Consider the following 52,120-nt stretch of genomic DNA (forward strand, 5'->3'; position numbering starts at 1 on the left):
GAAATCAGCACCGACTCCTCGCTGCCCTGGCTGCTGTTCCTTCAGGGCGGCCCGGGCGGAAAGTCTCCACGTCCCGCCTCGCTCTCCGGCTGGCTGGCCGAAGCCGTCAAGCACTTCCGCGTCCTGCTGCTGGACCAGCGCGGCACCGGCCTGTCCACCCCTGCCAACCGGCAGTCACTCGCGCTGCGCGGCGACTACGCGGCGCAGGCACGCTACCTGACCCACTTCCGCGCCGATTCGATCGTGCGAGACGCCGAAGCGCTGCGTGAACACCTGGGCGTTGAACGGTGGAGCACCATGGGCCAGAGCTACGGCGGGTTCTGCACGCTGACCTACCTGTCGCTGTTCCCGCAGTCCTTGGAACGCTGCCTGATCACCGGCGGGCTTGCAGCGCTGGATGCCGAGGCTCAGGATGTCTACCGCGCCACCTACCAGCGCATGGCCGAGCGCAATGCCGAGTACTTCTCCTGGTATCCGCAGGACTTCGGCATCCTGCACGAAATCTACGAGCATGTGCGCCACAACGACGACGAGGTGCTGCCCAATGGGCAGCCGGTGACCGTCCCGCTGGTGCAGATGCTGGGCATGTACCTGGGCGGGAACACCCGGGTGCACCTGCTGCACCACGTCTTTGAAGAGGCCTTCGTCGATACCCCCGGGGGTCGACGCCTGTCGGATACGTTCCTGGACTCACTGGCGGCTCAGGCTTCCTTCTCGTCCAACCCGCTCTACGCGCTGATGCACGAGACCATCTACGCCCAGGGTTCGCCGACAAACTTCGCCGCCGAGTCGGTCCTCCCCGAATTTGCCGAGTTCACCGCCCATGCGCAGACCCCGCTGCTCACCGGCGAGATGATTTTCCGTTGGCATTTCGCCTCAGACCCGGCCCTGCGTCCGTTGGAGGATGTTGCACGGGTGCTGGCGGAATATGAGCATTTTGGTCCGCTGTACGATCTTGCGGTGCTGGCCGACAATACGGTGCCGGTGGCCGCGGCCGTCTACCACGACGACGTTTACGTCGACCGGGAGCTGTCGCTGCGCACCGCAAGTCAGGTTAATGGCCTGCAGGCGTGGGTGACCGAAGATTTCCACCACGACGGAATCGCCGACGAGGGACCTGCCATCTTCCGTCGGCTGTTGGCCATGACCAAGGGTGAAGACCCCGAGGCGGCCGCCGCGGCAGAATAAAACCAAAGGACCACCGAGGACAGCAAAGCCGTGCCACCCGGGTTCATGGAGCCAGGACGGCACGGCTTCGCTGTTCTGCGCCGGGGCGGGAACTATTTGTCCAGGTCGGCGGCGATCTCTTCGCACAGTCGCTGCAGCAGCGGCAGGGCGGCGGAAAGGACTACCTGCTCCTTGGCGCTCAGGGCCTCGATGTTCCCGGTCAGTGCGTTCATTGCCCGGGAGCGGTATGCGTCAACTTCCTGCTTCCCTCGCTCGGTCAACGCAACAAGGCTCACCCGGCGGTCGCGTGGATCGGTCTGTCGAATCACCATTCCGTCCTGCTCCAGACGGATCACAAGCCCCGTCATCGTCGGCTGGGCCACGCGCTGTTGGATGGCAAGATCCCCCACACGCTGTGCCCCGTCACGGTCCAACCCTGCAAGAACCCGCCACGCAGTCACTGATCTCCCCTGTCCTGCGACGTGTCCCAGCAGTCGGGACATCGTTCCGGAGGTCATCGTGATGCCTGCTGCGATGTCATTGGCGGGCAGTGGATCGGTACTCATAGTTTTACCCTAGTTCATCAAGTGGTTCATGCTGTACTCGAGAAGATGCCCGCCCAGTCCCCAAAACACGGGTCCTGTGGCGGGCATTCTTGCTTCAATTACTTCTTTTCGTCGGCTTCCGATGCCTGCTTGGCAGCGGCGGCAATAGCCTCGGCTTCCTCTGCCTTGGCTGCCGCGTTGCGGCCCAGCGGAGTCCACAGGGACAGCACCGTGGCGACGACGATCGCTCCGAGAATCACCAGCAGGGAGATGCCTACCGGAATATCCAGCCATGCGTACTGGTGCAGCGGCTCGCCGCCGTTGATGAATGGCACCTGGTTTTCATACAGCGCGTGGAACACCAGCTTGACACCGATGAAGGCCAGGATGAAGCTCAGTGCGTGCTTCAGGAAGACCAGTCGGCTCATCAACCCGCCAAGCAGGAAGTACAGCTGACGCAGGCCCATCAGTGCAAAGATGTTCGCGGTGAACACGATGAATGCCGACTGGGTCAGGCCGAAGATCGCAGGAATCGAGTCGAAGGCGAACAGCAGGTCGGTCATGCCGATGGTAATGAACACCATCACCATGGGCGTGAACAGCTTCTTGCCGTCGACCACGGTGCGCAGCTTATTGCCGTCGTAGTCATCGGAGATTGGCAGCTTGCTGGTCAGCTTCTTTACCAGGCCGCTCTCTTCGTCCTCATCCTCTTCGTCCTTCAGCTGATTCCATGCGGTCCACAGCAGGAACGCACCGAAGATGTAGAAGACCCAGGAGAAGTGTTCGATGACGGCGGCACCGGCAACAATGAAGATCGCGCGCAGGATCAGCGCGATGATAATGCCGAACATCAGCACTTCCTGCTGGTACTTACGCGGTACCGAGAAGCGCGCCATGATGATGATGAAGACGAAGAGGTTGTCCACCGACAACGCGTATTCGGTGATCCAGCCGGCGTAGAACTCCTGACCGATCTGGCTTCCGGCCTGCCACCAGAGGATTCCGCCGAAGGCGACCGCCAAACCGATGTAGATTGCGACGAAGATGCCGGCTTCCTTCATCGATGGAATATGGGGTCGCTTGGTCACGTAAAGCAGGTCCGCGACCAGCACAGCGCACAAGACAATCAGTGCGATGATTTCGAATTGAAGTGTTAACCCTGAAGTGCCCACAGACGAGCAGCCTTTCGTTGTAGGGGTATGTCAAATAACCGCAAGTCTCTCCGCCTCCCGCGCCAGTTCTGGCGTCGTGGTCGGCTGCTGCGCCCGGCGGCTCGCCCTTGAGCCGCGTGCTGACGTTCACAGCATTTGGGATACTCCCCTACGTCCAAAGACCAATTATACCGTACAGCCAATACACAGCTAAATACCCAACCCGTTATCGGCGGGTTAAAAGGCGCCGCCGCAGCACCCGATGGTGCGTGGCGGCGCCGGCACAGCCCGGGGAATCACGCAGTCCTCCTAGGCGTGTCCCGCGGCCTTCATCTGACGCAGCTCCTTCTTCAACTCCGCAACCTCATCGCGCAGCCGGGCCGCCAATTCGAACTGCAGTTCCCCGGCGGCCACGTGCATCTGCGCGGTCATCTCCTCGATCTGGCCCAGCAGATCTTCGGCGGGGGCCGCAGCCAGCCCGTCCTTGCGCACGGTCGCGGAGCTCTTGGTGCGCTTGGCGTCCTTGGCCAGACGGTTGTTGTTTAGCAGCTCCTGGGTGTCGGCGTCTTCCCGGGCCAGCTGATCGGTGATGTCCGCGATCTTCTTGCGCAGCGGCTGCGGGTCGATGCCGTGTTCCTCGTTGTGCGCCTGCTGGATGGCGCGGCGGCGGTTAGTCTCCTCGATCGCCTGGCTCATCGCGTCGGTGATCTTATCTGCATACATGATCACCTGGCCGGAAACGTTACGCGCGGCACGGCCGATGGTCTGGATCAGCGAGGTGGCCGAACGCAGGAAGCCCTGCTTGTCCGCGTCCAGGATCGCCACCAGCGACACCTCGGGCAGATCCAGTCCCTCACGCAGCAGGTTGATGCCCACCAGCACGTCGAAGGAGCCCATGCGCAGCTCGCGCAGCAGCTCCACGCGGCGGATCGTGTCAACATCCGAGTGCAGGTACTGCACCCGCACCTGATGCTCGGTGAGATAGTCGGTCAGATCTTCGGCCATGCGCTTGGTCAGCGTGGTGACCAGCACGCGCTCGTCGCGGTCCACCCGGGTGCGGATCTCGTCGAGCAGGTCGTCGATCTGCCCCTTGGTCGGCTTGACGATGATCTCCGGGTCGATCAGGCCGGTCGGGCGGATGATCTGCTGCACGAAGCCGTCGGACTTGCCCAGCTCGTACTTGCCCGGGGTCGCCGAAAGGTACACGGTCTGCCCGATGCGCTCCAAGAACTCGTCCCATTTCAGCGGGCGGTTGTCCATGGCGCTGGGCAGGCGGAAGCCGTGCTCCACCAGAGTGCGCTTGCGCGACATGTCGCCCTCGTACATGGCGCCGATCTGCGGCACGGTGACGTGGGATTCGTCGATGACCAGCAGGAAGTCGTCCGGGAAGTAGTCGAGCAGACAGTGCGGGGCGGAGCCTGCCTCGCGCCCGTCGATATGGCGCGAATAGTTTTCGATGCCATTGCAGAAGCCCATCTGCTCCATCATTTCCAGGTCATAGGTGGTGCGCATGCGCAGCCGCTGGGCCTCGACGAGCTTGTTCTGGCTCTCCAGCTCCTTCAGCCGCGCCGCCAGCTCGTCTTCGATGGACTTGATGGCCTTGCCCATGCGCTCGGCGCCGGCCACATAGTGGCTGGCCGGGAAGATGTACATCTCGGTTTCTTCGCGGATGACCTCGCCGGTGACAGGGTGCAGGGTGTAGATTGCCTCCACCTCGTCGCCGAAGAACTCGATGCGCACCGCCTGTTCCTCGTACATCGGGATGATTTCCACGGTGTCTCCGCGCACGCGGAAGGTGCCGCGGTGGAAGTCCATGTCGTTGCGCGTGTACTGCATGGCGACGAATTGGCGCAGCATCGCGTCGCGGTTCAGCTCCTCGCCGGCGCGCACCGTGACCATGCCGGCGACGTATTCCTCCGGGGTGCCCAGGCCGTAGATGCAGGAGACGGTGGCGACGACGATGGTGTCGCGGCGGGTGAGCAGCGAGTTGGTCGCCGAGTGGCGCAGCCGCTCCACCTCCTCGTTGATCGAGGAGTCCTTCTCGATGAAGGTATCGGTCTGCGGAACGTAGGCCTCGGGCTGGTAGTAGTCGTAGTAGGAGACGAAGTACTCCACGGCGTTGTTCGGCATCAGCTCGCGGAACTCGTTGGCCAGCTGGGCCGCCAGCGTCTTATTCTGCACCAGCACCAAGGTGGGCCTTTGTACCTGCTCCACCAGCCAGGCGGTAGTCGCCGACTTGCCGGTGCCGGTGGCGCCGAGCAGCACGATGTCCTTCTCGCCGGCGGTGATGCGCTCGGTCAGCTCCTTGATGGCCTGCGGCTGGTCGCCGGCTGGCTCGTACTCGCTGATGACTTCGAAGGGTGCAACGACGCGTTTAATCGGCTGGGCTAGGCTCATGTACCTAGCCTACGCCCTAGCGTCGACGGTTGAACCTGCCACGCCCCGACCGGCGGGGCCCGTCACCAACTTCGGGTTTGAATTGATCACCTCGTCACCGGGTCGACGCAGTAATGCCCGGGTAACAACGCGGTAATCGCCACCCGTCATAGTGGTTGCAGCACGTTCGCAGCCGATGAATGCGGAGGCGGATGCGCCATAGGGTGCACCGGGGCAGACTCTGCCGCCAGCTCATCCCTGATCGTTGCTGCGCACACCGCGACGTCCTGATTTCTCGAAGGACCCCGCTTGATGCCTCTGCGGATCCCACCTGCCGCCGCTTCGCCGCAGACGGTGAAAGATCCATCCCATCGCACCGCACCCTAGGAAGGAAGGCCCCCGAATGCCGGTCCCATTCCAAGGCGAACTATTCACCTTTTCCAATCCCGACGGCTCCGAGCTGACGCTCAAAGGCTGGGGCAACCAGTTCCATGCCGTCTTCGAAACCCTGGACGGCTACACCGTCGTCAAGGGCGAGGACGGCTACTACGAATACGCAACGCTCGCCGAGAACGGCGAATCGCTGCAGCCTACCGGCGAGCGCGTCGGTACCGCGGATCCCCAGACGCTGAACCTGCCGCAACATCTGCGGGTCACCCGGGAATCCAGCGCCATGCAGGCCCGCGCGACACGCGAATCACTGGGGTCCGTGCCTCGCTGGATGCAGCGCCGCATGGGAGCCCAAGAACAGATGAAGGCGCGGTCGGCATCCCCTGATTCCGCGCCGCCCTCGAATCCGACCACCGGAAATTTCCGGGGGCTGGTGCTACTCATTGATTTCAGCGACTTCCCGGCGACGATCAGCCGGCAGGAGGTCGACGACTTCTGCAACGAGGCGGGCTACACCGGCTTCGGCAACAACGGATCGGCGTTCGACTATTTCCGCGACGTCTCGGACGGCAAGCTGTCATACACCAACCTTGTCGCCGCCTACTACCGGGCGGCGCATCCGCGGACCTACTATACGGACCCCGCCATCAGCTACGGCACGCGGGCCCAGGAGCTGATCCGCGAGGCGCTGGACAGCCTAGTCGCCGCAGGCTTCGACTTCTCCTCGCTGACGGCGGACTCGGGAGGCTACATCAAGGCGCTGAGCGTCTTCTACGCCGGGGTGCGCTCGAACGCCTGGAGCCAAGGGCTGTGGCCGCACAGCTGGGCACTGGCCTCGCCCTATGTGCTCAGCACGACGCGCCGCCTCTCCGACTACCAGATTACGGATTTGGGCAACCAGCTCACGCTGCGCACGTTCTGCCATGAGAACGGGCACATGGTGTGCGACTTTCCGGACCTCTACGACTACGACAGCGTCGGGGTCGGACTGGGTGTCGGGCACTACTCCCTGATGTGCTACGGCGGCAACGACAAGAACCCGACGCAGGTCGACGCCTACCTGAAGCATGCGGCGGGCTGGTCTTCGGCGGCCACGACCATGGCTTCCGGGCAGACCTACACCATCGCCGCCGGTCGCAACGAGTTCCTGCTGCATCCGCGCAGCGCCACGGAGTACTTCATCGTGGAGAACCGCGAGCAGGCCGGCAGGGATGCGGCGCTGCCGGATTCAGGCGTCGCGATCTGGCACGTGGACACCACCGGCAGCAACAGCAACCAGGAGATGACCGCGGCCAAACACTACGAACTATCCCTGGAGCAGGCTGACAACCGCTTCGATCTGGAACGGCGGGTCAACTACGGCGACGCCACGGACCTCTACGGGGGAACGGGTTCCAGTTTTGGTCCTTCCTCGGCGCCGAACAGCAATTGGTGGGACGGCACCGGATCGGGTCTGGACATCGAGTCAGTCTCCGCCGTCGCCCATTCGATGACGGTGTCCACCCGGAATACCGGTCCTGCCACCTACTACGGCATCGCCGTCAACCAGGTCTTCGCGACGGTGAACGCGCAGAACGCGTGGGCCCACATCGGATCCCTGGGCTGGCGCAAGATCACCACCGGAGCCCCGGACGGCATCACCAACATGCTGGCCATGCTTGCCCTGGCACAGGCCAAGGGCCTGAAGGTCACCGTCGTCGCCGACACATCATTTATCACGCAGTGCTACCTGTGAATCCGTCCACGAGCTACACGAAAGAAGGATCAACCATGTGGACCACCATCAACCAGATCTTCACCTCCAACCATTCGCAGAACGCCTGGGCCCATCTGGCCTCGGATAACGCCTGGCACAAGGTGTTGACCGGAGCGACCGACGGCGTGACCAACGTCCATCTGGTGCTCTCCGTGGCCAAGGCCACCGGCAAGCAGGTCTATATTGTGCTGGATGCCGCGAAGAACATCACGCAGGTCTACCTCTAGCCCGACGGACAGAGAAAGGGGTGCAAACGCACATGAGCAAGGACTACGAGATTAAGATCAGTGTTGCCGGAACCGGCGAGGCAGGATCCCAGGGCGGTGCGGATTCCTCGGCCCCGGCGCCGCTGCCGCTTCAGCAGCTGACGGCGGCCGAACTGGGCGGAACAGGGTCGGCACCAGCGCCGATGGATCTTGGGCAGATGGCTGCCGGGGGGCCGGATGCTGCTCCAGAACCGATGACGCTCGAGGAGCTGGGCGAGCCGGATGGCTCCTGACCGGGCCTCACTACCCCGATAAGGTATTGCAGCGCTGCGCAACCGGCCCGAGCTGCCGGCCGCGCTGCGCAGCACCTGGCCGCCTAGCGTCCGCGCATGCCGTAGCGAATGGCATTGCGTTTAGCCGTGTGCGCAATCGTGCTGCCGAAAAAGCTCACGGTCAGCACCGTGGCAGAGAGCAGGCCCGCCAGCGCAATCCACCCGGAGAAATAGACCACCGGGGAATACGGTCCGTGGTCCTTGGCCACGAATTCGCTGCGTCCGCCAAATCCCAGCCACAGCACCAAAGCGGTGGCAAAGCACGCGAGCATCAGCCATTTAGCGATCTTCCGGTGTCTCATCCCTTGGCCTCCGGGTGCGAAGCTAGTTGTGCATACAGCGCGTCAACCTGATCGATGAGTTCTTGTCGCGTGCCCGAGTTTTCCAGCACGAAATCGGCGACGACGGCTCGCTGCTCGTCGGTGGCTTGAGCCGCCATGCGGGAGACCGCATCTTCTTCGCTCCAACCGCGGTCCTGCACCATCCGACGGATCCGTTCCGCGCGCCCTGCCTGCACGACGACGACGGCGTCGAAGCGCTCCTGCTGACCGGTTTCCACCAACAGCGGGATGTCTTCAACCACTATCGCCCCTGCATCGGCCGCGTTGCGCAGCGTTCCCGCAGCCTCGCGCACCAGGGGGTGCACGATGGAGTTCAGCTTCTCTCGTTGCAGTTGATCACCGAATACTATGGCACCCAGGGCTTGGCGGTTCAGGCTCCCATCGGGATTGAGCACCTCCTGGCCAAAGGCCGCGGTGATTCCGGCCAAGCCCGGCGTGCCGGGCTCCACCACTTCGCGGGCCAAAACATCGGCGTCGATCACCACCGCGCCGAGCTCGGCGAGTCTCGCTGCCACCACTGATTTACCGGATGCTACACCACCGGTCAGGCCCACATGCATCATGGCTACCAGCCTAGTATGCCCCGCACCGGACGCTGGTTTTCGACTCGGGTCGGTGTGCCGGGCAGCCGCTACACAGCCCGGCACCTAGACGCGGCGCAGCTGGGTGAGGGTATCTAATAATTCAGGACCGGGTTCCACCCCGAGTTCGGTCTTCAACCGGCTGATGAACTGCAGCAGTCCGGCGGTGGCAGAGGCATTATTGCCCTGTCCGGATTCGGCACGGGCAATGATGCTTGCCACCGACTCGCGCATGGGGTCCAAACGCAGCGCTGTCTGCGCCAGCTGCCAGGCACGATGCTGCAGCCCCAGTCCCAGCAGATGTCGCGACACGGCTTCCAGCGCGCGCAGCCGCAGTTGGCGCAGCGCCTCCTGCTCTTCATAAAGCCACGGCTCATCCCAGTCGGGCAGCAATTCACGAGTGGCCAGAAAGACATCCTCCAGCAGGCTTTCGCCGCCTGGGTCGAGCAACGCGGTCTCCAGTCGACAGCTCAGCAGGCGTAGATCCACCACGACCGCTGGATCGACTTCCACCCAACCGTCCTCGCAGCGCAGCACCCCTGGACTCTGCCGATGAATATGGCACAGGCTGACCCGCAGGCTATCCGCGGCGCGGATCTCGGTGGTTTCCGGCCAGAGCATACCTGCCAGCCGACGCCGGGAGACCGAACCTTGTAGCACCAGCAGGGTCAGCACCCGCTGCTCGCGCAGCCGCAGCCGAATCGGCTCGCCATCGGCCAATAAACGCCAACGGTCCAACAGCTCGATTTCGTACACACCCACCATCGGCAACTCCCCCAGCACATAGGATCCAGTCCCTGCAGATGCCTGCTCGGGCATTATCTTCTCACCGGCACCGCACCGCGTCAATGCCCTATTTGAGGGATAAATCAAGCTGAAATAAGGTTGCGATGTGCAAGTATCGGCTTATTCTCCGGTGCGTTGGGATCGAGTCGAGCCCTTGGGGAATCCTTGAGGAAAACCTGCGCGCGCCACAAGATAAAATGGTGGCAATGGACTCCAACGATTCGACCGCGACTCGGTACACCGTTCCGTCGGCAGACAGCGTGCACGAAGTGGAAATCAAACGCTCCCGCTTCATCACCTACCTGTACCGGGTTGAATCCGAGGTGCAGGCGCGCGAGGCCATCGCCGCCCTGCGCAAGACCCACTTCGACGCCCGGCACCACTGCAGCGCCTTCATCCTCGGGGCCGACCGGATGACCCAGCGCTCCAACGACGACGGTGAACCCTCGGGTACGGCCGGCATCCCGATGCTCGATGCGTTGGCCAAGCGCGACACCCCCGACGGATCGCCGCTCTCTGACATCCTGGCCGTGGTGGTCCGCTATTTCGGCGGCATCAAGCTCGGCGCCGGCGGACTGGTGCGCGCCTACTCCGATTCGGTCTCCCAAGCGCTGGATGCGGCAACGCTGATCCCCCGCCAGCGCCTGCGCATCTTCACCCTGGATGCCGACCATGCCCTGGCCCCGCGCTATGAGAACGATCTTCGCGCCGCTGGCTACCAAATGGAGGCCACGGTGTGGGAGGCCGAACACGCAGTGCTGCATCTAGGCATTGAAGACACCGATGCAACGGCGGCGCAGCTAGCCGAATTCATCGCAACCCTGACCTCCGGGGCCGGCACCGCGCGCCCCACCGCGACCAAATGGGTGGATATTGCATGAGTGAAACGATCGAACTCGACAACCTGTTGGCCGCGCTGCGCCGCTGGCCCGATGTCGTGGCCCCCAACCTCTTCGCCGTCGATGCTGCGGACCGACTCCTGCTGGACACCTGCGACGCGCAGCTGGCCGCCGACGGGTCCAGCTGGGAGCGCAGCCTGAGCGTGGTCGGCGACCACTACGGCGCGCTGACCCTGGGCGCGCTGGCACTCGGCGCCCGCCAGGTCCTCGTGCATACCGATTCGCTCACCTCCCGCCGCGCCATCGAGGCAAACGCCCGACGGCTGCTGCCGGATCTAGTCCAGCGGATTGAATTCCGCCCGCTACAGACCGTGGCGGCCGACTCGACCCTGCTGCTCATGGCCCTGCCGCGCGGGCTGGACGTGCTGGCCGAACAGGTGCATGCCATCGCCGCCGCGGCGGCCCCCGAACTGGTCCTCCACGCGGGAGGGCGCATCAAACACATGAACCGTTCGATGAACCAGGTGTTCGACGAACACTTCGCCCGGCTCGACGTATCGTTGGCCCGGCAGAAGTCCCGCGTCCTCACCGCTCGCCGGATCCGTGACGTACTTCCCGCCTCCCGATTTCCGGTCAGCGCCACCCACAGCGTGGCAGGGGTCGACGTCAACCTGCGTGCGGGCGCGGCCACCTTCGGTTCCGCGCGGCTCGATCCAGGCACCCGGCTGCTGCTGGAACATCTTCCGGATCTTTCAGGCGCTGAGCGGCTGCTGGATCTCGCCTGCGGCAACGGCTCGATCGGCATCGTCGCCGCCCTGCGCTACCCGCGGCTGCGTGTGGATGCCTCCGACCACTCTGCGTCCGCCGTCGCTTCCACGCGCGCCGGCGCCCAGGCCAACGGCCTTGCCGAACGCATCACCGTGGTCCAGGACGATGGGCTCTCCCGTCTGCCCGACGCCAGCGCGCAGCTGATCACGCTGAACCCGCCATTTCATATCGGCAACACCGTCACCGCGGACATTGCCTTCAAACTGATCGACGAGGCTGCCCGTGTACTTGCCGACGGCGGCCAGCTGATCTGCGTTTTCAACTCCCACCTGCGCTACCGCGGCGAACTGGAACGCCGTGTCGGCCCCACGCAGCAGCTCGCACGTGACAAGACCTTCACCGTCACGGCGTCCACCAGAGTCCGCAGCCGAGTAGGCACCGCGCGCTAGTTCTCCACAGTCGGCGGCAAGTCCGGCGACGCTAAACCCTGCAGGGTCATGCTGTGTTTATGACCAACACAGCCACAGCGTGCGCGGCACAGCTTCGCGCATACCTCAATGCGGACGCGGATCACGATCCCGCCGCATTGCTGGCCCTTGCCTCGCTCGCCGCCGAGCTCCTGACAGTTCTTCCGCAGCAACAAGACCCGCGCTTTGCGCTGGCCTATGCCCAACACATCGAGGCCGCGGCCAATGCTGCCGACCGGGCTCAGATCCATGCGGCCCACCTGCTGCAGGCCGGGGCCGCCCACGGACTTGACCCGCAGGAACTGGAACGCACGCGCACCCCGGAAGCACTCGACTGGACCTCACCGTCTGAGCTCACCGGCGGGCGCACCACGTTCAAGTCTCCCGAAACGCTGCTGTCGGCATGGCTCAACATCAACTATTTCGATGCCAGAGACCGGGTCCGCAGCGCCAACCAGCTCATTGCCCAGTTCGACTTCCAACACCTGCAGCACCCCGCGAAGTTCACCCGACTCGCCGAGCGATTCGCCGATCCGCGCCAGCGCTGCAGTGAACTCGCTTCTGCAGCGCGCAGGCTGCAAAATCTTGAACCACCGTCCGACGAGTACTCTCCTATCACCCACGCCACCGCACGCGATGATGCTGGAAACCTCATGGAAGACCTGATCGATGTAGCACTTGAGGAGCCCGACGCGACCACGCGCAGGGCGCAGGTCAACAACGTTTTCAAGAGGGTTCGTGAGGAAGCGGTGGCGGACGAAAACCAGCAGCACACGGGACTTTTCGACCGGGGCAGCAAGTCCGGGCTGCAACGCTACGAGCTGTTGCTTGGACCGCTCGATGCCGAGTACTTCGCTTCGCTGATCGCCCAAGCCGACAATCCGCGCACCCAGGCAGGGCACGCCGCTCGAGAGCCGCAGGCGAACGTCATCTTCGGGGCCTTCGGCCGCCAGGAGCAGGCCAGCAACCACCCGGACTTCCTCAGCGACGAAGAAGCAGCGAACGAATGGATAGATGACCCAGGTACTGCACTGCCATCGGTTGCACAACGCAGGCTCAACGCGCTGATGAACTTCCTGCGCATCAATTCCCAGCGCCTGCGCCACCTACTCAAGTCAACCGTCGACGGCGCGTCGCCCTCTCCGATCGATGACAGCCTGCTCATCTCCACCGTCGCCCCGAAGCTCGTGGTCACCCTAACACTTGCCGAGCTAGAGGAACGTGCGTCAACCCACGGAATCACTGCCCACGGACGCACGCTCAGCGCCACCGAACTTCGCCAGATGCTCGCCTCGGCCAATATCATTCCGATGGTGCTCGGCGGGCGAGGTGAAGTACTCGATGTTGGCCGCGGCCAGCGCTACCATACCGACCCGATGCGCTTGGCCATCCGCATTCGCGACGGCGGCTGCATCGTCCCCGGCTGCACTATGGATCCAGAATCATGCAGCGTCCACCACATTTGGCTCTGGTCGCAGGGAGGCGTCACCTCCGTGTTCTGGGGTGCGATGCTCTGCGAAACGCACCATCACGATGTCCATGCGGGACTGATCAAGGTGATCCCGGACGGTGGAGTGCCTAAGGTGATCATGCCCAGTTTCATGGACCCCGCTGGGACACCGGTGCGTAATACCATCAATCGCCGCCGCGCCGCTTAGCGGGGGCATCCACAACACGCCTTGCTTACACCGGAACATCAAGCAGGGATGGTCGTTGATCTTGAACACTCTCCGCGTGCAGTGCAACATCTCGGCCGGTGACCATCTGCTGGTCGATAACCCTTGCCTTGTATGCTGTTGCCCAGACCGAAGAATCCCAGCGGGCCAGCGGCCGGGTTGAAAAGGATCTCCAATACCGTCAGCGGTACACAACGAGCTTCGGTCCATTTGAAGGTGCTCAGCGGCAGGCACACGACGAGCACGATACTCCGGGCGGCGGCTTCAATGAATAAGTCGCGATCGATGCCTTGGAAATCCATCTGCGCTTCCCCAAAGTACCTCCAGAAAACTTTCACCGCAGGCAGCACCGGCACTGATCCTGCCATGGTCCACAAAGCCGACGGCAGAATTTTGTTGAGCGAGCGCTCTTCAAGCTTCTCTGCGCGACATCGACCCTTCCGTGTGCGTCCCGATTCCACGAGCGTAACAAGGCGGCGAAGCGCAGTAATCCCACTAGTGTGCGAGCGCAAGGAACCCGAAGTAGGCAATGGCAGTAAAGGTGACATATTCTTCGATACCGTTCGGCGAAATCAGGCAATAGAGCCACAGAACTGCAGCCAACGCGATCCATACAGCATGACGCCCAGCCAGACTGCCGGAATGCTTCGGGGCACCGCAGAGCATTGTTCCTCACTGGGCGAACGAAATGGCACACGCAATGTCGACGTATTCATGAAAGAAACGCTGAGGTGATTAATTACCCTTGCCTTGGTGAGCGATGTCGGTTCCGCCGGTCCACCGCGTGGGCTATTTTCCCACGCCTAGATCAGCGTTACTGATGAGAAGTAGATACAAGGGAGCGTTAAAGGCACGAAGGTCCAACCCGGAATCGGGTTGGACCTTCTTTGCTTAGCGAAAGCTAGTTTCCTTGCGTCGGCCGCAGGGGCCGGCGAGCAGGGAAATTAGTTGCCGGTCAGCTTCTCGCGCAGTGCAGCCAGTGCTTCGTCGGAAGCCAGGGTGCCGGCGTCGGTTGCTGGTGCCTCGGAGGAGTACGAAGCTGGTGCAGCCTCGGCTGCAACAGGCTCTGCTTCTGCGTCGGCAGCCAGTGCAGCGGCAACCTGCTTCTTGTGAGCTTCCCAACGCTCCTGAGCGGCAGCGTACTGTGCCTCCCAAGCAGCGCGCTGGGTCTCGAAGCCTTCGAGCCATTCGTTCGACTCTGGGTCGAAGCCCTCTGGGTACTTGTAGTTGCCGGCCTCGTCGTACTCTGCAGCCATGCCGTAGAGTGCTGGGTCGAACTCGGTACCCTCTGGGTCGACGCCCTCGTTAGCCTGCTTGAGCGACAGCGAGATGCGGCGGCGCTCCAGGTCGATGTCGATGACCTTGACGAACAGCTCGTCGCCCACGGAGACAACCTGCTCAGCCAGCTCAACGTGGCGAACTGCCAGCTCGGAGATGTGAACCAGGCCTTCGATGCCGTCTTCGACGCGAACGAACGCACCGAATGGAACCAGCTTGGTGACCTTGCCCGGTACAACCTGACCCAGTGCGTGGGTGCGGGCGAAGGTCTGCCATGGATCTTCCTGGGTAGCCTTCAGCGACAGGGAAACGCGCTCGCGGTCCAGATCGACTTCCAGAACCTCGACGGTGACTTCCTGGCCAACCTCGACGACCTCTGATGGGTGGTCGATGTGCTTCCAGGACAGCTCGGAAACGTGTACCAGGCCGTCTACGCCGCCCAGGTCCACGAAGGCACCGAAGTTGACGATGGAGGAAACAACGCCCGGACGAACCTGGCCCTTTTCCAGCTTGTTGAGGAAGGTCGAGCGAACCTCGGACTGGGTCTGCTCGAGCCATGCACGGCGGGACAGCACAACGTTGTTGCGGTTCTTGTCCAGCTCGATGATCTTGGCTTCGATTTCCTGGCCGATGTACGGGGCCAGGTCGCGAACGCGACGCATCTCGACCAGCGATGCAGGCAGGAAGCCGCGCAGGCCGATGTCCAGGATGAGGCCACCCTTGACAACCTCGATGACGGTGCCGGTAACGACGCCGTCCTCTTCCTTGATCTTTTCGATGTCGCCCCAAGCGCGCTCGTACTGTGCACGCTTCTTGGACAGGATCAGGCGGCCTTCCTTGTCTTCCTTGGTCAGAACCAAGGCTTCGACGTTATCGCCAACGGTGACAACGTCACCTGGGTCAACGTCGTGCTTGATGGAAAGCTCGCGGGAAGGGATGACACCTTCGGTCTTGTAACCGATGTCGAGCAGAACTTCGTCGTGGTCAACCTTGACGACGGTGCCTTCGACGAGGTCACCATCGTTGAAGTACTTGATGGTGGCGTCGACTGCGGCCAAGAAGTCCTCAGCAGATCCAATGTCGTTGATTGCGACGACTGGTGCGCTGTTGTTCTCGTTCGAGGTGATGGTCATGTAGTAGGGACTCCGATGTGGATAGATTTGATCAGTCGAACCCCCGGAAGTCCCAGGGATTCGAGTGGGTAAAGCTTGCTGCGCGCATGGCGAACCACGGCACGCTTATCAAGTCTACGCGCCTACCAGAGATCGGGTCAAAGTGGAATCCACCAAGATGCACCCCGTGCTTTTGTGAAATTCACTACACGCGGTTCAAAATTCCCGCCCAGCTGCGAGTCGGCTTAGAACCCATGCAGCGTGAAGGGTTCAGCCGTCGTATCAAACAACTTCGCAAAGTTCTTCACATTCGAACCCTGAGTGTGAGTTGCCCGTCCGACGGCAAGCAGCCGCTCAAGGCTCGTCGTACCCAAATAGAGCGAAGCCAGCTCGCGGGCGCTCAGTGCGAAGACTGATACCTCCGGCCGTACCTTCTCCCCCGATCCAAGTTCCCGAATGTCGACGCTGTCAGTACCAACCTCGAACAGAAACTGCCCGGCCGCAAATCCAAGGTCATCTTCGACGTCGAGTACGACAGTGCCCTGATTTTGGTAACCGCGCTGCGAGAAGGCCTTGCAGACATCCAATATCCGCAGCCACAACACGTCCTCCAGGCTGCGAACACTGTAACTGCGTGGATCTTCGAGCAGCACCAACAGCGGGTCGTCCACCGGTCCGGAGGCGTGCACCTCTTCTACCAGGTCGTGATTGGCAACATAGGACAGCAGCTTGATGCGTGCTGCGGGGTTGACCGCGATGAGTTTGTGCACCACCATCCGGGCGGGGTCCTGATCCCAGCCGGCGAACTTGTAGGTGATGAAGCCATCGAGGATGCCCCGCTCGTCGTAGGCTGCGGCAAAGCGCATCTGCTTGGGCTTGGCCAGGGTTTCATAACCGTCCCAGCGGCCCAGTGCATAGCCTTCATCGTAGAGGGCCCCGTCCACCGAGCCGAAGGTGGCCTGTTGGGCGCGGGAGGCAAGGTCGCGATATTGGTCGGTGAACTGCACCGGGTCGATGTCTACCACGCTGCCGGGCAGCTGGCCACGCAGCTTCAGTCCCCCGGCGCATTTAAGGGTAAACCTGATCTGCCGGCTGGCGACGTCGAATCCAAAGCGGCCATAGATGGTCGCTTCGGAGGCGGTGAGTCCCGCCAGTGCGAATCCCTGCGAGGCGGCGTAGGCTAGGTCATCACGCATCTGCGCGGAGAGGATGCCGCGGCGCCGGTGCGTCGGGCTGACGGTGACGGCAGAAATCTTGTGCAGGGCCACGGGGTGTTGGCCGCCGGCGTTCAGCGTTCCCGGAAACGACGCATAGGTGTGCACCGGAGCGGCGGCATGCCGGCTGGGCGCCTGTGCTGACCGGTCGAACACCATGGTGCAGCGCAGCCGATGGGCGGCGGCGATCTCGCGGTAGGTCTGCTCTCCTGCCGCCTCGGCTACGTCGTCGTAAAACCCGATGCTGGTGGAGATCTGGAAGTCGGTGAGCAGCTGCTGTTGTGCCGCTGGCAGCTCGTGGGCGTTGAAGGTCACGGTCTCAAGGTTGCTCATGATGCGCTCCAAGCTGTCGTGGAAGTGGCGTTGTGCTGTGGGTAGGGACGGGGCCCGGCGCCGGTTCTGGCGCCGGACCCCGATGGTTCCTGCGGTTAGTGCGCGGCTTCGTGCCAGGTCGAACCGATGCCCGGCTGGACATCCAGCGGCACCAGCAGATCCGCCGCGTGGCCCATTTCACGGGTCACCAGTTCGCTGATGGCGTCGAGTTCTCCGGGGGCGATTTCCAGCACCAGTTCATCGTGGACCTGTAGCAGCATGCGCGAGGCATAACCGCCGGCCGACAATTCTTCGGCGATGCGCAGCATGGCGACCTTGACCAGGTCCGCGGCCGACCCCTGGATCGGGGCGTTCAGCGCGGCGCGTTCGGCGATGTCGCGCAGGCGGCGGTCGGAGCTATTCAGCTCCGGCAGGTAGCGGCGGCGGCCGAAAATAGTCTCCGTGTAGCCGTCCTTGCGGGCCTGGTCGACCACCGAACGCAGGTAGGTGCGCACGGCGCCGAAGCGGTCGAAGTAGTCCTTCATGAGCTTGCGGGCCTCGTCGACGCCGATCTTTAGCTGCTTGGAGAGCCCGAAGCTGCTCAAACCGTAGGCCAGGCCGTAGCTCATCGCCTTCACCTTGGAGCGCATCTCGCTGGTGACCTCCGAAGGTTCGACGTTGAACACGCGCGAGCCGACGTAGCGGTGCAGGTCCTCGCCGTTCCGGTAGGCCTCGATCAGGCCCTCGTCGCCGGACAGGTGCGCCATGATACGCATTTCAATCTGCGAGTAGTCAACCGTCAGCAGCGTCTCATAGCCTTCGCCGACGACGAACACGTCGCGGATGCGGCGGCCTTCCTCGGAGCGGACCGGGATGTTCTGCAGGTTCGGGTTCAGGCTGGACAGGCGCCCGGTGGCGGCGACGGTCTGCGCGTACGTGGTGTGGATGCGACCGTCCGGGTGCACCGCCTTGAGCAGCCCGTCCACCGTCTGACGCAGCTTGATCGCATCGCGGTAGGCCATCAGCGCCACCAGGAACGGGTGACCGGTCTTGACCAGCAGGTCCTGCAGCGACTCGGCGTCGGTCGTGTAGCCGGTCTTGATCTTCTTGGTCTTCGGCAGATCCAGCTCCTCAAAGAGCACCACCTGCAGCTGCTTTGGGCTAGAGAGGTTGACCTCGTGGCCGATGGCATTGAAAGCCTCATTGGTGGCTGCTTCCACCTGATCGGTGAAGTGTGAGCGCAGCTCGTTGAGCCTCTCGCGATTTACCGCGATGCCTGCGCGCTCCATAGCGAAAAGCACCGGAATCAGCGGCAATTCCATCTCGCGGGCCAGCGCATCCGCGTGCTTTGCAGCCAGCTGCGTGTCCAGATACGCGGAAAGGTCGAACACGGCCTGCGCCTGCGCCAACGTTGGATCGGCAAGGTCGCCGGCCAGACCTAGGTCCAGTTCGCCCTTCTTCGCCTGGTACACCGGAACCTGATACTTCAGGTGGTACGCCACCAATTCACCCAGTTCGTGGCTGCGTCGGTCCGGTTGGATCAGGTACGCGCTGATCAGTGTGTCGTCGGCGATCCCCGCCACGCTCAGCCCGCGGTCGGCCAGCAGGTGCATGGTGGCCTTGGCGTCGTGGAAGATCTTCGGCGCCTGGGCGTCGGCGAGGAAGGAAGCCAGTTCGGTTTCCAGTTCGGGAGCCAGCGACGCGAGTTCAAGCCAGGCTGCTTCCAGGCCGCGATATAGCGCAAGGCCCACGGCCTCATCGCCGGCGACTGCAGGGTGCACGGCAATGGCCGCGCCCTTGCCTGCATCGATAAACTTGCGCAACGCGGGAGCATCGGCAAACTCAATGCGGGTAAATTCGGCGACCTCAGGCGCCGATTCTTCCTCCTGGGCGGCGAACAGGTCGAACAGGCGCTTGCGCAGCGTGTTGAACTCCAGAGCGTCGAAGAGGTTCTCGATCTCTTCACGGTTCGGAGCTTCCAGCTCCATGTCTTCGAGGGTGACGTCAAGTTCGAGGTCGTGGCGCAGCTGGTTCAGCCTGCGGTTTCGGGTGACGTTGTCGACGTGTTCGCGCAGCGCATCGCCCACCTTGCCCTTGATGGAGTCGATGTTCTCAAGGATGCCTGCCAGGTCCCCATACTGGTTGATCCATTTGGCAGCGGTCTTCGGTCCGACGCCTGGCACACCTGGCAGGTTGTCCGCGGTTTCGCCGACCAGCGCGGCCAGGTCGGAGTAGCGCTCGGGGCGCACGAAGTATTTTGCCTCCACCGCGTCGGCGTCCATCGGCGGAATGTCGCTGATGCCCTTCTTCGGGTAGAGCACCAGGGTGCGTTCGGTGATCAGCTGGAAGGCGTCGCGGTCGCCGGAGACCACGAGGACCTCAAAGCCGGCGTCCTCGCCGCGGGTGGCAAGGGTGGCGAGGATGTCGTCGGCCTCAAAGGGGTCCAACGAGATGCTTGGGATGTTCATTGCGCCCATCACCTGCTTGATCAGGTCAATCTGGCCGTAGAACTCCTCCGGAGTCTTGTTGCGCCCGCCCTTGTACTCGCTGTATTCCTGCTTGCGGAAGGTCGGGGTATCCAGGTCGAAGGCGACTGCCACGTGGGTGGGCTTCTGCTGGCGGATCATGGTCAGCAGCATGGAGACGAATCCGTGCACGGCGTTGGTGTGCTGCCCGGTGCTCGTTGCGAAGTTCTCCGCCGGCAGTGCGTAGAACGCGCGGAAGGCCATGGAGTGCCCGTCGATGATCAGCAGTCTGTTGTCCGACGCCTCGGTCGGTTTGGTAGTTTCGCTCACACCTGAAAGCCTAGTTGTCATGAGCGACAATTTCACTTCTCAACCCGCGCAATCTTCGGCACATCCGTTTGCGCAGCAGCTGACCGAGCACGGCGTCCCCGAATTCCTCTGGCCGTTTTTGACGAAGTTCGGTTTGGGCGGGCTGGCCGACAAGCTGGGGATCATGTTCACGCACTTCTCCGTTGAGAAGGTCACCGCAACCATGCCGGTGGCGGGCAACACCCAGGTGATGGGCATCCTGCACGGTGGCGCATCGGCCGCCCTGGCCGAAACGCTGGGCTCGATGGCGGCCGCGCTGCATGGAGCCGGCAAGGCGAGCCCGGTGGGAGTGGACCTGAACATCACCCATCACAAGGCAGGGCGCAGCGGACTGGTCTACGCCGAGTGCACCCCAATCCATTTGGGCCGGCGCAGCACCACCCACGAGATCATCATCACCAACGAGGAGGGCGCCCGCGTGGCTACCGCCCGCATCACCAACATGATGCTGCCGGTTCAGCAGTAGGCTGCCGGCACAGCCAAGGCCCGCTCCATCCACGCCGGATGGAACGGGCCTTGTAACTTTAAAAGCATATTTCTGGGCTCCGAGGTCGGGGTTCGCCCAGGCTGACGGACACCGCCAGTGCGGGGCGGCTACCCCACCGTGTAGCGGCTGACGACGACGTCTCGACCGAGGTCTTCAATTTCAAGCCCTGCCAGCTGCGTGGCTACGCCTCGGCCGAAGATATTCGCTCCGTCGCCCAAGAGCACCGGCACCGTCACCAGCACCAGCTCGTCGAGCAGCCCTGCCTGCACGAACCCGCCAGCCAGGTCCGCGCCGCCGACGATCCAGACATCTCCGACGGAGGCGCTGCGCGCGATGTCCTTGCTCCAGAAGCCGATCTCTCCGCGGATGAAGGTCAGGTCCGCCCCGGGCACCGTGGGCAGCTCATGGTGCGTGAAGACCCAGACCGGCTTGTCCCCGTAGGCCCATTCAAGTTTGCCCTCGGCCACGTCGCGGGCGATGTTCTCATAGGTCTTGCCGCCAATCACCACGGCCCCAATGGTGCTGAAGAACTGCTGGAAATGTTCCTTCACCGCCGGCAGCTGGGCAAAAGGCTGGAGCCAATGCGCGTCCCCATCCCGGTCTGCGATAAAACCATCGATGGAGGCACCCACGTAGTACTTGAAGCTTGTCATGGCTCTAGTCTAGGGGTGCCTCCATCTCAGGCAATATTCAGTTGGCGCTGGTGCGCCAAATCGCTAGTGGCTTGAGGAGAACCCTAGGATCGCCTCGGAAAGCTGCGGAACGATCAGGATCACGCCAAAGGCGACGATCAAACCGCACACGGTGAAGCAGGCGTAGGCCCCGGCCTTGTTCAGGCCCGCACTGGTGTCCTCGTCCTTGGCCACCGCCAACAGGCGCACGCCCAGCGAATAGGCTGCCACGATCAGCAGGGCCGCAACCCAGGTGACGATCGCAACGATCAGAAATGCTGTCCAGTCGATCATGCGTTGTCAACCTTCTCTTCTTCGGCTTCCTCGCGTTCGGCCTTGGCGCGCAGCGCCGCCTGCTTGGCCTTTGCTTCTGCCTTCGCCTTGGCGCGGCGTTCCTTCTTGGTGAGGATGTTGACCGCTGCACCCGAATTGTCGATGTCCGAAATGTTCGACTCGTGGTCATGAGGCTGCTTGCGGGAGATCACCCAGATGGTGAGCATTGCCGCCAACCCCAAGACTGCGACGATGAAGAAGCCAACGTTGCCCAGGTGCGTGATCCATGCTGCGATACCGCCGACGACGGCGGCCGCAGGAAGGGTGAAGAGCCAGCCGAGCGCGATGCGACCCGCGGTGCCCCAGCGCACCTCAGCGCCCTTGCGGCCTAGGCCGGAACCGATGACCGAACCGGAGGCGACCTGGGTGGTCGACAGCGCAAAGCCAAGGTGGGAGGATGCCAGGATGGCAGATGCCGTGGAAACCTCGGCGGAGAAGCCCTGAGCCGGCTTCACGTCGGTCAGGCCCGAACCCATGGTCTGGATGATGCGCCAGCCGCCGGTGTAGGTACCCAGCGCAATGGCAAAAGCACATGCTGCGACGACCCAAATATGCACCCCTGAATCGGCATCCTGCATGCCCGAGGCAACAAGTGTCAGGGTGATGATGCCCATGGTCTTCTGGGCATCGTTGGTGCCGTGGGACAGCGCCACAAGCGAGGAGGAGAAGATCTGGCCGTAGCGGAAGCCGCCGCGCTTCGGTGAGGCGCCCGAGGATCGCTTCGTAATCGAGTAGGCAAGCTTCGTACACAGGTACGCGGAGATGCCCGCGATCAACGGGGCGCACAACGCCGGCAGCAGAACCTTCGACAGCAGGACGCTGTAGTTCACCGCGTCGAACCCGGCGCCGACTATAGCTGCGCCGACCAGGCCGCCGAACAATGCGTGCGACGAGCTCGATGGGAGCCCCAGCAGCCAGGTGAGCAGGTTCCAGATCACGGCGCCCATCAGACCGGCGAAGATCATGGCAGGGCCAATGGCTACGCCTGAGCCGCCGGTGGGGTCTTCGTTGATGATGCCGCCGGAGATGGTCTTGGCAACTTCGGTGGAAAGGAATGCACCGACAAGATTCAAAATTGCTGCAAGGGCAACCGCCTTTTTCGGCGAGATTGCCCCGGTTGCGATTGGTGTGGCCATCGCATTGGCCGTGTCATGGAAACCATTGGTGAAGTCGAAAAACAACGCCAAGGCAATGACCAGGACGACGATAAGCGTCAAATCCATTGAATACCAGCCTGAGGGGTCGAACGGCAAGGAAAATTAAGGTGGATCGCTTCCGATCCATGCTGCGAATTGGAGGGGACATTGAAATTGCTGTCAACGCGCAATTTCAATCTTAGGCCTCGAAGGAGGTTCGTCAACGCGTCTACGATGCCAACGAAAGGTTAACGGAAGGTAAACAAGGTAGTCCAAAGCATCCGATTCCCAACAACAGTCATGCAGATCACACGCCGCACGACGCAAAATGTGCGCCAGCCCACATTGGGCTGACGCACAGCGCGCTGGCCGTCGGCGAACCCGAATTGACCTACTTGACCTGATCGATCACAGTCTCGGCGACCTGACGCATGCTCAGGCGGCGGTCCATCGACGTCTTCTGGATCCAGCGGAACGCTTCGGGCTCACTCAGACCCATCTTGGTGATCAACAGGCTCTTGGCGCGGTCCACCAGCTTGCGGGTCTCGAACTGCTCGGAAAGCGAGGAGACTTCTTCTTCCAGTGCACGGATCTCATCGTTGCGGGAAATTGCAATCTCGATGGCGGGCGTCAGGTCGGCGGGGGTGAATGGCTTGACCACGTAGGCCATCGCGCCTGCCTCCCGGGCGCGCTCAACCAGTTCCTTTTGGCTGAACGCCGTGAGCAGGACCACGGGGGCGATGCGCTCCTTGACGATTGCTTCGGCGGCGGTAATGCCGTCCATAACAGGCATTTTCACGTCCATGAGCACCAGATCAGGCTTGAGCTCGCGGGCCTTTTCCAGCGCACTCTGCCCGTTATCCGCTTCTGCGACGACGTCGTAGCCTTCGGAGCGCAGAATTTCGACGATGTCCAGGCGAATCAGCGTCTCGTCTTCGGCGACGATGACGCGGCGGGGTGAGGTAACAGCCTCGGAGGGAATTCTGGTGACTTCTGGTAACTCGCTCATTCGGCGCCGTCCTTCGTTGTAAGAATGCCTGCCAGCATGATGGGCAGTTTTCGGTGGTTTCAAGCGTGAAGCCCCGTTGCCTCAGTTTCGTATCTAAGCCTACTTGCATGTAGTCTTATCTCGGCAAACACGAACGAGGTTCTCGATTAGGAAATCTACGAAACCTCAAGTAGGATAGTCAAAGTGCTCGCCCAAGTGGCGGAATCGGTAGACGCGCCGCACTCAAAATGCGGTATCGAAAGATGTGTGGGTTCGAGTCCCACCTTGGGCACAAAAACGAAATTCGCTGGCATGAACTTTGGTTCGTGCCAGCGAATTTTTTTACCTCACGCCAACGGCGAACATTAGCTTTCCCCACCTGCCGCTGCGGCCGCTGCGTCGGCATGAAATCTGATTTCTTTACCCCGAGACGTCCCCGGATGCTCGCTGCCACTGGATTAACGCCAACACCCGCCCATCGGACTCCTAGGGAAATCCGATGGACGGGTGCTGCACATTCACCGTGCCGGACGGTCCGCGAGGGACGCCGGCTGGGCGGACGGCGGGTGGTTACAGGCTCTTGGTTGAGGAGACGTGTTCCTCATCCCATGGGCCCACGGTTTCGCGGGCAGGCATCGGCTTGCCGTCGACCAGCTGGCCGGCGTCGGCAAGGTCGCCGACCTTGTGCACGCGCAGCGAGTTGGTGGAACCGGCCTGTCCCGGAGGGGAACCGGCCGCGATGCAGACGATGTCGTTGAGCTCGGCCAGGCCTTCGGAGAGCAGCGCCTCGTCAACCTGGGCAGTCATCTTGTCGGTGTGGTCCGCGTAGGCGACCAAACGGGCCTGGATACCCCACATCAGGGTCATGATGTTGTAGGTCTGCTGCAGCGGCGTAAACGCCAGCACCGGCTTCTTCGGGCGCAGACGCGAGAGGCGTCGAGCCGAATCGCCGGACTGGGTGAACGCGACGATGTACTTAGCGTCGAGCTGATCCGCGATCTCCACAGCGGAGCGCGTGATAGCGCCGCCACGGGTCTTCGGCTTGGAGAGCAGGCGAGGGATGCGGTCCAGCCCGTGCTCCTCGGTGGAAGCGATGATGCGGGACATGGTCTCTACGGTCTGAACCGGGTAGGCGCCCACGGAGGTTTCGCCGGAGAGCATGACCGCGTCGGCGCCGTCGAGCACCGCGTTGGCGCAGTCCGATGCCTCGGCGCGGGTAGGGGTCGGCGACTCGATCATCGACTCCAGCACCTGGGTGGCGACGATGACCGGCTTGGCCCAGCGGCGGGCAAGTTCAACTGCACGCTTCTGCACCACTGGAACCTCTTCCAGCGGCAGTTCTACGCCCAGATCGCCGCGGGCGACCATGATGGCATCGAAGGCGTTGATGATTTCTTCCAGTGCCTGCACTGCCTGCGGCTTCTCAATCTTAGCGATGACCGGCACACGGCGGCCTTCTTCGTCCATGATTTCGTGCACGCGGGTGATGTCGGTGGCGTTGCGCACGAAGGACAATGCAACCATGTCAACCCCTGCGCGCAGGGCCCAACGCAGGTCGTCCTCGTCCTTTTCGCTCAACGCAGGCACGTTCACGGCAACGCCCGGCAGGTTGATGCCCTTGTTGTTGGACACCTCTCCGCCCACGACGACCTCGGAGCGCACCGAAGTTTCGGTGACCTCTACTGCCTTGAGCTTGACCTTGCCGTCGTTGACCAGCAGGAAGTCACCCGGCTGTACGTCTTGCGGCAGGCCCTTGAAGGTGGTGCCGCACAGGTTGCGGGTGCCTTCGACCTCTTCGACGGTGATGGTGAATTCTTCACCGGGCTCAAGGATGTACTTCGCATTGTCCTTGAAGCGGCCCAAACGGATCTTCGGGCCCTGTAGGTCGGCAAAGACGCCGACAGCGCGGCCGATCTCTGCGGCCGCATTGCGCACATTCGCCAGGGACTGTGCGTGCATGGAGTGGTCTCCATGGCTCATGTTCAGTCGGGCGACGTCTACGCCCGCCTTCAGTACCGCTACGGTGTTCTCATAGCTCGCCAGGGAAGGGCCCCAGGTCGCCACAATCTTTGCGCGTCTCATTCCGTCAGCCATATGCCTTTCATGTAAACCTTAGGCAAAATGCGGCCCATCCATGGTGGTGGATGTGCCGCATTCAAGCCTTTGACACTCAAATGATGCTGATGGCCCTATCGGTTGGAGCTACCGGAGCGGGTAAGCTGGTCGATCCGGTGAGGAACTTGTCCACCGCGGCGGCGCAGGCGCGGCCTTCGGCGATCGCCCATACGATTAACGACGCTCCCCGTCCGGCATCTCCAGCGACGAACACCGACTCGGCGTTGGTCATGTAGTAGCCATCTCGGGCGACGTTGCCCAGGTTGTTGAATTCGGTACTGACCTGTTCATCCAGCCCGGAATCTTCCGGACCGGTGAACCCGAGGGCAAGCAAAACCAGATCCGCCTTGATGACGCGTTCGGTTCCAGGCTTCGGGAGGCGCTTGCCAGCAACAAATTCTGTCTCTGCCACTGTAACACCGATCACCTTGTTCAGGTTATTTGCGTCGCGCGGATCGCCGTCCGAGACGAAATTCACTGTCGATGCCAGGTAGCTGCGTTCGCCGCCTTCCTCATGCGAGGACTGCACCTCGAAGAGCACTGGCATCATCGGCCATGGATGGTTTTCGCTGCGTTCGGTTCCCGGCTGTTTGCCGATGGCCAGCGTGGTCACCGAGGCGGCTCCCTGGCGCAGCGCGGTGCCGATGCAGTCCGATCCGGTGTCGCCTCCGCCGAGGATCACCACGTGTTTGCCCGCCGCGTCGATGCCGCGTTCCTCCTTCAGCCCCGCCACCACGCGGTTGTTCTCAGTGAGGAACTCCATCGCGTGGTGCACGCCGTTCAGCTCGCGGCCCGGAACCGGCAGGTCGCGCGGCACCGAAGCGCCCGTGGCGATGATCACCGAGTCGTAGTCTCGGCGCAGCGCGTCCCAGGTGATATCCGTGCCGATCTCGATGCCGGTGCGGAAGATGGTGCCTTCGGCTTCCATCTGTGCCAGACGCCGGTCGACGATCTGCTTTTCCAGTTTGAAATCCGGAATGCCGAAGCGCAGCAGGCCGCCGATGGCCTCATCGCGCTCATAGACCGCGACGGTGTGACCTGCGCGGGTCAGCTGCTGGGCTGCGGCAAGACCCGCAGGGCCTGAGCCGACAATGGCCACGCGGTACTCGGTGTGGCGTTCTGGCGGGCAGGGTACGAAGTCCCCGGCGTCCATCAGGTGCTCGGCAAGCTCCGCCTCCACCTGCTTGATGGTCACCGCCGGCTGGTTGATGCCCAGCACGCAGGAGGACTCGCAGGGGGCCGGGCACAGCTTGCCGGTGAGCTCCGGGAAGTTGTTGGTGCTCAGCAGGCGGGCCGCGGCGTCGTCCATCCGATCCTTGTAGACCAGATCGTTGAACTCCGGGATCAGGTTGCCCAGTGGGCAGCCGTTGTGGCAGAAGGGTACGCCGCAGTCCATGCAGCGCCCGGCCTGCTGGCGCAGCGTGCCGTTCTGCTGGCGCTCAACCACTTCCCGGTAGTCCATGAGCCGGATCGGCACCGGCCGCTTGGGTTGGATGACCCGTTCGGTCACCTTCAAGAATCCTCGTGGATCAGCCACGGGTCACCTCCAAAATTTTGCTCCATACCTGCGGCGAGTCCGGGTTTTGGCCGTTGGCCGCTGCCTCGGCGCGCAGCTGTTGCACCGCGGCGAAATTGCGCGGGGTCAGGCTGGTCAGTCGTGTGCGGGTGTGCTCCCAATCGAGCACCAGGCGCTGGGCCAGCGGCGAGGCGGTCATCGCAATATGCTCGGTGAGCAGCCCGAAGATCTTTTCAGCTTCCGACTCATCGATGCCGCGGATGGCCAGGTCGTCGCCGGCTACCGCCAGCGGGTTCAGCGTGGCCGGGTCGAAGTCCAGCACCCAGGCGGTGCCGCCGGAGAAGCCGGCGCCGAAGTTGCGGCCGGTGGGCCCCAGGATCAGCACCTGCCCCCCGGTCATGTACTCGCAGCCGTGCTCCCCGATGCCCTCGACCACCAGGGTGGCTCCCGAGTTGCGTACGGCGAATCGCTCGCCGACCTGTCCGTTGATGAACAGCTGTCCGCTGGTGGCGCCGTAGCCCACCACGTTGCCGGCGATGACCTGCTCTTCCGGCCTTGACTCGGTGCGCTGCGGCGGATGGATCGCGATCCGCCCTCCGGACAGGCCCTTGGCGACATAGTCGTTCGCGTCGCCCGACAGGCTCAGCGTGATGCCCGCCGGGAGGAAGGCACCCAGCGACTGGCCGGCCCGACCGGCCAGGTTGACCTTGATGGTGTCGGGCGCGAGTTCGTCGAGCCCGAAGGTCTTGGTCACGTGGTGTCCCAACAGCGTGCCCACCGAGCGGTCGGTGTTGACGATGTCAGCGTCGATGGCCACGGGAATCCGGTCGGCCAGGGCGGGCGCGGCGGCGGCCAGCAGCTTCTGGTCGAGGTGGCCGCCCAGCCCGTGGTCCTGGCTGATGCGCCGGGTGCGGGCCGCCAGCGGTGCGTCGGGCACCGTGGTGATGGCTTCCAATGCCAGCGCGGTGACCTTCTGGTGGGCGGCCAGCTGCGTGTCGGAAACCTTGAGCATCTCCACCTTGCCGATGACCTCTGCCAGGGTTCGGGCGCCGAGCAAGGCGAGCAGTTCGCGGACTTCCTGGGCGAGGAACTCGAAGAAGTTCACGACGAATTCCGCCTTGCCGGTGAAGCGTTCGCGCAGCAGCGGATTCTGCGTGGCCACGCCCACCGGGCAGGTGTCCAGGTGGCATACGCGCATCATGATGCAGCCTGAAACCACCAGCGGGGCGGTGGCGAAGCCGTATTCCTCGGCGCCGAGCAGGGCGCCGATGAGCACATCGCGCCCGGTTTTCAACTGGCCGTCCACCTGCACGGTGACGCGGTCGCGCAGCCCGTTGAGCAGCAACGTCTGCTGTGCCTCGGCCAGGCCCAGCTCCCAAGGGGTGCCTGCGTGCTTGAGCGAATTGATCGGCGAGGCGCCGGTGCCGCCGTCGTGCCCGGAGATCAGCACCACGTCGGCCTTGGCCTTGGCCACACCGGAGGCAACGGTGCCGATGCCGGATTCGGAGACCAGTTTCACGTGCACGCGGGCGCTCGGGTTGGAGCACTTGGCGTCGTGGATCAGCTGGGCCAGATCCTCGATGGAGTAGATGTCGTGGTGCGGCGGCGGCGAGATCAGCCCGACGCCCGGGGTGGAATGGCGGGTCTTGGCGATCCACGGGTAGAGCTTTTCGCTCATCAGCTGCCCGCCCTCGCCGGGCTTGGCGCCCTGGGCCATCTTGATCTGGATGTCGTCGGCGTTGGACAGGTACAGGCTGGTCACTCCGAACCGTCCGGAGGCGATCTGCTTGATCGCGCTGCGCCGTTCAGGGTCCAGCAGGCGTTCGGGGTCCTCGCCGCCCTCGCCGGTGTTGGACTTGGCGCCCAGCCGGTTCATCGCGATGGCAAGGGTCTCATGGGCCTCGGCGGAGATCGAGCCGTAGCTCATCGCGCCGGTGGAGAAGCGCTTGACGATCTCGCTGACCGGCTCCACCTCATCGATGTCGATCGGGGTGATGCCCTCGGTGTCGAATTCCAGCAGACCGCGCAGGGTCTTCAGCTCTGCTGCATGGTCGTCGACGGCGCGCGTGTACTCCTTGAAGACGTCGTAGCGGCGGGTACGGGTCGAATGCTGCAGCCTGAAGACAGTTTCCGGGTTGAACAGGTGCGGCGGGCCCGAACGGCGCCACTGGTACTCTCCCCCGGTTTCAAGTTCGTTCTCCTGGGCGCCGCCGGCAAGCTGCGGGTAGGCGCGGGCGTGCCGGGAGGCGACCTCGTCGGCGATCGTTTCCAGTTCAATGCCCGAGAGCTTGGAGGTGGTGCCGGTGAAGTACTGGTCGACCACGCGCGTTGACAGCCCGACGGCCTCGAAGGTCTGTGCGCCGCAATAGGAGGAGACCGTGGAGATGCCCATCTTGCTCATGATCTTCAGCAGCCCCTTGCCCAGGGCCTTGATCAGGTTCGCGGCGGCCTTGGCCCCGCTCACGCCGGTCAGCTCCCCGCGTTCTGCCATTTCTTCCACGGTTTCCAGCGCCAGGTAGGGGTTGATGGCGCTGGCGCCGTAGCCCACCAGCAGGGCGATGTGGTGCACCTCGCGGGCGTCGCCCGACTCGATGATCAGCGACACGCGGGTGCGCATGGAGCTCTTGAGCAGGTGGTGGTGCACGGCGGAAGTCAGCAGCAGCGACGGAATCGGCGCCCAGGCGGCCGAGGAGTCGCGGTCCGAAAGCACGATGTAGCGCACACCGCGGTTCACCGCGGCGGAGACCTTCTCGCAGATTTCCTGCAGCCGGGCGCGCAACTCCGACTCCCCGCCGGCCGGGCGGTACAGGCCCCGGACCTTCAGCGTCTGCTTGGCCCCGGTGTGATCGCGCAGGTTGGCGATCTTTGCCAGCTGGTCGTTGGTGAGCACCGGGTATTCAAGCTCGATGTGCTGCTGTTCGACCCGATCGGCGGCCAGCAGGTTGCCGTCCGGGCCGATGGAGGTGCCCAGCGAGGTGACCAGCTCCTCGCGGATGGCATCCAGCGGCGGGTTGGTGACCTGGGCGAAGGACTGGGTGAAGTAGTCGAAGAGCAGGCGCGGGCGCTGCGACAGGGCGGCGATGGGGGTGTCGGTGCCCATGGCTGCCAGCGGCTCTGCGCCGGCGGCGGCCATCGGGGCGAGGATCACGCGCAGCTCTTCGGTGGTGTAGCCGAAGGTCAGCTGGCGCAGGTGCACCGAGGCGGAGGTGTGGCGCACGTGCTCCAGGGCCGGGTAGTCATCCAGCGACTTCAGGTTCTGCGCCACCCAGTCACGCCACGGCTTGGCGGCGGCCACCCGGGTCTTGATCTCGGCGTCCTGAATGATCCTGCCGGCTTCAAGGTCGATGGCGAACATCTTGCCCGGGGCCACGCGGCCCTTGGAGATGATGTGCTCCTCGTCGACGTCGATCACGCCCACCTCGCTGGCAAGCACCACCAGGTCCTCGTCGGTGACCCACCAGCGGGCAGGGCGCAGGCCGTTGCGGTCAAGCACCGCGCCGGCGGTGTCCCCGTCGGTGAAGCAGACGGCGGCCGGGCCGTCCCACGGCTCGATCAGCATCGACTGGTACTGGTAGAAGGCGCGCAGGTCCGGGTCCATGGCCGTGTCGTTTTCCCAGGGCTGCGGGATCATCATCATGATCGCCTCGGTCAGCTCGCGCCCCGAGAGCATGAGCAGCTCCGCGACCTCGTCGAAGGAGGCCGAATCCGAGGCTCCGGGGGTGCAGATGGGGAAGAGCTCTTCGGGGACCTCGCCGAGCACTGGGGATGCCAAGGTGGACTGGCGGGCGCGCATCCAGTTGCGGTTGCCCTTGACCGTGTTGATTTCGCCGTTGTGGGCGATGGTGCGGAAGGGCTGGGCCAGCGGCCAGGAGGGGAAGGTGTTGGTGGAGAAGCGGGAGTGCACAATGGCGCAGCGCGTGGCGAAGCGCTCCTGGGACAGGTCCGGGTAGAACGGTTCGAGCTGCGCGGTGGAGACCATGCCCTTGTAGACGATGGTGCTCGATGAGAAGGAGGCGAAGTAGACGCCGATCTTGTTTTGGGCGCGGCGGCGGATGCGCCAGGCGGCGGCGTCCAGCTCCCGGGTGGCGCGCTGGTCAGCCGGCGCGGCGGACGGTGCGATGAAGAACTGGGTGATGTGCGGCATGACGGCGCGGGCCGAGGCGCCGATGACCTCTTCGTTCACCGGGACATCGCGCCAGCCCAGGACCTGCAGGTCCTCTTCTGCGGCCAGTGCTTCAAGCTCTTCGCGCGCCGCGCGCAGCTCGGATTCTTCGGCGGGCAGGAAGCCCATGCCCACGGCGTAGCCGCCGGCGGCCGGGAGGGGGAAGTCGACGACGGAGCGCAGGAAGGCGTCGGGCAGGTGCAGCAGGATGCCGGCGCCGTCGCCGGTTCCCTCATCCGCGCCGATGGCGCCTCGGTGCTCCAGGCGGCGCAGTGCGGTCAGTGCGTGGCCGACGATGTCGTGCGAGGCGGTGTTGTTCAACGAGGCAATCATCGCCAGGCCGCAGGCGTCCTTCTCCGCGGCGGGATCGTAGAGCCCCTGGGCCGGCGGGATGGAGGAAAAGCGGGTGTAGGGCGAGGCTGCTCCCCCGCCAGAATCGGGCGAGGCGTTCAGCTGTACTCCGGTCATGCTCATGAGCGTGCCTTTCAAACTTCTGGTGGGAAAGGCAGTCCCGTGGCTGTGGCTGGCTGAACTGTTGATCGTCCGCCGCCGGCGGGCGGCGGGCACGAGGCGTCAGATGTCTTAGGGACGAACTTTCCCACCTCATTGTGGTCTGCCGCCGCGTTGCGCAGGATCCTGTCGGGTGAGGAATGCGTTCGGCGGCGTGGCTCACACACTACGGGGAGTTTGTTTCTTTCAGGCACGCAGTTTTGTTTCGACGAGGTTAAAAGCTGTGCGCGGTCCGCTCGATCAGCCGGGGCCGGCCGCCTGGCCGACGGCTAAAAATCCGCTTTATGCACGGCGGATGGAGTTTTCACAATGTTTCAAACATGTTGCGGGAGGTTTCACGCGGTAGCCGAATTATTTAAATTGTTTCGCGTGGCCGCGGGTTTTTAACATGCCACAGGGGCCGGTTCGCGGTGAACCGGCCCCTGTGGGATCTGATGTTGGGGCGTTCGGCTGGCTAGCCGTCGCCGCGCGGCGATGTGCCCTGCGGTGGATCCTTAGGATCCTTGGGCTCCTGATCCGCGGCCTCGCCCGGTGCGGCCCCTGTGTTCTCAGCGTCATCGTCCTTCGCGGAAGCGTCGGCGGATTTCGCCTCGGGCGCTGGGGGCACCGCCGCCGGCTCCCGACCTGGCAGGTAGATCGAGTTCTGATTCTGCGGGCGCAGCACCGTAAGCACGTAGATCAGCGCCAGCGTACCTAAGAGCACCAGTCCGACCGCGAACCACTGGTGGATGCGCAGCGACAGCGGGCCGATGGTGATGATCGCCGCCGGGTCGAGGCGCAGCGATTCGGTGAAGGTGCGGCCGATGCCGTACCAGATCACGTAGCACCAGAACAGGGCGCCGCGGCGCAGCTGGAATTTCTTGTCCAGCCCGATCAGCACGAAGAAGCCGAGCAGATTCCAGATGGACTCGTAGAGGAAGGTCGGGTGGAACAGCGTGTCAGCCGGCAGACCGGCCGGGAAGTTGTAGCTGTTCGGGTCGATCTCAAGACCCCAGGGCAGCGTGGTGGGTGCACCGAAGAGCTCCTGGTTGAACCAGTTGCCCCAGCGTCCGGCCATCTGCGCCAGCAGCACGCCGGGAGCCGCCGCGTCGGCGAAGGCCGAAAGCCTCACTCCTGCTCGTCGGCAGCCAATCCATGCACCGACCGCACCCAGGGAGATGGCTCCCATGATGCCCAGCCCGCCTAGCCACAGCTGCGGGATCTCGATCCAGTGCTGCTGCTGTCCGTTGAGCCCAAAATAGTACTCCGGGTCGGTGAACAGCACGTGGTAGAGCCGGCCGCCGACGATGCCGAAGGGAATTGCCCAGATGACGATGTCCCAGAGCATGTCCGAGTTGCCGCCGCGGGCCTTCAGCCGCCGGTTGGTCACCCACAGCGCCAACAGGATGCCGAGCAGGATGCACAGCGCATAGGCGTGAACCGTCAGCGGGCCGACGGAGAATTTGGAGAACTCCGGCGGCGGGGACGGAATGGAAGCGGGGACCGCCAGGGCGAGGGCTGCCATGCCAGACACTAGGCGAGTTCCTTGTTCGACGGAGCCGCCGCACCGGAGAGTTCCGCGGCCAGGGCACCGACGGCGGCCACCGCACCGTCGCGCAGGGCGGCGACCAGTGCGGTGCCGACGATCACGCCGTCCGCGTAGGCGCCAATTTCCTCCACGTGTTCGCGGCGGGAGACGCCCAGGCCGACGCAGGCGTTTTCCGCGCCGGCGGCATGGGCCGCGTCGACCACTGCCTGCGCCGCGGAGGACACCTCGGCGCGGGCTCCGGTGACGCCCATCAGCGAGACGCAGTAGATGAAGCCGCTGGAAACGTCCACGGTGCGCTGTACGCGTTCGGGGGTGGAGGACGGTGCGATCAGGAACACGCGTTCAAGATCGTACTTTTCGCTGGCCGCCAGCCATTCGGCCGCCTCTTCGGGCACCAGGTCCGGGGTGATCAGCCCGGCACCGCCGGCGTCGGCGAAGCGGCGGGAGAACTCATCCACACCCATGCGCAGCACCGGGTTCCAGTAGGTCATGACCATCACGGCGGCGTCGGTGCGGGCGGTGATGCCCTCGACGATCTCGAACACATCCGCCACGCGGAAGCCATTCGCCAGCGCCTGCACGGTGGCGGCCTGGATGACCTCGCCGTCCATCACCGGGTCGGAGTACGGGATGCCGATCTCGATGATGTCCACGCCGTTTTCGGCCAGCGCGACGGCTGCCTCGATGCTGGTCGGGACGTCCGGGAAGCCTGCGGGCAGGTAGCCGATCAGGGCCGGGCGGCCCTCGGCGCGGGCCGCGGCAATTTTCTGGGCGCTTGTCACGCGGGTCATCTACTTCTCCTGTGCTTTCTGCGCGTCGGTTCCGGTGATTTCGGCGTCGGCGGCGCCGGGTTCGATCATGTTGAACCAGGCCGCGGCGGTGCCCACGTCCTTGTCGCCGCGGCCCGAGAGGTTCGCGATGATGATGGTTTGATCAGGCACGGCGCCGTCGGCGACCAGCTTCTTGGCCAGGCGGATGGTGCCGGCCAGTGCGTGGGAGGATTCGATCGCCGGCAGGATGCCCTCGGTGCGGCACAGCGCCTTGAACGCGTCCATGGCCTCGGTGTCGGTGACCGGCTCGTAGGTGACGCGGCCGATGTCGGAGAGGAATGCGTGCTCCGGGCCGACTCCCGGGTAATCCAGGCCCGCGGAGATGGAGTGCGACTCGATGGTCTGCCCGTCCTCGTCCTGCATCAGGTAGGACTTCGCGCCGTGCAGCACGCCCGGGCGGCCCAGGGTGATGGTGGCCGCGTGGCGGTCCGTGTCCACGCCGTCGCCGCCGGCCTCAAAGCCATACAAGGCGACGTCCTTGTCATCAAGGAAGCCGTGGAAGATGCCGATGGCGTTCGAGCCGCCGCCGATGCACGCGGTGACCGCGTCCGGCAGGCGGCCGGTCTGCGCAAGGATCTGCTCGCGGGCTTCCTCGCCGATAACCTCGTGGAAGTAGCGGACCATGGCAGGGAACGGTGCACCGCCGGCCGCGGTGCCCAGCAGGTAGTGGGTGTTTTCAACGTTGGCCACCCAGTCGCGCAGCGCCTCGTTGATCGCATCCTTCAGCGTCTGGGAGCCGACGGTCACCGGGATCACGGTGGCGCCGAGCAGCCGCATGCGGGCCACGTTCAACGCCTGGCGGCGGGTGTCCTCGGCGCCCATGTAGACCACGCACTCCAGGCCCATCAGGGCCGCGGCGGTGGCGGAGGCGACGCCGTGCTGACCCGCTCCGGTCTCCGCGATGATGCGGGTCTTGCCCATGCGCTTGGCCAGCAGCGCCTGGCCGAGCACGTTGTTGATCTTGTGGCTGCCGGTGTGGTTCAGGTCTTCGCGCTTGAGGAAGATGCGCACACCGTCGCAGTACTGTTCGGAAAAGCGCTTGGCCTCGGTCAGCAGCGAGGGGCGTCCGGAGTAGTTCTTGTTCAGGTCCTTGACCTGGGCGATGAATTCCGGGTCCTTCTTGGCTGCCTCGAAGGTGGCGTTCAGTTCGTCCATGGCGGCCATGAGGGATTCGGGCATCCATCGTCCGCCGTACGCGCCAAAGTATGGGCCGCTGGCGTGGCGCAGCGACTGCTCGTCGATCGAGCCGGTGTCTGCGGAGTTATCCGGTGTGCTCATCGATTCCCTCTTTTCTTCAACGAAATATTGTTCGTGGTAGATTTCGTGCCCCGCAAGATGCTTCCTGCGGGGCACGAAATGTGGTTCCTGCGCGGTGCCAGCCTGTGCTTAACGCTGTGGCTTGACCGCGGTTCCTGCCGTAATGAATGCCGCGACCGTGCCGCGCGGGTCGTCGTGCTTGACCAGAGCCTCCCCGACCAGGATGGCGTCGGCTCCCGCTGCGGCATATCGCTCGACCTGCACCGTAGATTCGACCCCTGATTCGGCGACGAGCACCGCGTCTGCCGGCAGCAGCGGGGCGAGCTTCTCGAAGTTCGCCGGGTCGACATCCAGGGTCTTCAGGTTGCGCACGTTCACGCCGATGATCTTCGCACCGGCGGCCGCCGCACGGGCGATTTCTTCCTCGGTATGCGTCTCCACCAGGGCGTTCATGCCCAGCTCATGGGTCAAGTCTAGGAAAGATGCAAGGTGCTGATCATCCAGGGCCGCAACAATGAGCAACACGAGGTCTGCACCGTGGGCGCGGGCCTCGTAGATCTGGTAGGCGTCGACGGTGAAGTCCTTGCGCAGCACCGGGATGTGCACTGCTGCACGCACCGCATCCAGGTCTTCCAGCGACCCTCCGAAGCGGCGGGCCTCGGTGAGCACCGAGATCACGCTGGCTCCCCCGGCCTGGTATTCGGCTGCCAGCGCCGCCGGTTCCGGAATGTCAGCCAGCGCGCCCTTGGACGGGGACTTGCGCTTGACCTCGGAAATGACCCGCAGCGTGGTATCGCGCTGCGCGGCGTCGGCATTGCCGCCCAGCGCCAGGTAGGCGTCGATCGCCGGGGCGGCTGCAAGTGCCTGCTCTTTAATCTGCTCTAGTGGCAGATGTGCACGGCGGGCGCCCAGGTCTTCCCGGACGCCCGCGATGATGTCATCAAGTACGCTCACTTAGTGCGATGCTCCGCTGCGAGCTCCACCCACGCCGAATCCTGCAAGCTTCAGGATGAATCCGACGACTAGGCCCAGCGCCATGATGCCGCAGCCTACCCAGAAAATGGACCAGGCCAGGTTGGCGAAGGCGATGCCTGCGACGACGGAGCCGACCAGCATGATGCCGACCAGGGCCCATGCAGCGATGGAGTTACCGTGGCCAATCTGCTCGTTGTAGACCGGATCGATCTCGGTGTTCTGCGACATTGCTCGATGTCTCCCTTTTCTAGAGGTAGGTATCTTGCACGGGTGCGATGCGCCCGGCGGATGATCTGTTTGTTTCTATTCTGCCACCAGTTTTCACTTCAGACCTATTTCTGGCCCCACCGTGTCCACGTGACGGCGCGATTTGCTAGTCTTTTTGGCCCTCGGTCGGGTCTTCACCGGCGGAGAACTGCTCCCAGTCAGCGATATTGCGCGAGGAGGCGTCCTTGGGCGCAGCGGCCTTGGAACCTGTTTCGCGGGCGTACTTATCTGCCTTCACCGCCCAGCTCCGGGAGAAGACCAGCACCAGCACCGCCTGGAGCACGATCAGCACGCCGCCGATCACCGCGATGGTCGGCCAGAAGGTGACGGTGTAGTCGCCGGCGTTCTGCGCCAGCCCGGTGGCCTTGGATACCGCGGCAAAGGAGGCCGTTTGCGGGTTGGCCATCGCCGCGGCGCCGGAGGCCACCACCGCGACACCGGCCAGCAGGCAGATCGCGCCGATGATGTAGCGGGCGATCTTTCCGGCGATCAGCAGCGCCAGCGATCCTGCCAGCACCGCGATGGATACGGCGGTGATGGCCGGCGCCGCTGAGGCTCCGTCGACCACGATCTGCGGGATCTGCACGGTGCTTGACTGCACGTCGACGGTGATCCAGGTGCGGGTCGCCGACCAGAGGCCGATGATTGCACCCAGGGCCCCGAAAAGCGCTAGGTTGCGGGCGGTGGTGAGGTGTTTCACTTAAAGTTCACCTGATTCGGTGTCGGTGGTGTGGGCGGCGCGCATTGAGGAAGCGGCATACACCGCACGCAGCGGGGCCGCCGCCTTGTTCACGGTTTCCAGGGCCTCGTCGGCGAACTTTGAATCGTTGACGATGCCTCCGCCGGCCTGCACGTAGGCGCGGCCGCCCTTGAGTAGCGCCGAGCGGATGGCGATGGCCATGTCCATGTCCCCGGCGAAGTCCAGGTATCCGACGACGCCGCCGTAGATGCCGCGGCGGTGCGGTTCATACTCGTCCAGCAGCTGCAGGGCGCGCGGCTTCGGCGCCCCAGAAAGGGTGCCCGCCGGGAAGGTCGCCGCGAGCACGTCGTAGGCGTCGACGTCTGCCCTGGCCTTGCCCACCACGTTGGAGACCAGGTGCATGATGTGGCTGAAGCGCTCCACCTCCATGAACTGGGTGACCTCCACGGTACCGGCCTGGCAGACCTTTGAGAGGTCATTGCGCGAGAGGTCCACCAGCATCAGGTGCTCGGCGCGTTCCTTCTCGTCGTTGACCAGCGACTTTTCATGCAGCTGGTCCTCCTCGTAGTTCGCACCGCGCGGCCTGGAGCCGGCGATCGGGTGGGTGACCACGTGGCCGTCGTTGACGGTTACCAGCGCCTCGGGCGAGGAGCCGACGATCTGGAAGGGCTCGCCGTGTTCGTCCACGAAGTTAAACAGGTACATGTACGGGCTCGGGTTGGTGGCGCGCAGGACCCGGTAGACGTCCAGGGCGTCGGCCTGAGTTTCCAGCTCGAAGCGGCGCGAAACCACGATCTGGAACACCTCGCCGTCGACGATGGCCACCTTCGACTTGGCCAGCGCGTCCAGATACTCGTTTTCATCCCAGGAGTGGGCGACGGTGCTCATGAGCTCTTCGCGGGGCACGTCGGTGCCAGTCAGGATGGTCGCGGCGCTGAACACCGAGGCGTCGAGCTGATCGAGCATCCCCTGCAGGCGGGCCACCGCCGCGTCGTAGGCCTGTTCTGCCCGCTCGTCGCTGTTATCGAAGTTGATGGCGTTGGCGATCAGGGTGACGGTGCCCTCGGTGGCGTCATGCACCGCCATGTCTGCCACGAGGTTCATGCTCAGTTCCGGCAGGTGCAGGTCGTCGGCCGGCGGATTGGGGAGCTTTTCCCAGTGCCGCACGCACTCCCATCCGAGGAATCCAACCATGCCGCCGGTCAGCGGGGGCATGCCGGGGATCGGTTCGGTGTGCAGGGCGCGCACGGTGTCGCGCAGCACTTGAACGCCGACGCCGCCGCTCGGCAGGCCGGCCGGCGGCTGGCCCTGCCAGTACGCTTCGCCGTTGCGGGTGCTCAACGTCGCCGGTGAATTCACGCCGATGAACGAGTAGCGGCTCCACACGCCGCCGGCCGCGGCCGACTCCATGAGGAAGGTGCCGGGGCGTGATGCCGCAAGGGTGCGGTATAGGCCGATGGGGGTCAGCGAGTCGGCCAGGACCGACATGGTCACCGGGATGACGCGGCGCTGGGCCGCCATGGCCAGGAACGCATCGCGGGTCGGGGTAATGGTGCCGAGGGTTTTCATGTATTTCTTCTTCTGTGGCTCGTTGCGGTGCTCTGCTCAAAGCCTCGGGTGGAGGCCCGGGGCGGGCGAAACCAACTGGAACGACAATTCTTAGGCGTCGCGGTGGCCGATGACTGCCGGCAGTTCGCGGCCGGTGAAGCAGGTTTCGGTGCCGGTGTGGCAGGCCGCTCCTACCTGGTCTACCTGCAGCAGCAGCGCGTCGCCGTCGCAGTCAAGCGCCGCGGATTTAACGAATTGGAAGTGTCCAGAGGTGTCGCCCTTGCGCCAGTACTCCTGGCGCGAACGCGAGTAGAAGGTGACGCGTCCGCTGGTCAGGGTGCGGCGCAATGCCTCGTCGTCCATCCAGCCGAGCATGAGGACCTTGCCGGTGTCGTACTGCTGCACGATGGCCGCGAAGAGGCCGTTGGCGTCGTGCTTGAGCCGCGCTGCAATCGCAGGGTCAAGTTCCTGGGATTCGGGCCCCTGATCGGGGCCGTTAAGAGAAGTAGCCATCACCCCAAGCATACTGGTTTCGGCGGCGATGATTCGGCGTGTGACTTGCCCGCGGCACTCGGGCAATTCACAGGCATCCCGACACCGCATGTCGATTGCACCGCTTGCACCCGTTGGCATGCTAATTTCGAGAGTGATGCACCTAGTTCACGCTTCCCGATTGGCGTTGGCCGAGACCTTGCTCGCAGCAGGCCCCAACGCAGCAACCCTGTGCGCCGGATGGGAGAGCCGCCATCTGGCAGCGCACCTTGTTCTGCGCGAAAACACCCTCATTTCGGTGGGAACGGTGTTCAAACCGCTGTCGAAGAAACTCGACAAGAAGATCAACGATCTGGCCGATGCCGCCGAATCCCCTGAACGCTATGCGGCGTTGATCCGCCGCTTCAGGATCGGACCGGTCAAGTACTCGCCCTTCGCCATCGACAAGGTCGACCGCGTGGCGAATTTGACCGAATATTTCGTTCATACCGAAGACGTCCGCCGGGCGCGCAGCCAGTGGGCGCCGCGCATCCTGGACAGGGAATACACCGAAATGCTGTGGCAGTCGCTCACACGCATATCACGGGTGCTCTTCCGCAAATCTCCGGTGGGCATCATCCTCACGCGCCCCGACGGGCAGCGCCATGTCGCCAAGAAGGCACCGAATGCCGTGTCGATTTCAGGTCCGGTCACCGAGTTGATGCTCTACGCCTTCGGCCGGGTGGACCACTGCCTAGTGACCTTCGAGGGCGGGGATTCGGCCCTGGAAATCATCAGGGGCTATAAGCCGGGTCTCTGAGTTCCGCGCAGCCGCAGACATCATTAATACACCAAGGGGAGCAGTTCACCGTTGTGAACTGCTCCCCTTGGGTTTGCTGGGGGCTAACCGCCTAGCGCACCGGATAACCGGCCGCGCGGATTGCCTGCTTCACCTGGGCAATCATATCCTTGGGTCCAAAGTGGAAGATCGAGGCTGCGAGCACCGCATCGGCGCCGGCTTCGATGGCGGGCGGAAAATCCTCGGGCTTTCCGGCGCCGCCCGAAGCGATCAGCGGCACGTTGACCTCGGCTCGCACCGCACGAATCATTTCAAGATCGAAGCCGTCCTTGGTGCCGTCGGCGTCGATGGAATTCAACAGGATCTCCCCCACGCCGCGTTCGGCCGCTTCCTTGGCCCAGGCCACGGCGCAGGTGCCGGTGCCCTTGCGCCCGCCATGGGTGGTCACCTCAAAGCCGGAGGCGATGGAAGGGTCGGTGGTGCGTCGGGCATCCAGCGAGAGCACCAAGACCTGGGAGCCGAAGCGCTCTGTGATCTCGTTGATCACCTCGGGGCGGGCCACCGCGGCGGTGTTGATCGAGGCCTTGTCGGCTCCGTTGCGCAGCAGCCGGTCCACGTCCTGCGCGGTGCGGACGCCGCCGCCCACGGTGAGCGGGATGAAGACCTCTTCTGCGGTGTGACGAACTACCTCATAGGTGGTTTCGCGGTCGGCGCTGGAGGCGGTGACGTCGAGGAATGTCAGTTCGTCGGCGCCGGCTAGGTTGTAACGGCGGGCCAGCTCCACCGGGTCGCCGGCATCGCGCAGGCCCTCGAAGTTCACGCCCTTGACCACGCGGCCGTTGTCGACGTCGAGGCAGGGAATGACGCGGATTGCAACAGACATGTTTTCGGTCTCTTCCCTTAGATGCGGCAGGCGTGGATCTGGCTGACCAGGATGGCGCGGGCGCCGAGGTCGTAGAGCTCGTCCATGATGTTGTTGGTCTGCGACTTCTTCACCATGGCGCGCACTGCGCACCAGTCGGAGTTTGCCAGGTCGGAGACCGTGGGCGATTCAAGGCCCGGGGTCAGCGCACAGGCCTGATCTGCCAGTTCGCGGCGTACGTCGTAGTCAAGCATCACGTACTGGCGCGCCACGAGCACGCCGTTCAGGCGGCGGGTGAGCACCTCGAGTCCAGCCGGCTTGTGTCCCACGCGGCCGATCAAAACCGCCTCGGAGGCGAGCAGCACATCGCCGAAGATTTCCATGCCGGCTGCCTTGATGGTGTTGCCGGTTTCCACCACATCGGCGATCGCATCGGCCACGCCCAGGCGCACCGAGGATTCAACCGCGCCGTCCAGGCGGACCACCGAGGCGTCGATGCCCGACTTTTCAAGGTAGTGGCGCAGCAGCACATCGTAGCTGGTCGCGATGCGCTTGCCGTTCAGCTCGCTCGCGTCGGTGAAGGCGCCCACCGGAGCGGCGAAGCGGAAGGCCGACTTGCCGATGCCCAGTGAGAGCTGTTCCTCGACGTCGTCGTCGACGTCCGCATCCAGGTACAGGTCGCGGCCGGTGATGCCTACGTCCAGGATGCCGCGGCCTACATAGACGGCGATATCGCGCGGACGCAGGTAGAAGAATTCAACTTGGTTGTCCTCGTCCACCAGAACCAGTTCACGCGAATCGCGGCGCTGGAGGTAGCCGGCTTCCTTGAACATGGTGGAAGCGATGTCGGAGAGTGCACCCTTATTGGGCAGGGCTACGCGGAGCATTTTCTAACTCTTTCGGTCAGGGTGGCGCTGCGGCGTGATGCCTAAAACAAGCGCCAAGGAGTGTGTATTCGTTGGCTGTTGTCTCTGCCGCCGTGCGGAGGCGCGGGTCCGGTCCTTGAGTGGGAGCGGACCCGCGCCGGCGCGACGGCTATAGATGCTTGTAGACGTCAGCCAAGGACAGACCCTTGGCGATCATGAGAACCTGCACGTGGTAGAGCAGCTGGGAGATTTCCTCGGCAGCGGCCTCATCCGTTTCGTATTCTGCGGCCATCCACACCTCGGCGGCCTCCTCGACGATCTTCTTGCCGATGCCGTGGACACCGGAGTCGAGTTCGATGACGGTTCCAGAGCCTTCCGGGCGGGTTTCTGCCTTGAGCGATAGTTCGCTGAAGAGCTCGTCAAAAGTTTTCACGCTTCTACCTTATCGGTTTTCGCAGCGGCTGCTGAATTTGAGCGGCCCTTTATGACGCAGTTCCGCTAGGCCAGCGCCGCCACGGTCATGACCGCCGCGCTGTAGGCCTCGTAGCCCTTGTCCTCGCTGGAGTTCTCAAGTCCTGCCCGGTCAAGCCCCTGTTCCTCGGTATCGCAGGTGAGCACGCCGAAGCCGATCGGGGTCTTGGTGTCCACCGCCACGTCGGTCAGCCCGTTGGTGGCGGCGAGGCACACGTAGTCGAAGTGCGGGGTGCCGCCGCGGATGACGACGCCCAGGGCGATGACCGCGTCGTAATCCCCCGCGAGGGTGGCGGCCGCCACCGGCAGTTCGAAGGTGCCCGTCACACGGATCAACGTGGTTTGCCCTGCTAGGCCTGCGTCCTTGGCGGCGCGCTGGGCACCGTCGATCAGTCCGTTCATGATGACCTCATGCCAGCTGGCGGCCACGATGGCGACCTTCAGTTGGGACAGGGTTCCGCCCTGCGCCAGTGCGCGCAGTTCATCGCCGACATTGGTTGGTGCTCCGTGCTTGCTCATGGTGTGCTCCTTGGGGTGTTGTGGTGGTACTTAGGCGCCGAAGTGTTCGTCGGCGTCGAGGTTGGACGGCAGATTCAGCTGGTGTCCGAAGCGGGACTGCTTGGTGCGCAGGTAGTCTTCGTTTTCGCGGCGCGGCGCGACCCTGCTGGGAACCAGCTCGGTAACGGTGATCCCCGCATCGGTGAGCTTCTGGCACTTGTCAGGGTTGTTGCTCAGCAGCCTGATTTCTTCGAGCCCGAGCTTCTTCAGGATGGCCGCGACGGCGAAGTATTCGCGGGCATCGGCAGGGAATCCCAGGTGCAGATTTGCGTCCAGGGTGTCCATGCCGTGTTCCTGCAGCGCGTAGGCGCGCAGCTTGTTGACCAGGCCGATGCCGCGTCCTTCATGTCCGCGGATGTAGACCAGGTGTCCTCCTTCTGCGGCCAGCCGACTCATCGCCGCATGCAGCTGTTCGCCGCAGTCGCAGCGGTATGAGCCGAGCACGTCGCCGGTCAGGCATTCGGAGTGGATGCGCACCAGGTTGCCGGCGGAGGCGCCGTTGGGGCCGGGGTGGCTGAGGACTACGTGTTCATGTCCCTCGACCTGCGCGGCCTGGGCGGTGAACTGGCCATAGGCCGTCGGCAGCGCAACCGGGTCGGTAAGCTCGATCTGGTCGTTGACCCGGCGCCAGCGGGCCAGGTCGTCGATGGAGATCAGCGGCAGCTCGTTCTCGGCGGCGAAGACGCGCAGGTCATCCAGGCGCATCATTTCGCCGTCATCCTTGGTGATCTCGCCGATGACGCCCACCGGCTGCAGCCCCGCAGCACGGCAGAGGTCCACGGCTGCCTCGGTGTGCCCGCGGCGTTCAAGCACGCCTCCTGCGGCGGCTCGCAGCGGGAAGATGTGCCCGGGACGCGAAAGCTGTTCGGGGGTAGTCGCATCGTCGGCGAGCAGCCGGCTGGTCAGGGCGCGGTCTGCCGCTGAGATGCCGGTGCTGATGCCGCTGGCCGCGTCGCAGGTGACGGTGAAGGCGGTGCCCTTGGCGTCCTGATTGATGCCGACCATGGGCGCCAGGCGCAGCGCGTCGGCGCGCTCGGCGCTCAGCGGTACGCAGATGACTCCGGAGGTGTAGCGGATGGTGAATGCCATCAGTTCTGCGGTGGCGTGTTCTGCGGCGAAGATGATATCGCCCTCGTTCTCGCGGTCTTCGTCGTCCACCACGACCACTGCCTTGCCGGCGGCCAGGGCCGCCAGTGCGGTGGGGATTGAATCAAGCGTTGACTTCTGCATTATCGTGCACCTCCAAAGGAGTTGATGCGTGCAACGTACTTGGCAAGCACGTCCACCTCGATGTTGATATTGTCCCCGACCTGGCGGGTGCCCATGGTGGTAGCGCTCAGGGTGGTGGGGATGATTCCCACCTCAACCCAGTGCTCGGATTCTTCCGCGTCGGACGGCGACACCGCGGTGATGGTCAGTGAAATTCCGTCCAGTGCAATGGAGCCCTTCTCGGCGGTGAGCGGGGCATACTCACGTGACACCGAAATTCTAAAGGTGGTCCACTGGCCGTGGTTCACGATCGATTGCACCTGTCCCACGGTGTCTACGTGGCCCTGCACCACATGTCCGTCCAAGCGTCCGCCGGCCGGGGTGCAGCGTTCGAGGTTCACCTTGTCCCCGGCGGTCAGGTCGCCGGTGGTGGTGCGGTTCAGCGTCTCACCCATGACATCGACGCTCAGGGTGTCTCCGTCAAGTGCGGTGGCGGTGAGACAGACGCCGTTGACCGCGAGCGACCCGCCCAGATCCAGGCCTTCGGTATGGCCCGGCGCGTTGAGAGTGAGCACTACGAGGTCTTGGTCTGCATGGTGTTCAATGGCGGTGATCGTTCCGATCCCGCTGACAATTCCTGTAAACATGGTGTTCCTTTGGCGAAAATTGTTGTAAAAGTTTGTGGTGAAGCCCGTTTTTGGGTACAGCAAACAAGCCCTGGGTGTGTTGCGGTACCTTGAACGGGTTTAGCTGCGCGGCAGCGGTTCGAGATGCATCATGACATCCGGTCCCAGTCGGTTCAGCGTTTCATTGCTGTAGGCGTCCAAGCGGTAGTGCCGCGCGTCGCTCAACGTGCGTGTTCCGGCGATATTTACCGATGAATCTCCGCCTCCGATGATCAGCGGAGCCTGGTAGCAGTAGATTTCGTCGGCCAGATCGGCGCTGATAAAGGCAGAAGCAATGGTCGCTCCTCCTTCGATTAGCAAATGGCCGTAGCCCCGTTCGGCGGCCAATTCCACTAGTGTGCGTGCATCCCTGGTTCGAACCTGTTCGAAATGCTCGTCGAACTCAAGCGCCAGTCCGGACGGAAGGTCGCGCTCCCCCATGATCAGCCGGTGTGGTTGACGCGGCAGGGGTGTCCCCGCCGGGGTGCGTGCGTTGAGCCGAGGATTGTCGTGCTCAACGGTGTTGGTTCCCACCACGATCGCGTCCACCCTGGCACGCAGTGAATGCGCGTGGGCCCGCGATTCGGTGGAGGTGATCCATTGGCTGCTTCCATCCGGAGCGTTGATCCGTCCGTCCAACGATTGGGCGGTCTTCACCGTGATAAACGGCCTGGATTGCTCCTTGGCAAGGATCCAGCGGTGGTTGAGTTCGCGCAGCTCTTTCCCAGCAGCACCCTGGCTGACCTGGACTCCTACGGAACGCAGGTAGTCGGCACCGCCGCTGGCAGCGGCCGTGGTGTCTGACATGGCGTAGTGCACCCGCCCGATCCCCGCCTGAGCGATGGCCTGAGCGCAGGGACCGGTACGGCCGGTGTGGTTGCACGGTTCTAGGGTGACAACCATGGTCAGTTCGCTGGCGCGCTGCTTGCTGATGCGTCCCAGGCGGCGAAGGGCCTCAATTTCGGCATGCGGGTTGCCCGCACCCAGATGGAAGCCCGTCGTGATCAGGCTGCCCGACTCATCCAGGACGCATGCACCGACCAAGGGGTTGGCGCCGCGGTGCCCGCGCCGGGCAGTTTCCAGCGCCGTGTCCAGCGCTGCGGCAAGTTGCTCTTCGGTAACCATAACGATTAACGCTGATTCTGAATCGTGGGATCCGGCAGTTCGGTTTCAATCTGCGGCTTGTCTTCCTTCTTGGCGCGAGCCCAGACGAAGAAGCCGATCAGCGTGAATGCGCCGTAGAAGAGGTACATGAACGCACTGGCGTAATAGCCGGCGGAGAACAGCAGCGGAACGCCCACCGCGTCGACCGCAACCCAAATCAGCCAGAATTCCACCCATCCCTTGGCCATGCCGAAGGTTGCCAGCAGCGAGCCGACAAAGGTCCAGGCGTCGGCCCAAACCGGCTCATAGGAACCGAGGATTCTAAACAGCGGAGTCAGTGCGACAGTACCGAGAATCAGGACTGCAACGAGTCCGAGACGCACCTTATTTGATGCCCACTGTGGGGTCACCGCAGAGCCGCCGCCGTCGCGCGCCTGCTTCCAGCGATACCAGCCGAAGACCGAAACAGCGATGAACATGATCTGGCGGCCTGCCTGGCCCCATAGATTGGCTGCATAATCGGTGTCGAACAGGCTGCCGAGGAACACGGTGAGCAGCAACAGGTTGCCGAGGATGCCCACGGGCCAAGCCCAGACCTTGCGGCGCATGCCGCCTACGGCGCTGGCAAGACCAAAAATATTACCGACGACTTCGCGCACCAAAAGCGCGGACGAGCCAATCACTATTTGTGAGTTGAAAGCTTCAACGAGCCACCGCAGGAAATCCATCTTTCCACCCTTCTCGAAGCGGCGGCTCCGGGGGTGTGCATTTGATGGACCTTAAAGGTTGCCGAAACTACGGCTCCTCTCAGTGAGCCGATGGCAACGCCAAAGGTAAATCAAATCCGTGCTTCTCCCATCCAGACTTTAACTGTCGGTACCGGAATTTCACCAGTTCAACCGCTGCCTTGGCTTGTGGCCTCAACAACGGGTCGCGGACTATCACCGCCGGTTCGGACTTTCACCGACCCCGGAGCACGTATTTACGTTACATCAGTTATTGTTGCACACTTTGTGCGCTGGCGTGTCCGCCCAGAGCAAGATTGCGTAACACGTCGATTTCTACCGATGGGTCCGCCGAAGCATAGACGGCGGACCCTGCCACAAAGACGTCGGCACCTGCTTGCGCCGCACGCAAAATGGTGTCGCGGGAGATGCCGCCGTCGACCTGCAGGGCGATGGGCTTTCCCGATCCCTCGATGGCGGCGCGGGCACGGCGGATCTTCGGCAGCACCAGATCGAGGAACTTCTGGCCGCCGAATCCGGGCTCCACCGTCATCAGCAGGAGCATGTCCAATTCGCCGAGCATGTCGAGGTAGGGCTCGATGGGGGTTGCGGGGCGCAGCGCCATGGCCGCCTTGGTGCCTGCCGCACGCAATTCACGAGCGAGCCTGATCGGCGCCGCCGAGGCTTCTACGTGAAACGTCACGCTGTCCACGCCGATCTGCGCATATTCGGGGGCCCAGCGATCGACGTTTTCAATCATCAGGTGCACGTCGATGGGCAGGTCGCTGACCTTCTCCAGTGCTTCGACCACCGGCTTGCCCAGGGTGAGGTTGGGAACGAAGTGGTTGTCCATCACGTCCACATGGACGCCGTCGGCTGTATGAATTCGACGCAGTTCGCCCGAAAGGTTGGCGAAGTCGGCGGAAAGTATTGAAGGGTGGATTCGCGCGGTGCTCAAGATTGCTCCTGGTATTCATGCATCGGTAGTGGCTGTATATAAGCAATACTGCCAGCGCCCCGCGGGACGCTGGCAGTAGATGACGCGCCGAAGACCGGTTGGTCGGTTAGGCGGTCTTGGTCAACAACGCCATAAACATGGCGTCCGTACCGTGGACATGGGGCCAGAGCTGGGCGGTAGTTCCGCTGCCAAGCTCATGTCCCGCCGCCGGAGCCGATGAATACATGACCTTTGAAACTTCTGCACCGGTGTCCAGCAATTGCGCGTCGGTATGTCGTTTGAGGAAATCCTCAACAACCAGTCGGGTTTCAGCCTGATGCGGCGAGCAGGTCACAAAGCCGACGACTCCGCCCACGCGCACCGCATTAAACGCTGCGTCGAGCATCTCACCTTGGATGCTGGTCAATTCCGGGATATCGCGGGGGGCCTTGCGCCAGCGCGATTCGGGTCGGCGGCGCAGCGCGCCGAGCCCAGAGCAGGGTGCGTCGACCATGATGCGGTCGTAGTCCCCCGCATAGTCCTCTGACCCGTAAACCCTGCCGTCTTCTTCGGTGACCATCCAGTAGTCATGGGGCACCGCATCCAGGGAGTTCTCCACGAGGCGCGCGCGGTGGGCGGTTGGTTCATTGGCGGTGAGTCGGGCATCGCGCTGGACAGCAATGGCTCCCAGCAGCGCCGCCTTGCCGCCTGGCCCTGCGCACAGGTCCAGCCAGTAGCGGTCATCTCCCCCGGTGGGCAGCTGCACGTTCGCCAGCGCCCGGGCCATGACCTGACTTCCAGCGTCCTGCACCCTGACGGTTCCCTCGCGCACTCCGGGTACCCGGGCCACGTCCCCGTGCTTGTAGGTTGCCGAATTTTCCAGCAGCTCTCCCGCTTCAGCCCCTGCTTCTAGTGCGCCGGTGAGGTCGCCGAGTCCGGGCAGCGCCACCAGGTTGACCACGGGGGCTGCGTTATCCGCGGCCAGCAGGTCAACTAGTTCACTTCCATCGCGGCCGTGGGCGATCAACGCCCCGCGCAGGGCCCTGACGATCCATTCCGGGTGCGAGTGTTCAATGGCCAGCTTGGCTGATTCGCCGTCGGCGGCCGCGGTCAACTGCTGCACCCAATCTTCTGCGGAGCGTTCGCTGACCCTGCGCAGCACGGCATTGATCAGCCCGGAGGGGCCGGCGCCGATCTGAGCCCGGGCGAGCGAGACGGTTTCGTCCAGCGCCGCATGCTTTGGTACGCGCATGGCAAGCAGCTGGTGGGCGCCGATGCGCAGGGCATCGAGGATCGCCGGGTCAAGTTCTGCCAGGGGCCTGTCGACCAGCGTTGTAAGAATTGCATCGTAGAGCCCCTGCCCGCGCAGTGCACCGTAGGCCAGCTCGGTGGCAAAGCCTGCGTCGCGGCGGACCAGCCGGTACTCGCGGATCAACTTTGGCAGCACGAGATTTGCATAGGCGTCGGCGGTAGAGACCTCGCGCAGGGTTTTGAAGGCTACCAGGCGTGCTGGATCGGCGCTGCGCTTGCGCTGTCCAGGGGTCGCCTGGGAATAGCGGCGCGGACTACCGCCCTGGCCGCGGTTGCGGGTGCGTCCCTGTTCGTTTCTCCGCTGACCGTCGAAGCTTTCGCTGCGCCCGTGATTTTCGCGCGAATTTCCACGTCGTTCCTGGCCGCTCATGCAAAGCTCACTTTCGTTCCCTGGGTCAGCATGCCGCGGGCCCAGTCGGAGGCGTTCATCATTTTCTTGCCCGGAGGCTGAATGGTCGTTGGTTCAAGGGCCCAGGTGCTGGTGCCGATGAATACCCTTGGCTGCTTGCCCGGTTCAATTCGAAGCTCGCCGGGGGCAAGGTCGGTGACATCGCGGCGCTCATGCAGCAGTCCGAATTTATAGCGCTGATCTTCCACCTTGACCCACGCCCCGGGGAACGGGGTGGTGCCGTGCGCGCGACGCCGGATCTCGGTGGCTGTTCGGGTGAAATCAAGCTCCGCGTCAACGTCGGTGATTTTTGGAGCATAGGTATGCGAACCCGCCTGTGGCACGCCCTGTGCGGTGCCGGCATCGATGGCCTGCAGGGTTTGGACCAGCAGCATTGAACCGGAGTTGCTGAGTTTTTCAAGCATGGTGCCGGCGGTGTCAAGTTCCCCAATCGCCTCGGTCACCTGCCCGAAGACCGGACCGGTGTCTAATCCGGTTTCAAGCTGGAATGTCACGGCTCCGGTGATGTCGTCGCCGTGGATGATCGACTGCTGTACCGGTGCGGCGCCGCGCCACTGTGGCAGCAGTGAAAAGTGGAGGTTGATCCAACCGTGCGTTGGCACGCCCAAAGCCGCCTGCGGTACCAGGCCGCCGAAGGCGACGATGGCTGCGGCATCAACGCCTAGGTCGGCGATTTCTTCGGTAACTTCCGCAGTGATCTTTGAAGCCTTGATCGTTGGCAGGCCTAATTCTTCGGCGCGTGCGGCAACCGGCGAGGGGGTCAGCACACGCTTTCGACCAAGTGGAGCATCGGGGCGAGTGAGTACGGCGGCGATGTCGAAGCCCGCTGCGTGAAGGTGGTTCAGTGAGGTGACGGCAACCTCTGGGGTGCCGGCAAAGAGGATCCGCATAAGCTTAGTGTCCTAATCCTGCGCCGAAGCTGGATCCTAGAGATCCCGAGCGCTGTGCAATTGTCTGATTTGCCGTCTGTGAATAATTCGCGGCGCGCAGCTTTCGCCATGCGGCCTTTTTCTGCTCCGCGGGCAGGCGGTCGATGAACAAGATGCCGTCTAGATGGTCCGTCTCATGCTGGAAGCAACGAGCCAAGAGCCCTTCGCCTTCCACTTCGATCCGGTTGCCGAACTTATCGAAGCCGCTGGCGATGATATGACGGCGGCGCGGCACCGGTGCCGAAATCCCCGGAATAGACAGGCAGCCTTCAATGTGGTCCGGCTGAAAGTCGTCGCTTAGCTCTAATTTTGGGTTGATGATGTGGCCCCGTTGGTCGCCTATCTGGTAGGTAAAGACCCGCAGTGAAACACCAACCTGGGGTGCTGCCAATCCGGCGCCGTCAACGTTCTCCATGGTCTGGTCCATGTCTTCAACCAATTTTTGGATTTCTGGGCCGAACTCGGTCACCTCCTGCGCTTCGGTGCGTAGAACAGGATCGCCGATGATCCGAATTCCCAAAATTGCCATAGTTGTTCGACTACCTTCTGTTGACGTCGATGAATGCCGTGAGCCTTTTCGTTGGATCGCCGCTCTTCTAGTCTACGTGGTTGCCATTGGCTAGGATCGTGGCGGCGGAGTGATTTCCGCCAGCGTGCTGCGGTCCCGGACAATATTGCGCGTTGCTTCCCAGCTTCTGCGCAGGGCGTAGAACTTCGCCCAGTACTCGGGCATCGCCGCCGGTGGGGCCATGAAGGTGCGGCTGCCGTTGTCACCGAGTGCTACGGCCAGCAGCATCACATCGTTGCCATAGGTCCATGGCTTCCAGCGGCCTGCGTCGGCATCCTCAATCTGCTCTTCAGCTTTACATGCGGCGGCAAGCTGCATGATGACCTTGTCATCCGGCCGCTTCACCATCCCATCGCGGTCTGAGGTTTTGGTTTTGTAGTCGATGATGCAGGTTCGACCAGCAATCTTTGCCACCAGATCAATGGTTCCCGCATAGCCAACGCTGTCGTTCCACACGGTAACTTCAGCTTGGACCGGCTCGACGCGATAGTCACGCCACCAGTTTTCAAAGTGAGCGGCGTATCCCAGCTCGCCGTGCTGTTCCAGGGCTCCCTTGGCTTGTTCCAAATCGTGGGCGAGACCAAGCTGAGCGAGCGCGTAGTTTTCGGCATAAAAATGCACCCTATCGCCGCGGGCGGCGGCCGCGTCACGGTAGACCTCAGCAGCCGATGCGGCCTGGCGCACCAGCGACCGCATCGACGATGGCTGCGCCACCGACTGTGCAAGACGAGAATCGTCGGACAACGCCTTGGCCGCCATATATCCAGCCCACCCGGTGAGGTCAACGTGGTCCATACCAATGATTGTCGTAATCGATGGGACCGTTGCCTCGGCCCCAACCCTACGGCTATACATGCGTCCATGTTCGGTTTGAATGGCTAGTTTTGGTGACGTCATACCCTTGATCATGGCACCCATCGCCCACACTTTGCTCCTAGTCGCTCCGGGAATAAGAATTTTTCCGCGTATTTCCGCGGGTTTTAAGCTATGTGAACCAGATCTCAGGCTTTCGATTTGGAAGCTTGGAAAATCTCGTATAGAGTTTTTACTCGTTGGAAAGAACGGAAACGTTCAGAAAACAA

Annotated in this window: 47 protein-coding genes, 1 tRNA gene and 1 riboswitch (1 of these 49 running past the window's edge); of the genes, 10 read left to right on the plus strand and 38 right to left on the minus strand. The window is 63.4% G+C overall.

What is annotated here, in order from left to right:
- On the plus strand, positions 1-1,188 hold the 3' portion of the coding sequence (locus RUH64_RS10260; protein WP_313813140.1) for an alpha/beta fold hydrolase. Its footprint begins 99 nt before the window's first position; 1,188 of the gene's 1,287 nt are visible here — the last part of the coding sequence; its start codon lies off the left edge, out of view; its stop codon occupies positions 1,186-1,188.
- 92 nt (positions 1,189-1,280) lie between these two features.
- On the opposite strand, the gene RUH64_RS10265 is transcribed toward RUH64_RS10260, so the two are convergent.
- The 3 genes from RUH64_RS10265 to uvrB all read right to left on the minus strand — a co-directional run bounded on the left by RUH64_RS10265 (position 1,281) and on the right by uvrB (position 5,260).
- On the minus strand, positions 1,281-1,733 hold the full coding sequence (locus RUH64_RS10265; protein ID WP_313813141.1) for a MarR family transcriptional regulator: 453 nt from the start codon (positions 1,731-1,733) through the stop codon (positions 1,281-1,283).
- A gap of 98 nt (positions 1,734-1,831) precedes the next feature.
- Complete coding sequence (locus RUH64_RS10270; protein WP_313813142.1) at positions 1,832-2,884, minus strand: TerC/Alx family metal homeostasis membrane protein; 1,053 nt, start codon at positions 2,882-2,884, stop codon at positions 1,832-1,834.
- Positions 2,885-3,172: 288 nt separating this feature from the next.
- A complete protein-coding gene (gene uvrB, locus RUH64_RS10275) occupies positions 3,173-5,260 on the minus strand; it encodes an excinuclease ABC subunit UvrB (RefSeq protein ID WP_313813143.1) in 2,088 nt (695 codons plus the stop codon).
- 382 nt (positions 5,261-5,642) lie between these two features.
- Here uvrB and RUH64_RS10280 point away from each other — a divergent pair, with 382 nt between their 5' ends.
- The 3 genes from RUH64_RS10280 to RUH64_RS10290 are packed head-to-tail and all read left to right on the plus strand — an operon-like array spanning position 5,643 to position 7,884.
- A complete protein-coding gene (locus RUH64_RS10280; RefSeq protein ID WP_313813144.1) occupies positions 5,643-7,364 on the plus strand; it encodes a M6 family metalloprotease domain-containing protein in 1,722 nt (573 codons plus the stop codon).
- Positions 7,365-7,399: 35 nt separating this feature from the next.
- The gene (locus tag RUH64_RS10285) at positions 7,400-7,612 is read left to right on the plus strand and encodes a hypothetical protein (protein ID WP_047119374.1); all 213 of its coding nucleotides are present in this window, start codon (positions 7,400-7,402) and stop codon (positions 7,610-7,612) included.
- Between the two features lie 32 nt (positions 7,613-7,644).
- Positions 7,645-7,884 carry a hypothetical protein gene (locus RUH64_RS10290; protein ID WP_313813147.1) on the plus strand — a complete coding sequence of 80 codons (240 nt, stop codon included), beginning with the start codon at positions 7,645-7,647 and terminating at the stop codon, positions 7,882-7,884.
- A gap of 83 nt (positions 7,885-7,967) precedes the next feature.
- Here the strand turns inward: RUH64_RS10290 and RUH64_RS10295 are convergent, their stop codons facing one another.
- From RUH64_RS10295 to RUH64_RS10305, 3 genes are all read right to left on the minus strand, one after another.
- Positions 7,968-8,225, minus strand: a complete 258-nt coding sequence (locus RUH64_RS10295) for a hypothetical protein (protein ID WP_313813148.1) — start codon at positions 8,223-8,225, stop codon at positions 7,968-7,970.
- On the minus strand, positions 8,222-8,827 hold the full coding sequence (coaE, locus tag RUH64_RS10300) for a dephospho-CoA kinase (protein ID WP_313813149.1): 606 nt from the start codon (positions 8,825-8,827) through the stop codon (positions 8,222-8,224). Before coaE ends, RUH64_RS10295 begins: the two co-directional genes overlap by 4 nt.
- 84 nt (positions 8,828-8,911) lie before the next feature.
- On the minus strand, positions 8,912-9,664 hold the full coding sequence (locus RUH64_RS10305; protein WP_313813151.1) for a bacterial transcriptional activator domain-containing protein: 753 nt from the start codon (positions 9,662-9,664) through the stop codon (positions 8,912-8,914).
- Positions 9,665-9,837: 173 nt separating this feature from the next.
- Here RUH64_RS10305 and RUH64_RS10310 point away from each other — a divergent pair, with 173 nt between their 5' ends.
- Genes RUH64_RS10310 through RUH64_RS10320 form a run of 3 tightly spaced genes read left to right on the plus strand, consistent with a single transcriptional unit; the run spans position 9,838 to position 13,363 of the window.
- A complete protein-coding gene (locus RUH64_RS10310; RefSeq protein ID WP_313813153.1) occupies positions 9,838-10,512 on the plus strand; it encodes a YigZ family protein in 675 nt (224 codons plus the stop codon).
- A complete protein-coding gene (locus RUH64_RS10315; protein WP_313813156.1) occupies positions 10,509-11,687 on the plus strand; it encodes a methyltransferase in 1,179 nt (392 codons plus the stop codon). Before RUH64_RS10310 ends, RUH64_RS10315 begins: the two co-directional genes overlap by 4 nt.
- A 59-nt stretch (positions 11,688-11,746) precedes the next feature.
- Positions 11,747-13,363: an HNH endonuclease signature motif containing protein gene (locus tag RUH64_RS10320; protein WP_313813157.1), complete on the plus strand. Its 1,617-nt coding sequence runs from the start codon at positions 11,747-11,749 to the stop codon at positions 13,361-13,363.
- 38 nt (positions 13,364-13,401) lie between these two features.
- On the opposite strand, the gene RUH64_RS10325 is transcribed toward RUH64_RS10320, so the two are convergent.
- The 4 genes from RUH64_RS10325 to polA form a co-directional block, all read right to left on the minus strand.
- Positions 13,402-13,749 (minus strand): hypothetical protein, encoded by a 348-nt coding sequence (locus RUH64_RS10325; RefSeq protein WP_313813159.1) that lies wholly within the window; start codon positions 13,747-13,749, stop codon positions 13,402-13,404.
- A 576-nt stretch (positions 13,750-14,325) separates the two neighbouring features.
- Complete coding sequence (gene rpsA, locus RUH64_RS10330) at positions 14,326-15,792, minus strand: 30S ribosomal protein S1 (RefSeq protein WP_141364560.1); 1,467 nt, start codon at positions 15,790-15,792, stop codon at positions 14,326-14,328.
- 224 nt (positions 15,793-16,016) lie between these two features.
- Positions 16,017-17,318, minus strand: a complete 1,302-nt coding sequence (locus RUH64_RS10335; protein WP_313813163.1) for a GNAT family N-acetyltransferase — start codon at positions 17,316-17,318, stop codon at positions 16,017-16,019.
- A 95-nt stretch (positions 17,319-17,413) separates the two neighbouring features.
- Positions 17,414-20,113 carry a DNA polymerase I gene (polA, locus tag RUH64_RS10340; protein ID WP_313813165.1) on the minus strand — a complete coding sequence of 900 codons (2,700 nt, stop codon included), beginning with the start codon at positions 20,111-20,113 and terminating at the stop codon, positions 17,414-17,416.
- Between polA and RUH64_RS10345 the strand changes: the two genes are divergently transcribed.
- A complete protein-coding gene (locus tag RUH64_RS10345) occupies positions 20,112-20,597 on the plus strand; it encodes a hotdog fold thioesterase (protein WP_313813167.1) in 486 nt (161 codons plus the stop codon). The genes polA and RUH64_RS10345 overlap by 2 nt on opposite strands.
- A gap of 128 nt (positions 20,598-20,725) precedes the next feature.
- Here the strand turns inward: RUH64_RS10345 and RUH64_RS10350 are convergent, their stop codons facing one another.
- The 4 genes from RUH64_RS10350 to RUH64_RS10365 all read right to left on the minus strand — a co-directional run bounded on the left by RUH64_RS10350 (position 20,726) and on the right by RUH64_RS10365 (position 23,767).
- Entirely contained in the window at positions 20,726-21,271 is a 546-nt protein-coding gene (locus RUH64_RS10350) for a dihydrofolate reductase family protein (RefSeq protein ID WP_313813169.1), read from the minus strand.
- 63 nt (positions 21,272-21,334) lie between these two features.
- Positions 21,335-21,583: a hypothetical protein gene (locus tag RUH64_RS10355; protein WP_313813171.1), complete on the minus strand. Its 249-nt coding sequence runs from the start codon at positions 21,581-21,583 to the stop codon at positions 21,335-21,337.
- A complete protein-coding gene (locus tag RUH64_RS10360; RefSeq protein ID WP_313813173.1) occupies positions 21,580-22,845 on the minus strand; it encodes an inorganic phosphate transporter in 1,266 nt (421 codons plus the stop codon). Before RUH64_RS10360 ends, RUH64_RS10355 begins: the two co-directional genes overlap by 4 nt.
- A gap of 304 nt (positions 22,846-23,149) precedes the next feature.
- Positions 23,150-23,767, minus strand: coding sequence for a response regulator (locus RUH64_RS10365; protein WP_313813176.1), 618 nt, complete (start codon positions 23,765-23,767; stop codon positions 23,150-23,152).
- Positions 23,768-23,956: 189 nt separating this feature from the next.
- Between RUH64_RS10365 and RUH64_RS10370 the strand changes: the two genes are divergently transcribed.
- Positions 23,957-24,038 (plus strand) — tRNA-Leu (locus RUH64_RS10370).
- 278 nt (positions 24,039-24,316) lie between these two features.
- On the opposite strand, the gene pyk is transcribed toward RUH64_RS10370, so the two are convergent.
- The 11 genes from pyk to hisI form a co-directional block, all read right to left on the minus strand.
- On the minus strand, positions 24,317-25,828 hold the full coding sequence (gene pyk, locus RUH64_RS10375) for a pyruvate kinase (protein WP_313813178.1): 1,512 nt from the start codon (positions 25,826-25,828) through the stop codon (positions 24,317-24,319).
- Positions 25,829-25,916: 88 nt separating this feature from the next.
- Positions 25,917-27,398, minus strand: a complete 1,482-nt coding sequence (locus RUH64_RS10380; protein ID WP_313813180.1) for a glutamate synthase subunit beta — start codon at positions 27,396-27,398, stop codon at positions 25,917-25,919.
- Positions 27,391-32,013: a glutamate synthase large subunit gene (gltB, locus tag RUH64_RS10385; protein WP_313813181.1), complete on the minus strand. Its 4,623-nt coding sequence runs from the start codon at positions 32,011-32,013 to the stop codon at positions 27,391-27,393. The genes RUH64_RS10380 and gltB overlap by 8 nt, the downstream gene beginning before the upstream one ends.
- 490 nt (positions 32,014-32,503) lie before the next feature.
- Positions 32,504-33,553: a prolipoprotein diacylglyceryl transferase gene (gene lgt, locus RUH64_RS10390; RefSeq protein WP_313813213.1), complete on the minus strand. Its 1,050-nt coding sequence runs from the start codon at positions 33,551-33,553 to the stop codon at positions 32,504-32,506.
- 8 nt (positions 33,554-33,561) lie between these two features.
- Positions 33,562-34,368 carry a tryptophan synthase subunit alpha gene (trpA, locus tag RUH64_RS10395; protein WP_313813182.1) on the minus strand — a complete coding sequence of 269 codons (807 nt, stop codon included), beginning with the start codon at positions 34,366-34,368 and terminating at the stop codon, positions 33,562-33,564.
- Entirely contained in the window at positions 34,369-35,685 is a 1,317-nt protein-coding gene (gene trpB, locus RUH64_RS10400; RefSeq protein ID WP_313813183.1) for a tryptophan synthase subunit beta, read from the minus strand.
- A gap of 108 nt (positions 35,686-35,793) precedes the next feature.
- Positions 35,794-36,618, minus strand: coding sequence for an indole-3-glycerol phosphate synthase TrpC (gene trpC, locus RUH64_RS10405; RefSeq protein WP_313813184.1), 825 nt, complete (start codon positions 36,616-36,618; stop codon positions 35,794-35,796).
- Entirely contained in the window at positions 36,619-36,867 is a 249-nt protein-coding gene (locus RUH64_RS10410) for an HGxxPAAW family protein (protein ID WP_313813186.1), read from the minus strand.
- A gap of 145 nt (positions 36,868-37,012) precedes the next feature.
- Positions 37,013-37,606 (minus strand): Trp biosynthesis-associated membrane protein, encoded by a 594-nt coding sequence (locus RUH64_RS10415; RefSeq protein WP_313813188.1) that lies wholly within the window; start codon positions 37,604-37,606, stop codon positions 37,013-37,015.
- Positions 37,607-39,175 (minus strand): anthranilate synthase component I, encoded by a 1,569-nt coding sequence (locus RUH64_RS10420; RefSeq protein WP_313813189.1) that lies wholly within the window; start codon positions 39,173-39,175, stop codon positions 37,607-37,609.
- A 90-nt stretch (positions 39,176-39,265) separates the two neighbouring features.
- Positions 39,266-39,667: a phosphoribosyl-AMP cyclohydrolase gene (gene hisI / locus RUH64_RS10425; protein ID WP_313813191.1), complete on the minus strand. Its 402-nt coding sequence runs from the start codon at positions 39,665-39,667 to the stop codon at positions 39,266-39,268.
- Positions 39,668-39,803: 136 nt separating this feature from the next.
- Between hisI and RUH64_RS10430 the strand changes: the two genes are divergently transcribed.
- The gene (locus RUH64_RS10430; protein WP_313813214.1) at positions 39,804-40,445 is read left to right on the plus strand and encodes a TIGR03085 family metal-binding protein; all 642 of its coding nucleotides are present in this window, start codon (positions 39,804-39,806) and stop codon (positions 40,443-40,445) included.
- 91 nt (positions 40,446-40,536) lie between these two features.
- Here the strand turns inward: RUH64_RS10430 and hisF are convergent, their stop codons facing one another.
- From hisF to RUH64_RS10495, 13 genes are all read right to left on the minus strand, one after another.
- Positions 40,537-41,307 carry an imidazole glycerol phosphate synthase subunit HisF gene (hisF, locus tag RUH64_RS10435; protein ID WP_313813193.1) on the minus strand — a complete coding sequence of 257 codons (771 nt, stop codon included), beginning with the start codon at positions 41,305-41,307 and terminating at the stop codon, positions 40,537-40,539.
- A 17-nt stretch (positions 41,308-41,324) separates the two neighbouring features.
- Positions 41,325-42,173 (minus strand): ATP phosphoribosyltransferase, encoded by an 849-nt coding sequence (gene hisG / locus RUH64_RS10440; RefSeq protein ID WP_313813194.1) that lies wholly within the window; start codon positions 42,171-42,173, stop codon positions 41,325-41,327.
- 148 nt (positions 42,174-42,321) lie between these two features.
- A complete protein-coding gene (locus tag RUH64_RS10445) occupies positions 42,322-42,585 on the minus strand; it encodes a phosphoribosyl-ATP diphosphatase (RefSeq protein WP_313813195.1) in 264 nt (87 codons plus the stop codon).
- A 65-nt stretch (positions 42,586-42,650) separates the two neighbouring features.
- Complete coding sequence (ribH, locus tag RUH64_RS10450; RefSeq protein ID WP_313813196.1) at positions 42,651-43,142, minus strand: 6,7-dimethyl-8-ribityllumazine synthase; 492 nt, start codon at positions 43,140-43,142, stop codon at positions 42,651-42,653.
- 30 nt (positions 43,143-43,172) lie between these two features.
- Positions 43,173-44,411, minus strand: coding sequence for a 3,4-dihydroxy-2-butanone-4-phosphate synthase (gene ribB, locus RUH64_RS10455; protein WP_313813199.1), 1,239 nt, complete (start codon positions 44,409-44,411; stop codon positions 43,173-43,175).
- Positions 44,411-45,037, minus strand: a complete 627-nt coding sequence (locus RUH64_RS10460) for a riboflavin synthase (RefSeq protein WP_313813200.1) — start codon at positions 45,035-45,037, stop codon at positions 44,411-44,413. Before RUH64_RS10460 ends, ribB begins: the two co-directional genes overlap by 1 nt.
- Positions 45,038-45,136: 99 nt before the next feature.
- Complete coding sequence (ribD, locus tag RUH64_RS10465) at positions 45,137-46,180, minus strand: bifunctional diaminohydroxyphosphoribosylaminopyrimidine deaminase/5-amino-6-(5-phosphoribosylamino)uracil reductase RibD (protein ID WP_313813201.1); 1,044 nt, start codon at positions 46,178-46,180, stop codon at positions 45,137-45,139.
- A gap of 5 nt (positions 46,181-46,185) precedes the next feature.
- Positions 46,186-46,887: a nicotinamide riboside transporter PnuC gene (gene pnuC, locus RUH64_RS10470; protein ID WP_313813205.1), complete on the minus strand. Its 702-nt coding sequence runs from the start codon at positions 46,885-46,887 to the stop codon at positions 46,186-46,188.
- 115 nt (positions 46,888-47,002) lie between these two features.
- Positions 47,003-47,140: riboswitch (FMN riboswitch) on the minus strand.
- Positions 47,141-47,155: 15 nt separating this feature from the next.
- Positions 47,156-47,842 carry a ribulose-phosphate 3-epimerase gene (gene rpe, locus RUH64_RS10475; protein WP_313813206.1) on the minus strand — a complete coding sequence of 229 codons (687 nt, stop codon included), beginning with the start codon at positions 47,840-47,842 and terminating at the stop codon, positions 47,156-47,158.
- A 106-nt stretch (positions 47,843-47,948) separates the two neighbouring features.
- Positions 47,949-49,502: a transcription antitermination factor NusB gene (locus RUH64_RS10480; RefSeq protein ID WP_313813208.1), complete on the minus strand. Its 1,554-nt coding sequence runs from the start codon at positions 49,500-49,502 to the stop codon at positions 47,949-47,951.
- Complete coding sequence (gene fmt, locus RUH64_RS10485; protein ID WP_313813210.1) at positions 49,499-50,431, minus strand: methionyl-tRNA formyltransferase; 933 nt, start codon at positions 50,429-50,431, stop codon at positions 49,499-49,501. The genes RUH64_RS10480 and fmt overlap by 4 nt, the downstream gene beginning before the upstream one ends.
- Before the next feature lie 4 nt (positions 50,432-50,435).
- Entirely contained in the window at positions 50,436-50,999 is a 564-nt protein-coding gene (gene def, locus RUH64_RS10490; protein ID WP_313813211.1) for a peptide deformylase, read from the minus strand.
- Positions 51,000-51,089: 90 nt separating this feature from the next.
- Positions 51,090-51,833 (minus strand): PD-(D/E)XK nuclease family protein, encoded by a 744-nt coding sequence (locus tag RUH64_RS10495; protein WP_313813212.1) that lies wholly within the window; start codon positions 51,831-51,833, stop codon positions 51,090-51,092.
- Positions 51,834-52,120 lie beyond the last annotated feature (287 nt).

The organism is Glutamicibacter sp. (genome assembly GCF_032154645.1).
Lineage (GTDB): Bacteria > Actinomycetota > Actinomycetes > Actinomycetales > Micrococcaceae > Glutamicibacter.

Bases quoted from the DNA above. Each gene is read 5' to 3' on its own strand.
- RUH64_RS10345 (WP_313813167.1), top strand. From the start codon at position 20,112: ATGAGCGACAATTTCACTTCTCAACCCGCGCAATCTTCGGCACATCCG.
- RUH64_RS10350 (WP_313813169.1), bottom strand. From the start codon at position 21,271: ATGACAAGCTTCAAGTACTACGTGGGTGCCTCCATCGATGGTTTTATC.
- def (WP_313813211.1), bottom strand. From the start codon at position 50,999: ATGGCAATTTTGGGAATTCGGATCATCGGCGATCCTGTTCTACGCACC.
- rpsA (WP_141364560.1), bottom strand. From the start codon at position 15,792: ATGACCATCACCTCGAACGAGAACAACAGCGCACCAGTCGTCGCAATC.
- RUH64_RS10335 (WP_313813163.1), bottom strand. From the start codon at position 17,318: ATGAGCAACCTTGAGACCGTGACCTTCAACGCCCACGAGCTGCCAGCG.
- uvrB (WP_313813143.1), bottom strand. From the start codon at position 5,260: ATGAGCCTAGCCCAGCCGATTAAACGCGTCGTTGCACCCTTCGAAGTC.
- coaE (WP_313813149.1), bottom strand. From the start codon at position 8,827: ATGATGCATGTGGGCCTGACCGGTGGTGTAGCATCCGGTAAATCAGTG.
- RUH64_RS10310 (WP_313813153.1), top strand. From the start codon at position 9,838: ATGGACTCCAACGATTCGACCGCGACTCGGTACACCGTTCCGTCGGCA.
- RUH64_RS10480 (WP_313813208.1), bottom strand. From the start codon at position 49,502: ATGAGCGGCCAGGAACGACGTGGAAATTCGCGCGAAAATCACGGGCGC.
- RUH64_RS10305 (WP_313813151.1), bottom strand. From the start codon at position 9,664: ATGCCCGAGCAGGCATCTGCAGGGACTGGATCCTATGTGCTGGGGGAG.
- hisI (WP_313813191.1), bottom strand. From the start codon at position 39,667: ATGGCTACTTCTCTTAACGGCCCCGATCAGGGGCCCGAATCCCAGGAA.
- RUH64_RS10290 (WP_313813147.1), top strand. From the start codon at position 7,645: ATGAGCAAGGACTACGAGATTAAGATCAGTGTTGCCGGAACCGGCGAG.
- pnuC (WP_313813205.1), bottom strand. From the start codon at position 46,887: ATGGATTTCCTGCGGTGGCTCGTTGAAGCTTTCAACTCACAAATAGTG.
- ribB (WP_313813199.1), bottom strand. From the start codon at position 44,411: ATGCAGAAGTCAACGCTTGATTCAATCCCCACCGCACTGGCGGCCCTG.
- RUH64_RS10320 (WP_313813157.1), top strand. From the start codon at position 11,747: ATGACCAACACAGCCACAGCGTGCGCGGCACAGCTTCGCGCATACCTC.
- ribD (WP_313813201.1), bottom strand. From the start codon at position 46,180: ATGGTTACCGAAGAGCAACTTGCCGCAGCGCTGGACACGGCGCTGGAA.
- RUH64_RS10430 (WP_313813214.1), top strand. From the start codon at position 39,804: ATGCACCTAGTTCACGCTTCCCGATTGGCGTTGGCCGAGACCTTGCTC.
- ribH (WP_313813196.1), bottom strand. From the start codon at position 43,142: ATGAGCAAGCACGGAGCACCAACCAATGTCGGCGATGAACTGCGCGCA.
- hisG (WP_313813194.1), bottom strand. From the start codon at position 42,173: ATGCTCCGCGTAGCCCTGCCCAATAAGGGTGCACTCTCCGACATCGCT.
- hisF (WP_313813193.1), bottom strand. From the start codon at position 41,307: ATGTCTGTTGCAATCCGCGTCATTCCCTGCCTCGACGTCGACAACGGC.
- RUH64_RS10265 (WP_313813141.1), bottom strand. From the start codon at position 1,733: ATGAGTACCGATCCACTGCCCGCCAATGACATCGCAGCAGGCATCACG.
- RUH64_RS10285 (WP_047119374.1), top strand. From the start codon at position 7,400: ATGTGGACCACCATCAACCAGATCTTCACCTCCAACCATTCGCAGAAC.
- fmt (WP_313813210.1), bottom strand. From the start codon at position 50,431: ATGCGGATCCTCTTTGCCGGCACCCCAGAGGTTGCCGTCACCTCACTG.
- RUH64_RS10495 (WP_313813212.1), bottom strand. From the start codon at position 51,833: ATGGACCACGTTGACCTCACCGGGTGGGCTGGATATATGGCGGCCAAG.
- polA (WP_313813165.1), bottom strand. From the start codon at position 20,113: ATGACAACTAGGCTTTCAGGTGTGAGCGAAACTACCAAACCGACCGAG.
- RUH64_RS10360 (WP_313813173.1), bottom strand. From the start codon at position 22,845: ATGGATTTGACGCTTATCGTCGTCCTGGTCATTGCCTTGGCGTTGTTT.
- RUH64_RS10460 (WP_313813200.1), bottom strand. From the start codon at position 45,037: ATGTTTACAGGAATTGTCAGCGGGATCGGAACGATCACCGCCATTGAA.
- RUH64_RS10420 (WP_313813189.1), bottom strand. From the start codon at position 39,175: ATGAAAACCCTCGGCACCATTACCCCGACCCGCGATGCGTTCCTGGCC.
- pyk (WP_313813178.1), bottom strand. From the start codon at position 25,828: ATGAGACGCGCAAAGATTGTGGCGACCTGGGGCCCTTCCCTGGCGAGC.
- lgt (WP_313813213.1), bottom strand. From the start codon at position 33,553: ATGGCAGCCCTCGCCCTGGCGGTCCCCGCTTCCATTCCGTCCCCGCCG.
- RUH64_RS10365 (WP_313813176.1), bottom strand. From the start codon at position 23,767: ATGAGCGAGTTACCAGAAGTCACCAGAATTCCCTCCGAGGCTGTTACC.
- RUH64_RS10295 (WP_313813148.1), bottom strand. From the start codon at position 8,225: ATGAGACACCGGAAGATCGCTAAATGGCTGATGCTCGCGTGCTTTGCC.
- gltB (WP_313813181.1), bottom strand. From the start codon at position 32,013: ATGAGCATGACCGGAGTACAGCTGAACGCCTCGCCCGATTCTGGCGGG.
- RUH64_RS10410 (WP_313813186.1), bottom strand. From the start codon at position 36,867: ATGTCGCAGAACACCGAGATCGATCCGGTCTACAACGAGCAGATTGGC.
- RUH64_RS10355 (WP_313813171.1), bottom strand. From the start codon at position 21,583: ATGATCGACTGGACAGCATTTCTGATCGTTGCGATCGTCACCTGGGTT.
- RUH64_RS10325 (WP_313813159.1), bottom strand. From the start codon at position 13,749: ATGGCAGGATCAGTGCCGGTGCTGCCTGCGGTGAAAGTTTTCTGGAGG.
- trpA (WP_313813182.1), bottom strand. From the start codon at position 34,368: ATGACCCGCGTGACAAGCGCCCAGAAAATTGCCGCGGCCCGCGCCGAG.
- RUH64_RS10315 (WP_313813156.1), top strand. From the start codon at position 10,509: ATGAGTGAAACGATCGAACTCGACAACCTGTTGGCCGCGCTGCGCCGC.
- trpB (WP_313813183.1), bottom strand. From the start codon at position 35,685: ATGAGCACACCGGATAACTCCGCAGACACCGGCTCGATCGACGAGCAG.
- RUH64_RS10280 (WP_313813144.1), top strand. From the start codon at position 5,643: ATGCCGGTCCCATTCCAAGGCGAACTATTCACCTTTTCCAATCCCGAC.